The organism is Virgibacillus senegalensis, from assembly GCF_000821245.2.
GTDB classification, from domain to species: domain Bacteria; phylum Bacillota; class Bacilli; order Bacillales; family Amphibacillaceae; genus Sediminibacillus; species Sediminibacillus senegalensis.
Map to the genome: position 1 here is coordinate 893039 of NZ_LN611424.1, position 57671 is coordinate 950709.

The 57671-nt window shown below is 41.6% G+C and carries 59 protein-coding genes, 1 pseudogene and 1 riboswitch (2 of these 61 running past the window's edge); of the genes and pseudogenes, 51 read left to right on the top strand and 9 right to left on the bottom strand.

What is annotated here, in order from left to right; translation table 11 throughout:
• The 40 genes from esaA to BN1067_RS08610 all read left to right on the top strand — a co-directional run.
• Positions 1-551, top strand: the 3' portion of a protein-coding gene (gene esaA, locus BN1067_RS08410) for a type VII secretion protein EsaA (RefSeq protein WP_053218436.1). Its footprint begins 2995 nt before the window's first position; only the last 551 of its 3546 coding nucleotides appear in the window; its start codon lies beyond the left edge, outside the window; it ends in the stop codon at positions 549-551.
• Positions 526-1026: a type VII secretion protein EssA gene (essA, locus tag BN1067_RS08415; protein ID WP_053218437.1), complete on the top strand. Its 501-nt coding sequence runs from the start codon at positions 526-528 to the stop codon at positions 1024-1026. The genes esaA and essA overlap by 26 nt, the downstream gene beginning before the upstream one ends.
• An 11-nt stretch (positions 1027-1037) precedes the next feature.
• The gene (locus BN1067_RS08420; protein WP_053218438.1) at positions 1038-1295 is read left to right on the top strand and encodes an EsaB/YukD family protein; all 258 of its coding nucleotides are present in this window, start codon (positions 1038-1040) and stop codon (positions 1293-1295) included.
• Positions 1296-1324: 29 nt separating this feature from the next.
• A complete protein-coding gene (essB, locus tag BN1067_RS08425; protein ID WP_053218439.1) occupies positions 1325-2620 on the top strand; it encodes a type VII secretion protein EssB in 1296 nt (431 codons plus the stop codon).
• 44 nt (positions 2621-2664) lie between these two features.
• A complete protein-coding gene (essC, locus tag BN1067_RS08430) occupies positions 2665-7203 on the top strand; it encodes a type VII secretion protein EssC (protein ID WP_053218440.1) in 4539 nt (1512 codons plus the stop codon).
• Positions 7187-7522, top strand: a complete 336-nt coding sequence (locus BN1067_RS08435) for a hypothetical protein (protein WP_053218441.1) — start codon at positions 7187-7189, stop codon at positions 7520-7522. Before essC ends, BN1067_RS08435 begins: the two co-directional genes overlap by 17 nt.
• A gap of 30 nt (positions 7523-7552) precedes the next feature.
• Positions 7553-7852 carry a WXG100 family type VII secretion target gene (locus tag BN1067_RS08440; RefSeq protein WP_026571204.1) on the top strand — a complete coding sequence of 100 codons (300 nt, stop codon included), beginning with the start codon at positions 7553-7555 and terminating at the stop codon, positions 7850-7852.
• Complete coding sequence (locus BN1067_RS08445) at positions 7849-8550, top strand: DUF5081 family protein (RefSeq protein ID WP_026772162.1); 702 nt, start codon at positions 7849-7851, stop codon at positions 8548-8550. The genes BN1067_RS08440 and BN1067_RS08445 overlap by 4 nt, the downstream gene beginning before the upstream one ends.
• Positions 8551-8889: a DUF5344 family protein gene (locus tag BN1067_RS08450; RefSeq protein ID WP_051382196.1), complete on the top strand. Its 339-nt coding sequence runs from the start codon at positions 8551-8553 to the stop codon at positions 8887-8889. It begins immediately after the preceding gene.
• Positions 8890-8892: 3 nt separating this feature from the next.
• Positions 8893-10803 carry a hypothetical protein gene (locus tag BN1067_RS08455; RefSeq protein WP_053218442.1) on the top strand — a complete coding sequence of 637 codons (1911 nt, stop codon included), beginning with the start codon at positions 8893-8895 and terminating at the stop codon, positions 10801-10803.
• 16 nt (positions 10804-10819) lie between these two features.
• Positions 10820-11227 carry a hypothetical protein gene (locus BN1067_RS08460; protein ID WP_053218443.1) on the top strand — a complete coding sequence of 136 codons (408 nt, stop codon included), beginning with the start codon at positions 10820-10822 and terminating at the stop codon, positions 11225-11227.
• Between the two features lie 151 nt (positions 11228-11378).
• Positions 11379-12218 carry a hypothetical protein gene (locus tag BN1067_RS08465; RefSeq protein ID WP_234400653.1) on the top strand — a complete coding sequence of 280 codons (840 nt, stop codon included), beginning with the start codon at positions 11379-11381 and terminating at the stop codon, positions 12216-12218.
• A gap of 12 nt (positions 12219-12230) precedes the next feature.
• The gene (locus BN1067_RS08470; protein ID WP_026772163.1) at positions 12231-12473 is read left to right on the top strand and encodes a hypothetical protein; all 243 of its coding nucleotides are present in this window, start codon (positions 12231-12233) and stop codon (positions 12471-12473) included.
• Positions 12474-12488: 15 nt separating this feature from the next.
• The gene (locus BN1067_RS08475; RefSeq protein ID WP_110943388.1) at positions 12489-12740 is read left to right on the top strand and encodes a hypothetical protein; all 252 of its coding nucleotides are present in this window, start codon (positions 12489-12491) and stop codon (positions 12738-12740) included.
• Between the two features lie 127 nt (positions 12741-12867).
• Positions 12868-14817, top strand: coding sequence for a hypothetical protein (locus BN1067_RS08480; protein WP_053218446.1), 1950 nt, complete (start codon positions 12868-12870; stop codon positions 14815-14817).
• A gap of 12 nt (positions 14818-14829) precedes the next feature.
• A complete protein-coding gene (locus BN1067_RS08485; protein WP_026772163.1) occupies positions 14830-15072 on the top strand; it encodes a hypothetical protein in 243 nt (80 codons plus the stop codon).
• 15 nt (positions 15073-15087) lie between these two features.
• A complete protein-coding gene (locus BN1067_RS08490) occupies positions 15088-15339 on the top strand; it encodes a hypothetical protein (RefSeq protein ID WP_110943388.1) in 252 nt (83 codons plus the stop codon).
• Between the two features lie 74 nt (positions 15340-15413).
• Entirely contained in the window at positions 15414-16142 is a 729-nt protein-coding gene (locus tag BN1067_RS08495; protein WP_053218447.1) for a hypothetical protein, read from the top strand.
• A gap of 16 nt (positions 16143-16158) precedes the next feature.
• Entirely contained in the window at positions 16159-16566 is a 408-nt protein-coding gene (locus BN1067_RS08500; RefSeq protein ID WP_053218443.1) for a hypothetical protein, read from the top strand.
• A 232-nt stretch (positions 16567-16798) separates the two neighbouring features.
• On the top strand, positions 16799-16996 hold the full coding sequence (locus BN1067_RS08505) for a hypothetical protein (RefSeq protein WP_053218448.1): 198 nt from the start codon (positions 16799-16801) through the stop codon (positions 16994-16996).
• Positions 16997-17072: 76 nt separating this feature from the next.
• The gene (locus BN1067_RS08510; protein ID WP_053218449.1) at positions 17073-17324 is read left to right on the top strand and encodes a hypothetical protein; all 252 of its coding nucleotides are present in this window, start codon (positions 17073-17075) and stop codon (positions 17322-17324) included.
• Positions 17325-17446: 122 nt separating this feature from the next.
• Positions 17447-19129 carry a hypothetical protein gene (locus BN1067_RS20155; protein ID WP_053218450.1) on the top strand — a complete coding sequence of 561 codons (1683 nt, stop codon included), beginning with the start codon at positions 17447-17449 and terminating at the stop codon, positions 19127-19129.
• Positions 19130-19135: 6 nt separating this feature from the next.
• On the top strand, positions 19136-19573 hold the full coding sequence (locus BN1067_RS08520) for an SMI1/KNR4 family protein (RefSeq protein ID WP_026772187.1): 438 nt from the start codon (positions 19136-19138) through the stop codon (positions 19571-19573).
• Between the two features lie 907 nt (positions 19574-20480).
• Positions 20481-20855: a hypothetical protein gene (locus BN1067_RS08525; RefSeq protein WP_053218451.1), complete on the top strand. Its 375-nt coding sequence runs from the start codon at positions 20481-20483 to the stop codon at positions 20853-20855.
• Between the two features lie 138 nt (positions 20856-20993).
• Complete coding sequence (locus BN1067_RS20160) at positions 20994-21209, top strand: HNH endonuclease (RefSeq protein WP_026772190.1); 216 nt, start codon at positions 20994-20996, stop codon at positions 21207-21209.
• 5 nt (positions 21210-21214) lie between these two features.
• The gene (locus BN1067_RS08535) at positions 21215-21700 is read left to right on the top strand and encodes a DUF6985 domain-containing protein (protein WP_053218452.1); all 486 of its coding nucleotides are present in this window, start codon (positions 21215-21217) and stop codon (positions 21698-21700) included.
• Positions 21701-22031: 331 nt separating this feature from the next.
• A complete protein-coding gene (locus BN1067_RS08540; protein WP_234400654.1) occupies positions 22032-22523 on the top strand; it encodes a hypothetical protein in 492 nt (163 codons plus the stop codon).
• 845 nt (positions 22524-23368) lie between these two features.
• Complete coding sequence (locus tag BN1067_RS08545; RefSeq protein ID WP_199868493.1) at positions 23369-24217, top strand: hypothetical protein; 849 nt, start codon at positions 23369-23371, stop codon at positions 24215-24217.
• A 318-nt stretch (positions 24218-24535) separates the two neighbouring features.
• On the top strand, positions 24536-25306 hold the full coding sequence (locus BN1067_RS08550) for a hypothetical protein (protein WP_053218454.1): 771 nt from the start codon (positions 24536-24538) through the stop codon (positions 25304-25306).
• 51 nt (positions 25307-25357) lie between these two features.
• Positions 25358-26131 carry a hypothetical protein gene (locus BN1067_RS08555; protein WP_053218455.1) on the top strand — a complete coding sequence of 258 codons (774 nt, stop codon included), beginning with the start codon at positions 25358-25360 and terminating at the stop codon, positions 26129-26131.
• Positions 26132-27219: 1088 nt separating this feature from the next.
• Positions 27220-28053, top strand: coding sequence for a hypothetical protein (locus BN1067_RS08565; protein ID WP_053218457.1), 834 nt, complete (start codon positions 27220-27222; stop codon positions 28051-28053).
• 103 nt (positions 28054-28156) lie between these two features.
• The gene (locus BN1067_RS08570) at positions 28157-28936 is read left to right on the top strand and encodes a hypothetical protein (RefSeq protein WP_234400655.1); all 780 of its coding nucleotides are present in this window, start codon (positions 28157-28159) and stop codon (positions 28934-28936) included.
• Complete coding sequence (locus BN1067_RS08575; protein WP_053218458.1) at positions 28933-29247, top strand: hypothetical protein; 315 nt, start codon at positions 28933-28935, stop codon at positions 29245-29247. Before BN1067_RS08570 ends, BN1067_RS08575 begins: the two co-directional genes overlap by 4 nt.
• Before the next feature lie 181 nt (positions 29248-29428).
• Complete coding sequence (locus tag BN1067_RS08580) at positions 29429-30607, top strand: thiolase family protein (RefSeq protein WP_053218459.1); 1179 nt, start codon at positions 29429-29431, stop codon at positions 30605-30607.
• A gap of 186 nt (positions 30608-30793) precedes the next feature.
• Positions 30794-31753: an N-acetylglucosamine kinase gene (locus BN1067_RS08585; protein WP_053218460.1), complete on the top strand. Its 960-nt coding sequence runs from the start codon at positions 30794-30796 to the stop codon at positions 31751-31753.
• Between the two features lie 12 nt (positions 31754-31765).
• Positions 31766-32683 carry an N-acetylmuramic acid 6-phosphate etherase gene (gene murQ, locus BN1067_RS08590; protein WP_053218461.1) on the top strand — a complete coding sequence of 306 codons (918 nt, stop codon included), beginning with the start codon at positions 31766-31768 and terminating at the stop codon, positions 32681-32683.
• Between the two features lie 81 nt (positions 32684-32764).
• A complete protein-coding gene (locus BN1067_RS08595) occupies positions 32765-34147 on the top strand; it encodes an ABC transporter substrate-binding protein (RefSeq protein ID WP_407701357.1) in 1383 nt (460 codons plus the stop codon).
• A gap of 197 nt (positions 34148-34344) precedes the next feature.
• Positions 34345-35238 (top strand): carbohydrate ABC transporter permease, encoded by an 894-nt coding sequence (locus BN1067_RS08600; RefSeq protein WP_053218534.1) that lies wholly within the window; start codon positions 34345-34347, stop codon positions 35236-35238.
• A 61-nt stretch (positions 35239-35299) separates the two neighbouring features.
• Positions 35300-36130 carry a carbohydrate ABC transporter permease gene (locus BN1067_RS08605; protein WP_407701358.1) on the top strand — a complete coding sequence of 277 codons (831 nt, stop codon included), beginning with the start codon at positions 35300-35302 and terminating at the stop codon, positions 36128-36130.
• 76 nt (positions 36131-36206) lie between these two features.
• Entirely contained in the window at positions 36207-37043 is an 837-nt protein-coding gene (locus tag BN1067_RS08610) for a MurR/RpiR family transcriptional regulator (protein WP_110943389.1), read from the top strand.
• A gap of 32 nt (positions 37044-37075) precedes the next feature.
• Here the strand turns inward: BN1067_RS08610 and BN1067_RS08615 are convergent, their stop codons facing one another.
• The 4 genes from BN1067_RS08615 to BN1067_RS08630 all read right to left on the bottom strand — a co-directional run bounded on the left by BN1067_RS08615 (position 37076) and on the right by BN1067_RS08630 (position 41573).
• Entirely contained in the window at positions 37076-38365 is a 1290-nt protein-coding gene (locus BN1067_RS08615; RefSeq protein WP_053218464.1) for an exo-beta-N-acetylmuramidase NamZ family protein, read from the bottom strand.
• A gap of 174 nt (positions 38366-38539) precedes the next feature.
• On the bottom strand, positions 38540-40243 hold the full coding sequence (locus tag BN1067_RS08620; RefSeq protein WP_053218465.1) for a serine hydrolase domain-containing protein: 1704 nt from the start codon (positions 40241-40243) through the stop codon (positions 38540-38542).
• Between the two features lie 308 nt (positions 40244-40551).
• Positions 40552-40740 (bottom strand): hypothetical protein, encoded by a 189-nt coding sequence (locus tag BN1067_RS08625; protein WP_053218466.1) that lies wholly within the window; start codon positions 40738-40740, stop codon positions 40552-40554.
• A gap of 266 nt (positions 40741-41006) precedes the next feature.
• Positions 41007-41573: a ribonuclease H-like YkuK family protein gene (locus tag BN1067_RS08630; protein WP_053218467.1), complete on the bottom strand. Its 567-nt coding sequence runs from the start codon at positions 41571-41573 to the stop codon at positions 41007-41009.
• A gap of 676 nt (positions 41574-42249) precedes the next feature.
• On the opposite strand from BN1067_RS08630, the gene motA reads away from it, so the two are divergent.
• The gene (gene motA / locus BN1067_RS08635; RefSeq protein WP_053218468.1) at positions 42250-43032 is read left to right on the top strand and encodes a flagellar motor stator protein MotA; all 783 of its coding nucleotides are present in this window, start codon (positions 42250-42252) and stop codon (positions 43030-43032) included.
• Complete coding sequence (gene motB, locus BN1067_RS08640; RefSeq protein WP_053218469.1) at positions 43029-43793, top strand: flagellar motor protein MotB; 765 nt, start codon at positions 43029-43031, stop codon at positions 43791-43793. Before motA ends, motB begins: the two co-directional genes overlap by 4 nt.
• Before the next feature lie 63 nt (positions 43794-43856).
• Here the strand turns inward: motB and BN1067_RS08645 are convergent, their stop codons facing one another.
• Positions 43857-45077: a dicarboxylate/amino acid:cation symporter gene (locus tag BN1067_RS08645; RefSeq protein ID WP_053218535.1), complete on the bottom strand. Its 1221-nt coding sequence runs from the start codon at positions 45075-45077 to the stop codon at positions 43857-43859.
• Between the two features lie 92 nt (positions 45078-45169).
• On the opposite strand from BN1067_RS08645, the gene BN1067_RS20410 reads away from it, so the two are divergent.
• From BN1067_RS20410 to BN1067_RS08665, 5 genes are all read left to right on the top strand, one after another.
• Positions 45170-45298 carry a hypothetical protein gene (locus BN1067_RS20410; RefSeq protein ID WP_267893602.1) on the top strand — a complete coding sequence of 43 codons (129 nt, stop codon included), beginning with the start codon at positions 45170-45172 and terminating at the stop codon, positions 45296-45298.
• A gap of 31 nt (positions 45299-45329) precedes the next feature.
• Entirely contained in the window at positions 45330-45713 is a 384-nt protein-coding gene (locus BN1067_RS08650; RefSeq protein WP_053218470.1) for a hypothetical protein, read from the top strand.
• 219 nt (positions 45714-45932) lie between these two features.
• A complete protein-coding gene (locus BN1067_RS08655) occupies positions 45933-46889 on the top strand; it encodes an LCP family glycopolymer transferase (protein ID WP_407701359.1) in 957 nt (318 codons plus the stop codon).
• Positions 46890-47247: 358 nt separating this feature from the next.
• A complete protein-coding gene (locus BN1067_RS08660; RefSeq protein WP_456119733.1) occupies positions 47248-48057 on the top strand; it encodes an LCP family glycopolymer transferase in 810 nt (269 codons plus the stop codon).
• A 175-nt stretch (positions 48058-48232) separates the two neighbouring features.
• The gene (locus tag BN1067_RS08665; protein WP_053218473.1) at positions 48233-48976 is read left to right on the top strand and encodes a hypothetical protein; all 744 of its coding nucleotides are present in this window, start codon (positions 48233-48235) and stop codon (positions 48974-48976) included.
• 83 nt (positions 48977-49059) lie between these two features.
• On the opposite strand, the gene BN1067_RS08670 is transcribed toward BN1067_RS08665, so the two are convergent.
• From BN1067_RS08670 to BN1067_RS08680, 3 genes are read right to left on the bottom strand one after another with little or no spacing between them, the layout of a single operon-like run.
• Positions 49060-50442, bottom strand: a complete 1383-nt coding sequence (locus tag BN1067_RS08670) for a PTS ascorbate transporter subunit IIC (protein ID WP_053218474.1) — start codon at positions 50440-50442, stop codon at positions 49060-49062.
• 2 nt (positions 50443-50444) lie between these two features.
• Positions 50445-50720, bottom strand: coding sequence for a PTS sugar transporter subunit IIB (locus BN1067_RS08675; RefSeq protein WP_053218475.1), 276 nt, complete (start codon positions 50718-50720; stop codon positions 50445-50447).
• A gap of 16 nt (positions 50721-50736) precedes the next feature.
• Complete coding sequence (locus BN1067_RS08680; RefSeq protein ID WP_053218476.1) at positions 50737-52851, bottom strand: BglG family transcription antiterminator; 2115 nt, start codon at positions 52849-52851, stop codon at positions 50737-50739.
• Between the two features lie 276 nt (positions 52852-53127).
• Between BN1067_RS08680 and BN1067_RS08685 the strand changes: the two genes are divergently transcribed.
• Together BN1067_RS08685 and BN1067_RS20165 are read left to right on the top strand one after the other, a co-directional pair.
• Positions 53128-53544, top strand: a complete 417-nt coding sequence (locus BN1067_RS08685) for a hypothetical protein (protein ID WP_199868494.1) — start codon at positions 53128-53130, stop codon at positions 53542-53544.
• A gap of 461 nt (positions 53545-54005) precedes the next feature.
• A pseudogene (locus tag BN1067_RS20165) lies at positions 54006-54362 on the top strand (IS5/IS1182 family transposase); the annotation flags it as partial.
• A 138-nt stretch (positions 54363-54500) separates the two neighbouring features.
• On the opposite strand, the gene BN1067_RS08700 reads toward BN1067_RS20165, so the two are convergent.
• Positions 54501-55736, bottom strand: a complete 1236-nt coding sequence (locus BN1067_RS08700) for a cation:proton antiporter (protein ID WP_053218479.1) — start codon at positions 55734-55736, stop codon at positions 54501-54503.
• Positions 55737-55901: 165 nt separating this feature from the next.
• Positions 55902-56011: riboswitch (SAM riboswitch) on the top strand.
• A gap of 131 nt (positions 56012-56142) precedes the next feature.
• Between BN1067_RS08700 and ssuE the strand changes: the two genes are divergently transcribed.
• Together ssuE and BN1067_RS08710 are read left to right on the top strand one after the other, a co-directional pair.
• Complete coding sequence (gene ssuE, locus BN1067_RS08705) at positions 56143-56685, top strand: NADPH-dependent FMN reductase (protein WP_053218480.1); 543 nt, start codon at positions 56143-56145, stop codon at positions 56683-56685.
• A 37-nt stretch (positions 56686-56722) separates the two neighbouring features.
• Positions 56723-57671: the 5' portion of an LLM class flavin-dependent oxidoreductase gene (locus BN1067_RS08710; RefSeq protein WP_053218481.1), read on the top strand. It continues 431 nt past the right edge of the window; the window shows 949 of its 1380 coding nt (coding positions 1-949); it begins with the start codon at positions 56723-56725; its stop codon lies beyond the right edge, outside the window.

Below are 57671 nucleotides of genomic sequence, written 5' to 3' on the forward strand. Positions count from 1 at the left end.
TATTCACTGCTTATGTCATCTCGACAATCAACCAGAAACGCCGTGAAGAAAATGCATTCGAATCAGAAAAAACATTGGCAGGTTTGAATGCCCCAATCACAATGATTACAGCGGGAATCGGGGTACTGGAAGGACTTATCATTGGAGTCGTTTCGGGCTATTCAATGGGGATAACAGATAAAGCACTACTCCTGCTCACAGGGGTGATCATTCTTCTGATTACCGGCATGCTGCTGGTTGCTACTTACTTGTTGAGACAGTTGAAAATGATCGGTATGTTCCTTCTGCTCATGGTATTGAGTCTGTATCTATTTGGTAAAAATGCCTTTGGCTCCGGTGTTGCTGGAATCGACTACTTGAAAACTTACTCGCCGCTTCATTATGTCGAATCTCTGTTGATGGAAATCTGGCGGGACACAGCGAATTATCAAATGTCATTGCTTATTATCATCGCCGTAGCTGTGTTGGGATCTTTAGCAAATTTATTTGTTCTGCAACGTGCAGACAATGAAGGGGACATGGAAGATGAAAGTGAAGCAGAAGCTGGGTAAACATTCTCTTTTCCTTGCCACCGCACTGCTGGTGCTGACTACTTACGCAGCACCGGCAGTATATGCCGATAGCGATGGTTCTTTAAAAATGAAGGTCGACCGGATCAAACAGGAGAAAAAAGAGAATCAATCCAATAAGGAAACAGAATTGGATAAAGTGTTTCCTGACCTGTTTGCAGAAGAAACCTTTACAACCATCAAGCAAGTTGAAGACAAAAACAACCAATCGATGGAAGCGCTGGAAGAAGAGCTGTTTACCATGAAAGAAGAGCCAGTAGCGGAACTGCATGCGACAAGGGAATCCTTGTTTAAAGAAAACTATAGCCTGACTGCCTCTACAACAACTGTGGAAGAGGAACAAGAAACGGAAGATAGGAATAACGGCCTTGGAAGCACCGTTTTAATGGCTTTGACAGGAGCAGCTCTTTTTTTAACAGGTGGACTTTACATCATGATGCAAAAAACACTTGGTTAGGAGATTGACACATGGCAAAGGACACCCATATCAATGTGACGATGGATTTCAGAAAACGAATAAACGGGGGCGGAGTCTACGATCTTCGTATCCCCTCTTCAGTATCCGTAAAACAATTGCTTCAATATGTGATGGATACATTGAATTTAACGGATGAAGAAAACACCCGCAGCAGCATCAAGGTGGTAACCAAGAATCTCCTGATTGCTGACGATGATATGTTAATCGATTATCCTGTGACGGATGGAGATATCCTGCTTGTATTATAAGGGTTACTAGACAAAAGGAGTCAGTTGAAATGAAGGAAAAGACATTACAGTTTGAAAATCTGTCACTTCCGTTTGTGACAGAAAAGAACAGCTGGCATTTAAAGCTGCCAAAATCCCAAACCAATATAAAGGATATCCGGCAGATGGATGTGATGCTGCAGCCTTCCGAATACCTTTGTCCGCTGACGGTCGAAGAGAAAGCAGATTCGTTCCAGTTCCATTTCCAGGTGGACAGCAGAAGAAAGCAGTGGAAGCAAATTTTGAAGCTTCAGCGCAACGAAAAATTAAGGCTTCTATGCAATGTAGGAAAACTGGAACACTATCTATCTACTAGAATTACTTTTTTTCTGCATCCGGACAATGTAGTTTTCGATGACAATCTCATGCCTGTCGTCGTTTACCGTGGGATCCGCGGACTTGTCCCGCCTTATGAAATGGAAGAAAGCGCGTTTTTGAAGCAATATAAGTGCTTTATCATTGCCCTCTTTTCCAGAAAATACGATTTTGACCAGCTTTACAATGGCTCGCTGAACGATGTGAAAGAAACCGATTTTCAGCGGAAAGTGAGCGAGATAGATGATCTGGAAGAGCTACATGCCTATCTGCTGGAAAGTTATCAAGAGGAGCAGCGTAAAACGGAAAAGACGATGTCTGTGGTTCCGACAAAGCGCTTCAAGCTCTTTAAGCAGCTTTCCATCGGAATGATGGTCGCGGCCGTACTGCTGGCTGTCCCGGTTGTCTATTATGGGCTGATGAAAGTCCCTTTTCAGGATGACCTGCTGACAGCTCATGGTGAATACCTTGCCTCATCCAACAGTGGCGTGATTTCGACACTGGAAGATGTAAATCCGGAAAAACTGCCACAGCAGACAAAATATATACTGGCCAATGCTTACATCAATGTGGAGAGCTTATCGGATTCCGAAAAGGAAGTCATCCTCAATAATGTAAGTTTGAAAAGTGATGAAAACTATCTGCTTTACTGGATTTATAACGGACGGGGGGATTTCGACCAGGCGCTTGAAACAGCAAAATATATCGATGACCCGCAGCTGATCATGTACGGCTTGATCAAAAAGATCGAGCAGGCGAAAAACAACCCCGATTTATCCGGAAGCGAACGGGATGAACTGGTCAACGAATTGAAGGATGAGCTGAATCGTTACCGTGAAGAGTACAATTTGGATGCGGAAGAAGCCGGCGATGCTATACAGGACAATGCGGAAGCAGCACAAGAAGAACAACCACTAAATGAAGCGGAAAGCGAGCAAGAGGAACAACAAGAAAACGATTCTCAAGAACAAACAGAAAACAACGATGAATGACTTCATTTGTTCCAATTGCAAAAGGGTTAGAGAGGGAGAAACAGATGGCGGAAAAACTACTTATGGTTACTTATCGGCAACAATTACATAAATGCCATTTATACGAATCGGCAGCAAAACAGGTGACAATCGGGCCGGATTGGTCCGATGCACTTGCGTTTCCGGATATGGAACGATCCCTGTCAGTGGAATGGGACGGCAGCCGATGCACCATCGAAGGAAACAAGGTAGAGGAGCATGTATCCATACAAGTTGCTGACGAGCAGCTCGATGCTTTTCTTCTCGATACAGATGAGTTGCATGCATTTGACACAGCGGGCAAGGACATCGTGACAGTTGGCCCTAACGCCTATGATGACATAACGCTTCGTCAATCGGAAGCCGATTTTGTGCTAAAAAGATTACCGGAGAATGGGGCGTTTGCTTTGGAAGTCACCGCGGGTAATGTTTATCACAATTTTGTCGGCGGCAGCGAACATGCGGTGATCCAGCCCGGAGATCAGCTATTTATTGACGGTTTCTTGTTTTCCGTCGGGGAAAATGAGATTCATATCACCGCCTCCAGGCAACGTTTCACATGTAAATTGGTAGAACTGATCCACGTTACCACTCCTTACACAGAAGAGTATCCGGACTATCATCGTTCTCCCCGGATCATTTACCGGGAGCCAGAGGAAAAACGTACCATCGCCAAGCCATCCAACAAACCTTCCAAGCCGAGCGAACAGCTGGCGCGTACGATCGTGCCTCCGCTTGTCATGGTGGTTGCACTGGTGCTGATTTCCCTGGTTCAACCACGGGGAATTTACATTATGGTCATGCTTTCGGTAACGGTCGTCACCATTATTTTCTCCATCTCGTCCTACATCAAGAATGTGAAAAAGTACAATGCCGACATGAAGGAAAGGGAAGCAAGCTACAAAGCCTACTTGCAGCGGAAAACGAAGGAGCTGTACTCGGCAACAGAGGAGCAACGCCATGCTTTGACCTACCATTATCCAAGCGTGGAAGAAATCCGCGACATGGCAGTCGGCGTCCAGGCCCGCATTTACGAAAAGACGGTTTACCATCATGACTTCCTAAATTACCGGACCGGGCTCGGCGAAGTCGACACTAGCTTTTCGATTGAGTTTAATGAAGAAGAATTCACCCAGGAAAAGGATGAGCTGGTCGATGAAGCCCGGCATTTGCTGTCCCAATATCAAACGTTGAAAGATGTCCCTGTGCCCGCATCGCTGATGAAGGGGCCGGTCGGTTATATCGGACAGCGGCCGCTTGTCCTGGAACAGCTTCAGCTGATGGTCATGCAGCTATCCTTGTTCCACAGCTACCATGATTTGCAGTTTGTCACCATTTTTCCGGAAGAAGAAAAAGGAAAGTGGGACTGGATGCGCTGGCTTCCCCATGCAAGTGTCCGCGATGTCAACGTGCGAGGCTTTGTCTACCATGAGCGCTCGCGTGACCAGGTGCTTCACTCCCTTTATCAGGTGTTGAAGGAGCGCAAGCAGACACTGGATGAAAAAGGGAACAACAACAGGGAGAAAATCTATTTTTCTCCGCATTATGCCATCCTGATCACGGACGAAAAAATGATCCTTGATCATACCATCATGGAATTCTTTAATGAAGACCCGAGTGAGTTAGGTGTTTCGCTCGTATTCGTGCAAGATGTGATGCACGCCTTGCCGGAGCATGTCAAAACAGTCATCGATATACGGGATGCCAATAACGGAACGATTGTGCTCGAAGAAGGCGAACTCGTCAACAAACACTTTTCACCAGACCATTTTCCACAAGGATTTGATAAAGAGGAAGTATCACGCGCCCTGGCACCGATCAACCATTTGCAAAACCTGAAGAACTCCATCCCGGAAAGCGTGACCTTCCTGGAAATGTATGGAGTGGATAAAGTGAACGAATTGGCGATTGCCGAGCGCTGGGTAAAAAACGAGACATATAAGAGTTTGGCCGTACCGTTAGGACTGCGCGGAAAAGAGGACATCGTCCAGTTGAATCTGCATGAAAAAGCGCACGGTCCCCATGGACTTGTCGCTGGTACAACCGGTTCCGGTAAGTCGGAAATCATTCAATCGTACATTCTATCGCTGGGTGTCAACTTCCACCCGCATGAAGTCGCCTTCCTGTTGATCGACTATAAAGGCGGCGGCATGGCGAATTTATTCCGGAATCTGCCGCATCTGGTCGGAACGATCACCAACCTGGACCGGGCCCAGTCGATGCGGGCGCTGGCTTCCATCAAAGCGGAATTGCAGAAACGGCAGCGTTTGTTCGGAGAGCACAATGTCAACCATATCAATCAATATCAAAAGCTATTCAAACAGGGAGAGGCAAGTGAGCCAATGCCGCATTTGTTCCTGATATCCGATGAATTTGCCGAATTGAAATCCGAGCAGCCCGACTTTATGAAGGAACTGGTATCGACGGCGCGGATCGGACGTTCACTCGGGATTCATTTGATACTCGCCACGCAAAAACCGAGCGGCGTGGTCGACGATCAAATCTGGTCCAACTCCAAATTCAAGCTCGCCCTCAAGGTGCAGAACGAAGGAGATTCCAACGAAATCCTGAAAACACCGGACGCCGCGGAAATCACGCTGCCTGGGCGCGCTTACTTGCAAGTGGGAAACAATGAAATTTATGAATTGTTCCAAAGCGCCTGGAGCGGTGCCGATTATGTGCCGGATAAACAGGATCAGGAGTACGTGGATACGACGATTTACGCAATCAACGAACTCGGCCAGTACGATATCCTGACCGAAGATTTAAGTGGACTGGATAACAAACAAGAAATTGAGAAGACACCGACCGAGCTGGATGCCGTCATCGATTATATCGCTGACTATACGGAAGCCCAGCAGATAGAACAGCTGCCAAGACCGTGGCTGCCGCCGCTTCCGGAAAGGATCAAAGCAGCGGACCTGCACCCGGTGAATTACGAAGAAGAATGGCAGAAGCCGAAGACAGCTTTGCAGGCTACCATCGGCTTGCTGGACCAGCCGGAGTTGCAGTCCCAGTCTCCATTGACCTTGAACTTGGGCAAGGATGGCCATGCAGCCGTCTTTTCCAGTCCTGGTTATGGGAAATCAACCTTTTTGCAAACCGTCGTAATGGACCTCGTGCGGCAGCATAACCCGGAGCAGTTGCACGTATACCTGCTGGACTTCGGCACAAACGGCCTGCTTCCGCTGAAACAGTTTCCGCATGTCGCCGACACCATCCTTGTCGATGAGGAAGAGAAAGTAGGAAAACTGATCCGCCTGCTTACAGCGTCCATGAAGGAACGAAAACAAAAACTGAGCCAATACGGCGTCGCCAACATGGAAATGTACGAAAAGGCCAGCGGCGACAACGTCCCGAACACCGTCATCGTGATCGATAACTTCGATTCGGTAAGAGAAGCAGATTTTTCTGATGAATTTGAAAAACTGGTCACGCAAATCGCCCGAGAAGGTGCAAGTATCGGCATCCATCTCGTCATCAGTGCAGGAAGGCAAAGCGCCATGAAAATGCCGCTTCTTTCCAATATCAAAACACAGATACCACTGTACTTGATTGAACCGACAGAGGCTAGGTCGATCGTCGGCAAAACCGACATCGAGATAGAAGAAATTCCTGGAAGAGGTCTCATCAAGCTGGAAGACCCTGCTCTGTTCCAGACCATGCTGCCGGCAGAGGGAGAAGAAACCCTCGAGGTAATCGATGCGATCCAGCAGACGGCGAAGGAAATGGATGAACACTGGCAAGGCGAACGGCCGGAGGAGATACCGATGGTTCCCGAAAGGCTTGCATACGAAGATTTTATCAAGCGTTCAAAAACACAAAAGCTTATTTCCGAAGGCGGCATACCGTTCGCAGTGGACTTTGAAGCGGTCGAGCCTGTTGCACTGGATGTGGAAAAAGATCAGAACACATTGGTGCTGGGCGACAATATGGATGGTATTGAGGAGACATTCCTTACGATTCTGACCAGTATGTCCGCGAACGAGTATATTGACATCGGACTGATCGATAATGCTTCACTTCGGTTTGCAGCACATAAACAACATACGAATATTTATGCGGACGGAGAAATTTCCATGGAAGAGATGGCAGGACAGCTTCAGCAATTATTCGAAGCGAGAGAAGATGCTTTCCGTGAAATCCAGTCATCTACAGGCGGCCAGGCAACCGTAAATGATTTTCTTGAAGAAATACGCCCGATGATCGTATTGGTAACAGATGCATCCCACGTCATCGATTCCATGTCACTCACTACTCAGACGACGATTGCAAAACTCATGGAGAACGGACCGCGGATGGGAATACACTTTGTCATCGGTGCCGTCCATAGTGCCATCGACCGTTTATATGACGATGTTACGCAAGCTATCAAAAAGCAAAAAAACGGTGTGCTGCTTAGCAGAATAACAGATCAGAATATATTGGAAGTTGCCAACAGGCCATACCGTGAGCCAAGCCTGGAGGCCTATGAAGCCTACTATATCCAGCAAGGAAAGTCGGAAAAAATAAAAGTTGCGGCACCTCTTATAAAAAGGAGTGAAAAGGATGTCATGGTTTTTTAGAACCGAAACAGAAAAGAAGCGGGATGACTACTTGAAGCTATACTATAAGCTGAAGGATGCAAAAGCGGATCATGACAGACTGGTAAACGAAGCAGAGTCGTCCTATTCCAGCTATACCAGTTCGGTACCTAATCTATCAAATTCCAAGATACCGTCTAACGACTTTGACCCGAAACGAGAGGAATTAAATCAGGAGCTGCTTCGGTACTTCAACTATGAAAAAAACAAACGGAGCCAGATTGTACATGCGGCTTCCCGCGCTTATGAACGTTACCAGTACTATAAACAATTGGCTATAAAAGAAGCGGATGAAGATTAGTACAAAAAAGATTGACGGGAGTGATAATCATTGGGAGAGGTAAGAATCGATGGCAATCGCTTGAATGAGGCAAGAGCGGCGGCCCGTACGCTGGAAAGTACGATTGATTCCACTTATGAACAATGTGAGCAACTCATTTCATTTGTTCACTCAGCAAAGTGGAGCGGGAAATCAAGGGACAGCTTTTTAAGTTACTTAGAAATCATTTCACAATATCACAAAGATTTGAAATCGGCGTCGGCATTACAAACCAAAGCATTGGATAACTTGGATCGTTATATTGACGACTTTCGTAATGACAGTTCGGTGAAAGAAGTGAGAAGCTTATGAGCAACGTGTCAACCGATACATTTAACGTACCTGAACTTTACCTGCTTGCCTCTGCGTTTGGCGGAAATGTCCTTTTCGGCCTGCCTGAAAAACAAATCTATCAGCTCAAAGGGGAAGAAGTATTCGAACAGGCACATAACCGTTTAATCGAAAAAGGCATTCTTAACGGGGAAGGGAAAATCACAAAAAGCGGAGCCATCATTATTCAAGCACTGGAATACTATTATCAGAGTGAGAAATATGTCCGGATTAATAACTTGATGTTCGGATTTCCTTCCGACAATGAGGATGAGTTAGTAATGATGGTAGAGACAGAAGAACAAGCACTCTACAAGTTATTTGTCATTTCAAAAGCGATTGTATTGCAGCTTCTTAGTGAAAAATTTCCGATGATTACGCGTGAACCGGAGGAAAAAGAAAAGAACTTTTTAAAACAGGAATTGACAAATAAAGAGAGAAGGGAAACGGAACAACTAGAGCCTGGAGATTCGATGGTAAACCTTGAGTTGTTTCATTTAAATGAGAAACACCGGGAAGCAAGCAATCCTGCTTACTATCAACAGTTGCTCGTTTTCCCTAAAGAAGAAAAGCTGATCATGGTGGATACAGTTCAGCGTAAATATTATCATGCTAGTCAGTATTGGTTCTTGAAAGTTCTCTTTGATGAAATGGAATTCCCATACAAGGAGGCGAAGTAGATGCATAAAGCGGCTGCGATGGGAAGTACCGGAGTTGGAGGCGCGAAAATCAATGTCAATCCCGATGAAATAACCTCTATCTTCAATCAGCTTGAATCGATCATTTCCGAATTGGAAAGCAATGCAACCCCTTATATCAAGAAGCTCGGGGAGCTGGACTATTATAAAGCAGGAAAGGCAAAGGAAGCGATGGAAGCTTACGATGAAGCTAACGAGAAGTTCATGGATCTTTATGATAATTACGTAAGAGCATCCACTCTCGTCATCGATGTCCTTAACACCATGATTGAAACAGACCAGGCAATTGCCGAACAAATCATTGCAAAATTGGAGGTCTGATAAATGGATGTAAAGTACATCCCGGCAGACTGGGATAGAATGAAGGACGGTCTCGGCGACCTGATTGGGCTTGGGCGCTGGGGGAAAGGCATGATCGATGATTTAAAGGATATAACGGAAAACCTGGAAGACGCAGAATCGGATATCGCCAAATATGACCGGGATGGCGTCATTTCTTTTTCCCATATCGACAGGGAAGGAAAGTACCAATCCTTATTCGAAGATTTTAAAGTACTGCATGATTTTTCGGGAAAGGTTGGCGATATTGTAGACCGCACGATCGATGATCCTTTTCATGAGGACATCGATAAGTTTGTAACAACCATGCGGGACGCCACCATTTCCAACTATACAACGAAAAACCGGATTGATGCGACGGAACAGCAAGTGATCTACCAGCGTTACGGCATGCAGGAAACCCGGGAAGTCCCGAAGGCGGAAGTTAGTCTGGATGACCTGCTCAGCGGCGATAACTTCTATGCGGAACAGCTGCAGCTGGAATACGACATGTGGAAAGCGGAGCATCCCGACCAGGAGTTCACGCAGGAAGAATACCGCATGGCCGCGGTCAATATGAACGCCTTTGAATATGAATCCATCAAGGACCAGCAACATAGCGAGGAATTTTGGGCGAATCTGGGAGCCCTTGTTGTAATAGTCGGTGCTGCTGTCATTTGTCCGCCTGCCGGCCTGGCCCTCGGCGCTGTCTATGGAAGCATGGAATTAAAATCTGCGATATCCGGAGAGGACTGGATATCTGGAAGAGAGCTTGGCACGGGCGAACGGTGGCTGCGAGGGGCTTTAAGCCCACTGGACATTGTTCCCGGCGTCGCCGGTCTGAAGAAGTTCAGCAGCGGTGTCCGTGTAGCCAACCAGGCTGCAGATATGGGCCAATTTGGGCTGAGATCAGGAATCAAAACCAGTGTACAACGGGAACTGAAGCATGTAGGAGATATGATCACCACGGCAGGAAGACAATCGACAGCAAGGCTGAAAAGTGCCGGAGCCGCAGTCAAAGACCGTGCCATACGGGATGCCATTTCTGCGGGCAAAGCAGCAGACAGCATGGTTACCTCTGCCAAAAATATCACCTCTACCCGAAATGTAGTCGCCATGGAGGAATTGGGTAAGGTCCATATGCCTGCCGAAAACACCCACTTCTTTGAGAGTAAAGTGAAAGATACGTTGAGTAAGGCAGAAGGAGTTAGTGTTAGTTCAGGGGCTAAGGGGACGGGTGAAATTAGTAATAAAGCAAGTAAAGTTAAAACTACCCTTGATGGTGTAGAATCCCAAAATAGTTTCAAAAAACAAGTGGGAAAAGTTTTAAAAAAACATAATTTAACGTTGAGTGACTTCCAAGAATTAAAACTAAAACATGTATCAGAATTAACTAGTAATGAAGTTCGTATTATGAAAGAAATAAGAGATTCGGTACCTCCTATTACTAAAGATACCCTGTTACAGAAAACAATTCCAGAAAGTGATATCGAAAAATACTTATCTGGTGAGTATACGGAAATAGGTGGATATATTGCTAAGTATGATGATGTTGGTCATATTAATAACTATGGTGAAGTGGTTGAATCTTTCCGCCTTGACTACACTTCATGGAATGGAAGTAGGCCATTTCCTGATGATGGGGATAGCTATGGAAAAATTAAATTTACAACTAACAATGAAGATAATATTAAGATTCCCTATGGAAAACGATTCGGTGGAACGAATACAGACGGTCCACCTTGTACACAGAATGGTTTTACAGGATCCAGAAATGGCGAATTAGTTCCGGAATGGCAATTTGATAGTAGATATTTCCCTAATAATGGAGCTGAATTATATAGAGTTAAGGACGGAATTGAGAAATTAGTAGCTATATATGATAGCGATCTAAAAAGGTTTATACCGGTCAAATAGTAAGGGAGGATAATGTATGGAAAAAGGAAGATTTGCAAAATATAAAAATAAAATCTTTAGAGTGAGTAATATTAATGGAGATAATATAAGATTAGTAAGTGAAGATTTAGCCGATTTAAACAATGGTTTTAAAGAAAAGGTTTATTCTGGCAATATTAAAGATAGTACCAATCTCCCCAGGCTGTATATTAAGGAAGTAAAGAAAAAAGAGATTGACGAAATATTTGAAGTTGATTACAAAGCAAGACACAAAGGGCATATATTTAATTTGAGTTTTAATGCTTCAGGTTCACAATTTAGGCTAGGCACTACTAACGCAGAACTTGCAAAACAAAATGGATTTGAACGAACTGACAAATACTATTATGAGAAAATTGTAACACAAGATGAAATTGAAGTTTTGAAATTTACAAAAAATCTGTAATGCTGGGGAATCTGTTCAAAACAGATAAAATGAATTTGTTGGTGTTTAGGTAANAGACCGTGCCATACGGGATGCCATTTCTGCGGGCAAAGCAGCAGACAGCATGGTTACCTCTGCCAAAAATATCACCTCTACCCGAAATGTAGTCGCCATGGAGGAATTGGGTAAGGTCCATATGCCTGCCGAAAACACCCACTTCTTTGAGAGTAAAGTGAAAGATACGTTGAGTAAGGCAGAGGGGGTGGGAGTTGGCAGTAGTACTTCTAGTAATTTGAAATTTAAAAATGCTGGAGAATATTTCGACCATATTAATAAGATTGGTAGACGAGAAGATATAACGATTGAAGAAAAGTTTGAGATGATTCATGAAGCATATGCTGCATTAGAAGTAAAAGGCGATGTAACTGTCGTCTCTGACTTGAAATTCTTGAAGGACAATGGGTTTGTAGAAGGCAGAATGAATATAGATTGGCCAGATAAAATGGGTTTTGCAGAGGAATCCATTCAGTCTGTTAGTAGAAGTAACCCTTTGCCAGAAAATTGGGACAGAGTAGGTGGAAAAGGCGGAGAGAATTTCACTACACTGCCTGATAACGGAGTACCTTATACCTATGATGAACGTGCTATTCCTTACTTAGAGAACCCTTCGGCAAGACACGTTGGTACATTTGACAATGAATCTTATTTTGAGGCAATTGATGCAATTAAAAAAGGAAGTCTAGAAGAATTGAATAAAATTGCATTAGAGAATGGAAAAAAATCTATATCTAATGTAGAATTTTTGGATTTTCAAGCACGTTACTCAGCTTTCCAAGAAAATACAAAGAGGCTAATAGGTGACATAGATGCAACTTATGGACTTAAAGGTGTAGCAGCACCATGGAGAAAAAGCTCTACAGGAGAAGTATTAATGGAGGGAGGGGCGGAACAAATAGTCACTCCGTTAAATGCCAAGATGCTAGAACGAATAGGAATTATTCCAGAATATTAGGAGGAAAGCAATATGACAAAGCAAGAGTTTCTTAATAAGTATAATAGCAAAAAAATAAATTTAGGTGAATATATTCTGGTGCTTGATAAAATAACGGATGCTCCATTAGTGATTGGCTGTGCTCATGATCAAGGCGTATGGAAAGTCTATAAAACATTTGAAAGAGGAGGTCACTATATTATAAAAGAGACCCAAAGTGAAAGCGAAGCTTTTGACTTACTGTATGAACTGCTATTAATAGAACAAAATGATTAATCTTAACAATTTAAAATGACAAAACAAGAATTCATAAAGAAATTTGAAGCTGAAAGCCTAAATATTGGTGAGTACATGATGATACTCGACAAGATATCGGATGCTCCTCTTGTATTGGGTTGTGCATACGACCAAGGCGTATGGAAAGTCTATGAAACAAGAGAACAAGGAGGGCACTTCATTATAAAAGAGTTAGATAATGAAAATGATGCCTTTGATTACTTTTATCAGATTGTGTTGAGTCAACATAATAGAACAAACAATTAGTGTAACTGGAAAGAAATCTAATTGGTTACCAACTTATTCTGGTAATAGAAAATGTTTAGCCCTTGAGAGATGTGCGGAAGTCAGTGACGAATTATGGGTTTCAAACGGGCTATTGGAGGTCTGATAAATGGATGTAAAGTACATCCCGGCACATTGGAAAAAGATGAAGGACGGTCTCGGCGACTTGATCGGGCTTGGTCGCTGGGGAAAAGGGATGATCGACGATTTAAAGGATATAACGGAAAACCTGGAAGACGCAGAATCGGATATCGCCAAGTATGACTGGGATGGCGTTATTTCTTTTTCCCATATCGACCGGGAAGGAAAATATAAATCGTTGTTTGAGGATTTCAAAGTTCTTCATCATTTTGCCGGAAAGGTTGGCGATATTGTAGACCGCACGATCGATGATCCTTTTCATGAGGACATCGATAAGTTTGTAACAACCATGCGGGATGCCACCATTTCCAACTATACGACGAAAAACCGGATAGATTCGACGGAACAGCAAGTGATCTACCAGCGTTACGGCATGCAGGAAACCCGGGAAGTGCCGAAGGCGGAAGTCAGTCTGGATGACCTGCTCAGCGGTGATAACTTCTATGCGGAACAGCTGCAGCTGGAATACGACATGTGGAAAGCGGAGCATCCCGACCAGGAGTTCACGCAGGAAGAATACCGCATGGCCGCGGTCAATATGAACGCCTTTGAATATGAGTCCATCAAGGACCAGCAGCATAGCGAGGAATTTTGGGCGAATTTGGGAGCCCTTGTTGTAATAGTCGGTGCTGCCGTCATTTGTCCGCCTGCCGGCCTGGCCCTCGGCGCTGTCTATGGAAGCATGGAATTAAAATCTGCGATATCCGGAGAGGACTGGATATCTGGAAGAGAGCTTGGCACAGGCGAACGGTGGCTGCGAGGGGCTTTAAGCCCACTGGACATTGTTCCCGGCGTCGCCGGTCTGAAGAAGTTCAGCAGCGGTGTCCGTGTAGCCAACCAGGCTGCAGATATGGGCCAATTTGGGCTGAGATCAGGAATCAAAACCAGTGTACAACGGGAACTGAAGCATGTAGGAGATATGATCACCACGGCAGGAAGACAATCGACAGCAAGGCTGAAAAGTGCCGGAGCCGCAGTCAAAGACCGTGCCATACGGGATGCCATTTCTGCGGGCAAAGCAGCAGACAGCATGGTTACCTCTGCCAAAAATATCACCTCTACCCGAAATGTAGTCGCCATGGAGGAATTGGGTAAGGTCCATATGCCTGCCGAAAACACCCACTTCTTTGAGAGTAAAGTGAAAGATACGTTGAGTAAGGCAGAGGGGGTGGGAGTTGGCAGTAGTACTTCTAGTAATTTGAAATTTAAAAATGCTGGAGAATATTTCGACCATATTAATAAGATTGGTAGACGAGAAGATATAACGATTGAAGAAAAGTTTGAGATGATTCATGAAGCATATGCTGCATTAGAAGTAAAAGGCGATGTAACTGTCGTCTCTGACTTGAAATTCTTGAAGGACAATGGGTTTGTAGAAGGCAGAATGAATATAGATTGGCCAGATAAAATGGGTTTTGCAGAGGAATCCATTCAGTCTGTTAGTAGAAGTAACCCTTTGCCAGAAAATTGGGACAGAGTAGGTGGAAAAGGCGGAGAGAATTTCACTACACTGCCTGATAACGGAGTACCTTATACCTATGATGAACGTGCTATTCCTTACTTAGAGAACCCTTCGGCAAGACACGTTGGTACATTTGACAATGAATCTTATTTTGAGGCAATTGATGCAATTAAAAAAGGAAGTCTAGAAGAATTGAATAAAATTGCATTAGAGAATGGAAAAAAATCTATATCTAATGTAGAATTTTTGGATTTTCAAGCACGTTACTCAGCTTTCCAAGAAAATACAAAGAGGCTAATAGGTGACATAGATGCAACTTATGGACTTAAAGGTGTAGCAGCACCATGGAGAAAAAGCTCTACAGGAGAAGTATTAATGGAGGGAGGGGCGGAACAAATAGTCACTCCGTTAAATGCCAAGATGCTAGAACGAATAGGAATTATTCCAGAATATTAGGAGGAAAGCAATATGACAAAGCAAGAGTTTCTTAATAAGTATAATAGCAAAAAAATAAATTTAGGTGAATATATTCTGGTGCTTGATAAAATAACGGATGCTCCATTAGTGATTGGCTGTGCTCATGATCAAGGCGTATGGAAAGTCTATAAAACATTTGAAAGAGGAGGTCACTATATTATAAAAGAGACCCAAAGTGAAAGCGAAGCTTTTGACTTACTGTATGAACTGCTATTAATAGAACAAAATGATTAATCTTAACAATTTAAAATGACAAAACAAGAATTCATAAAGAAATTTGAAGCTGAAAGCCTAAATATTGGTGAGTACATGATGATACTCGACAAGATATCGGATGCTCCTCTTGTATTGGGTTGTGCATACGACCAAGGCGTATGGAAAGTCTATGAAACAAGAGAACAAGGAGGGCACTTCATTATAAAAGAGTTAGATAATGAAAATGATGCCTTTGATTACTTTTATCAGATTGTGTTGAGTCAACATAATAGAACAAACAATTAGTGTAACTGGAAAGAAATCTAATTGGTTACCAACTTATTCTGGTAATAGAAAATGTTNATAAAGTGAAAGATACGTTGAGTAAGGCAGAAGGAGTTAGTGTTAGTTCAGGGGCTAAGGGGACGGGTGAAATTAGTAATAAAGCAAGTAAAGTTAAAACTACCCTTGATGGTGTAGAATCCCAAAATAGTTTCAAAAAACAAGTGGGAAAAGTTTTAAAAAAACATAATTTAACGTTGAGTGACTTCCAAGAATTAAAACTAAAACATGTATCAGAATTAACTAGTAATGAAGTTCGTATTATGAAAGAAATAAGAGATTCGGTACCTCCTATTACTAAAGATACCCTGTTACAGAAAACAATTCCAGAAAGTGATATCGAAAAATACTTATCTGGTGAGTATACGGAAATAGGTGGATATATTGCTAAGTATGATGATGTTGGTCATATTAATAACTATGGTGAAGTGGTTGAATCTTTCCGCCTTGACTACACTTCATGGAATGGAAGTAGGCCATTTCCTGATGATGGGGATAGCTATGGAAAAATTAAATTTACAACTAACAATGAAGATAATATTAAGATTCCCTATGGAAAACGATTCGGTGGAACGAATACAGACGGTCCACCTTGTACACAGAATGGTTTTACAGGATCCAGAAATGGCGAATTAGTTCCGGAATGGCAATTTGATAGTAGATATTTCCCTAATAATGGAGCTGAATTATATAGAGTTAAGGACGGAATTGAGAAATTAGTAGCTATATATGATAGCGATCTAAAAAGGTTTATACCGGTCAAATAGTAAGGGAGGATAATGTATGGAAAAAGGAAGATTTGCAAAATATAAAAATAAAATCTTTAGAGTGAGTAATATTAATGGAGATAATATAAGATTAGTAAGTGAAGATTTAGCCGATTTAAACAATGGTTTTAAAGAAAAGGTTTATTCTGGCAATATTAAAGATAGTACCAATCTCCCCAGGCTGTATATTAAGGAAGTAAAGAAAAAAGAGATTGACGAAATATTTGAAGTTGATTACAAAGCAAGACACAAAGGGCATATATTTAATTTGAGTTTTAATGCTTCAGGTTCACAATTTAGGCTAGGCACTACTAACGCAGAACTTGCAAAACAAAATGGATTTGAACGAACTGACAAATACTATTATGAGAAAATTGTAACACAAGATGAAATTGAAGTTTTGAAATTTACAAAAAATCTGTAATGCTGGGGAATCTGTTCAAAACAGATAAAATGAATTTGTTGGTGTTTAGGTAAATGAAGAGAACATTCCTTGTTGATGGAAAAAACAACAACCTAAAAGTCAAGGTGTCTAGGCGATTTGAAATAGAGTTTAACTAAATGACCGATGCCTCTTATGAGATGGAAGGTTGATTAGGTTGAGAGAGTATGGAGAATTAATGAACTTACTATCTACAGGGGATTAATAACACGGAATGTATGGTCCAATTTATTGGCGAAAACGGAAAATTGTTATCAAGACAGAAGCCTTAGATAACTGGTTGGCATATTATGCGTTCTTTAAGTTTGTGTATTACTTATATTTATTAAATGGACACAGCAAGAAACTAATCAGCAAAAATGAAATGAACACTAACTTTGAAGAGGAAGATTACGCAGTCGTCTTATCTTGATTAGTTCATATACAACCCTACTGAACACGTAAACATTATAAAGTGGTTTAAGCAATTTAAAAATTAAGAGGTTAAAATGATAAAAACAGAATTCCTAAAGAAATATGAAGCTGAAAAACTAGATATTGGTGAATATATTCTAGTGCTAGATGACATAACAGATGAATCGCTAGTGCTAGGTTGTGTATACGACCAAGGCGTATGGAAAGTCTATGAAACAAGAGAACGAGGTGGGCATTTCATTATAAAAGAGTTAGATAAGGAAAATGATGCCTTTGATTACTTTTATCAGATTGTGTTGAGTCAACATGATAGAACAAACAATTAGTGTAATCGGAAAGAAAGCTAATTGGATATACCCATTTATTCTAAAATAGAAAATGTTTACCCCTTGAGAGATGTGCGGAAGTCAGTGACGAATTACGAAACGGATTATTGGAGGTCTGATAAATGGATGTAAAGTACATCCCGGCGCATTGGAAAAAGATGAAAGACGGGTTGGGCGATCTGATTGGTCTTGGACGCTGGGGAAAAGGCATGATTGATGACTTAAGGCACATAACGGAAAACCTGGAAGACGCAGAATCGGATATTGCCAAATATGACCGGGATGGCGTGATTTCTTTTTCCCACATCGACCGGGAAGGAAAATATAAATCGTTATTTGAGGATTTCAAAGTTCTTCATCATTTTGCTGGAAAGGTTGGGGATATAGTTGACCGCACCATCGATGATCCTTTTCATGAAGACATCGATAAATTTGTATCCTCTATGCGGGATGCGACTATTTCCAACTATACGACGAAAAACCGGATAGATGCGACGGAACAGCAAGTGATCTACCAGCGTTACGGCATGCAGGAAACCCGGGAAGTACCGAAGACAGAAGTCAGTCTGGATGATTTATTCAGCGGCGATAATTTCTATGCGGAACAGCTGCAGTTGGAATACGACATGTGGAAAGCGCAGCACCCTGACCAGGAGTTCACCCAGGAAGAATACCGCATGGCCGCGGTCAACATGAACGCCTTTGAATATGAGTCCATCAAGGACCAGCAGCATAACAAGGAGTTTTGGGCCAATATCGGCGCGTTGGCAGCCGTTGTCGGCGCTACCGTTTTAGCTGTAGTCGTGCCGCCGGTCGGGTTCCCTTTAGCGCTTACAGTAGGGGCGGCATATGGTACAATGGAGCTGGGAACGGCTGTTACCGGAAAAGACTGGGCCTCTGGAAGGGAACTGGGTACCGGGGAACGGTGGCTTCGAGGAGCCCTGAGTCCTCTGGATATCGTCCCGGGAGTGTCCGGAATCAAAAAATTCAGCAGTGGGGTTCGCATGGCCGAACAGGCAGCAAACCTAGGACAATTCGGCCTAAAAGCGGGCGTTAAAACCGGCATGCAGCAGGAACTGAGGCATGTAGGGGACATGGTCACCACGGTAGGAAGGCAATCGACTGCAAGGCTGAAAAGCGCCGGAGCAGCTTTGAAGGACAGGGCCATTCGTGATGCGATATCCGCAGGAAAAGCAGCAGACAGTATGGTCACTTCTGCGAAAAATATTGCTTCGCCCCGGCGAGTAGTTTCCATGAATGAATTAGGCAACGTACATATCCCTGCCGAAAATACCCGCTTCTTTGAGAACAAGATAAAGGATACTTTAACTAAGGCAGACGGGGTTAGAGTTAGTTCTGGTGCTAAGGGTACGGGTGAACTTAATAAGGATTTAGCAAAAACTTATCTGAGGGATATAGAGGCTAAAACTGGACGAAAGGTTAATAAAGAGCAGATTCATCTTATAAAAGAAACCTTGAGAAACAAAAACTATGAAAAATTGACACCAAAAGAGACAGCTAAGCATAGAAGTAAATTTACATCGAGCTTGAAAGATAAATTGATTGCAGAGTGGGAAGAAAAAACCAATCAAAAGTGGCCAAGATATACAGAAGAAGTGTTTGATAAGAATGGAGAGGTTGCTCGGAGTATTGGTCAACCGTATGATGCCCATCATATCATAGAGAACAACTTTGGGGGCCCTCATGAGTGGTGGAATATTCATCCAGCAAAATATCCTAACGAACACCAAGCAGGGATACATGGAAAGGGAGCTCCAGCAGGTAAACTATTTCCAAGGAGGTAAAATAGCATGGCTGGTTTTGAATTTATTAATGAACTAGAAAATAAAACTTACAAGGTATCTGAAGATGATATTTTAAAAGCTGAACAAAGAATGGACATCAATTTTCCAAATGATTTAAAACAGTTATATTTAGAAGTTGGTTATGGTTTTATTAAAGGTCAAAGTGCTAATGCAATAAATAGAATATTGGGACCAGGGGCTGTAGCAGATATTAGATTAAGAGAAGGTATTTTTGAAGATGACCCAGATTTAGATGAACTTTTTGAAGATGAAGATAAACTTATCTTTTTTGAAGTAAACGAGGGTGTTTATATTTCAATAGATTTACAACTAGTTAATAATCCAATATATTATTTCGATATTCAAATAGCTGAATCGTTAGAGGATTTTTTTATAAAGTTTCTCAATAATAATGAATATTATATAGATTTAATTGAGGGTTAGGCTTAATTGGTAGAAGAAGTAAAAATTAATTGACCTTGATTGGCTGTGAACTGCCTTTCAAGGTTTTTTGCTTTATTTGAATCAACTACTGTTAAGTAGACGAAAAGAACATAATTTCCATGAAAATCGAAAGCTCATGATGTTTGTACCATCAAGGAGTATCGTTTTGATACTTTGCGGGAACTGAATAAGAAAGAGAAATGGGCGAGATGACATTTTACATGGCAGCGATAGTTATATTATGGACGGCTTACAAACTAACGAGAATGACAAAGCTCGTGGCGATAAATATTGGGTAAGGTAAAGAGGTGATGTTTTATTGCAAATTAACTTATGGTTAGTTGTATTTTTACTAAAAACGGTCGTATAATATTCGCTATTCGTTTAAAAAGCGTTAAAATCATTAAAACTTATGTAACGGGAGGGTGAAGAGTTGTATGTTATTAGGTATTTACGAGTTTCAACACCTGGGCAAGCAAGAAATGGATATAGGCAAATATACTAAAATGTTTTAGTGAACAAGGGCCTAATAATGTATTAGAGCCATTTAAGAATAAAAATCAGAGTAGGAGGGAGCAAGAATTCCTTGATAATAAGTATCATAATAAAAATATAAATTCAGGTGAATATATTCTGGTGCTTGATAGGATAACGGATGCTCCAATGGTGATTGGCTGTGCTTATGATTGTATGGAAAGTCTACAAAACTTTCGAAAGGGGAGGTTACTATATAATAAAAGAGGCCCAAAATGAAAGCGAAGCCTTTGGTTTAATGTATGACCTGTTATCAATAGAACAATCTGATTGATTTAACAACTTCAAAACAAGAATTCTTAAAGAAACTTGAAGCTCTAACCTAGAATAAACTAAAGCCAGCATGCAGCAGGAACTGAGGCATGTAGGTGACATGGTCACCGCGGCAGGAAGGCAATCGACAGTAGGGCTGAAAAGCGCCGGAGCAGCAGTAAAAGACCGTGCCATCCGTGACGCGATCTCCGCAGGTAAAGTTGCAGACAACAACGTCACTTTTGCCCAAAATATTACCACTCCACGGCAAGTAGTCTCCATGAATGAATTGGGCAATGTACATATCCCTGCCGTAAATACCCACTTCTTTGAGAACAAGATAAAGGATACGTTGACTAAGGCAGACGGGGTTAGTGCAGGTGTTAAGGGTACGGGTAATAATAGCCAAATAGACTTTACAAGAGGTTTTGACGTAGACCCTAAATACAGTTCTTATGAACAACGAACGAGCAGAATCGTTATTTATCTCCTATAAGACCGGTGAAATAAAAAAATACCTTGATGAAGCTGGTGTTGATGGAGTTGAGTATAAAAACGGAATGCCAGACTTTTCTCCATTTTCCAAAGGTGAAATCAAATTAGAAAATATGACTAATGAGGAAATTCAAAATTTTTGACTGCTGATGAAGAATTGGCTAAAAAGTGGAGTAAACCAGAACAAAAATGGACAGCAGAAGATATAGCTGATTGGCGAGAAGATAATAAATATACTTGGCATGAACTTAACGACTTGGAAACAATACAATTGGTGCCAAGTAAAATCAATAGTGTTTTTAAACATTTGGGTGGAGTTGGAGAATATAATATAAAAGTTAAGTTAGGAGAGTAATTAGGATGGCCATAATCAATGATGAATTATTTGGAAAGCTTGAATATAAAAACAACTTTTGGAGAGGAAAAACAACCATTAGAATGTTTGATTTGGAAAGAGAAATACTTTTAAGTGTTGATGCACATGAAAACGCTGGTTTTTCAAATGTGCAAAGAGAAGCATTTATTAACTTTAATCAAGAAATGAAAAACATAATACATGAGGCTGAAAAGCAAGTCTACGATTACTATATTGAGAACTATGAAGAGTATAGAGAGATGTTAGGTAATGAATCAGAAGCAGATAAATTTGCACCAAAGATTGATTCTATCTCAGATTTAAGAGGAATAGTAAAGCCAGTTGAATTAATTGTAAGAAGAGTAAGAAAGAATGGAAAAAGAAGATTAGGTTTACTTTGTGATGTTTCCTGGGATATTGACAATGGAATGGGAATAAAAATCGAAGATGAAATGGTAGAAGAAGTAGGTTATCAAGATATTGTATTATAACTTTCGAAATATTATGGACGATAAAGTTGACCTTGAATGGAAGTGAGTTCCTTCAAGGTTTTTTCACATAATAATCCCTGTTTACCTATACTAGCTGAATAAATTTATTGTTAAAATATTTAATAAAGATATATGGTGGCGATATAAATTATTTTTAAGAATCTACAAAAGGAATGTGGTTTAAGTGAATATCTGCCAGGTATCCAAGCTTTTGTGTAAGGTCGGTAAATCTACGGAGTGCAAGAACAATTATATTAAAGAGCTAGTTCCCCCTCAAGATAACTACTATTGCTTGGAAAAGGTAGATGGATTATGGAGATATGGATTAATTATGATGGAAAATCAGAATAATCCATATATGAAACAAATAAAAGAATTCAAAACAGAAACTGAAGGTGCGAAATACTTTTTCTGTGATAGATTATCGGCTTTTTATTTTTCGGAAAGAATACGTCCTTTTATGCTGAAGCATGGTGAGTTGGATATAGGGGGGCCTTCTTTTGATGAGAATGGATTAGGGAAAGTGATGTCTATGTTGGGTATTTCTTCTTCACTTTTCCATAGAGATCCACGACGATATTGTAAACATAGGGCAATACAGTTATCAAGTGGTGATGATACAAACTATGTTGTTTCCTTCATTGATAGAAAGGGGAACAGGGTACACTCTACTATTCCAATAAATTATCAAAGAGCAATATTTCTAACCTTTAAGAAAGTATATATGCTTTACCTTTTTGAACAAAAAGTAAGCAATATGTTAGAAATGGAAGGTCTGGGAGATGACTTTTCCGAAGAGGATATAAATACCTTTCTATCCTAGAATTGAACAGGAAAAACTGGATTTAGGTGAGTATTAATTAGTTTTAGACAGGATTACGGATGAACCACTAATTTTAGGCTGTGTGTTAGATGAAGGTGTATGGAAAATATTCGAAACACGGGAGCGTGGAGGCTCCGTTATTATTAAGGTGTTGAAAATGAAGTTTTGACTATTTCTATGAATTGTTGCAGGTTCACCAGGGATATTCAAATTCAAATACTTAGAATGCAAAGATACAAGTATAAGCAAATAAAACATGGGTATCCTGAATGCTTTAACGCTTTGAGAAAGTAATAAAAAATTGTCCAAATAACCATGCTCTAAACAAGTCGACTGGATAAGCTGAAAAAATTATAATTAGACATTTGACTTTTGAACAACAGTATGATTAACAAACTGTTGTTTTTTTAGGCTTGAGTTTCTTGATCTTTCACCTAATCACACACCACATATAGAAAAATATTACATAAAAGGGTAAAATGATTAGTGGAGAATTTGTCTGATATAGAAAATGTTATAAGTGGCAAAAGGGAGGGCGCACTGAACGTATTTGCAATCAGGTTCATTCCTGTTTATACAATTAGTGTTCTTCTTTATTTATTGTAACCTTCTCTGTATGCAGGTCAAAGAAGATTCTATAGTCTAACTTTCCGTTCTTCTTTATGAGTAAAACTCCTAATACTTGTTAATTTAAGAGAGAAATCAAAGCAAGATCCGACAGTTATAATTATTGGAATACGGTTAGTGGCTTTGTCATAACTGGAAACGGAAACATTGCTAAATAAAGCATCATTAAATATACTCCGTTTCGAGGGAAGCTGTGATGTATTTTGGGGGAACTCCGTATGTTAAATAAGTTTTCAGAAGAGGATTTTCTTGTTTTTAGAAACCCACTAGTATCGGGAAGACATAGTCCGGCCGGTATTGGCGGTTTGCTGTTAGCGGGCGTTGCTTTCCAAGCTTTCTTTTTGCGGTTGGAATATTTTGTGAAGGATTTTTCTTCTTACCCATATAAAGAAAATATTTTTATCATTCATTTTTGTTTATCTTGTATTATTGTAACTCTATCCGTTCTATTCGCAGTATCTCCTGTTTATATGAGAGCGCAAAGACTCCAATACTTTATTAGTATTTTATCTATTCAAAACATTGGTGGTGTATCCATTTATATACTTGCTCTGCTTGCTTTAGGGGCTGATGTAACGTCAGCCTCGGCTTTGCTTTTAAAATTCACTTCTATTACATTAGCTGGTGGAATTTTGGTATTTTTATTAACTTGTATAAGGCTCTATTTCCTGATACAAAACGGAAAATTTCGAAAGGGTTCATCAAAGAATAAACAAAGGACCAGACTGGAGAAACAAACACGTTTATACTTACCAATCGTTGTCATTGGCAGTACAGGGTTGGTGTTTATAATGGAGTATATTATGAGGAATTTCAATGTGGCAGGAATTGATACTATAATCATGGTCACTCTAATGATTGCAATATTCTATACGATGCTATTTGTCCTGCCGGAACAACTAGTCATTCTCTACTGCAAATATCGTTTTGACAGTTTTAATTATGAACAAAACGGTCAATTAAAACCAATCCGCGACCAAGCTGGAAATATAGTGGACGAAAACGTGGAAGAAGATATCAGTTACAAGGAGCTCTATGAAGAGATGGAGGATTGGGAGAAAAACTAGCTTGCGGAATAGTTGAAGATAATTAAGATACGAGCGTTTTATTATAGTAAAACTATTAACCTATTAACGAGCGTTTTAAAACCGAAATTGGCAAGAGGGAGTTTTCTTAATAGAAGAGCTCCTAGTTTAAGGAAGTAAAACAATTACATATTTGTGTGGATATACAAAAAGTAATGGAGTGAGAATGATGAAAAAATTAATTATATTTTTGATGATGAGCTTGTTTGTACTTATGGTGGCAGGCGTAGCCTTTATAGTAATCTTATCTTGATGCAGGCTTCTTAAAAATCCAAATGATACAAAGTTAGGGATGATTGTATGCTGAAAGAGTTAAAAGAAGATTTTGCAGTGTTGAGGGGACCCTTGGAATCTGGGAGACAGAGTCCTACCTCTTTTGCGGCTATATTGTTGTTATCTGTTTTTTTACAAAGTTTATCGTTCGTTTTAACGTATGTAGTTGCTGCAGACGAGACAATATTTCCTTATAAAGATCAAATGTTTGTTACCCATTTGGTGATAACAGTATTATTGATTATTTTATCGGTAGTATATGCCATACCTGCTGTTTTTAAAAAAGGGGAAAAGTTCCAATATCTTTTATCAATTTTAGTGTCCCAAAACATATTGGGGGTATCTTTTTATATTTGTGCCTTATTTTTTATAGGATCAGAAAGAGGAATTACTGAACAGTCTCTCCTACAATTTACGGCCGTAACTCTATTGTTTGGTTTGATTGTTTTTATATTGACTTGTGTACGCTTTTTAATCCTTTTAAAAAAGGGGGCGTATAGAAGAGATTCCAGTAAAGATAAGCTGCGTTCGAAGTATGAAAGGGGCATTAAGAAATATCTGCCTATCATAATAACAGGTAGTTTGGGTGTGGTTTTCATTCTGCAATTTTTAATTAGATCGATTGGTATATATGATCTAGAAACTGCCTTTATGATGGTGCTGTTTATCCTGTTATTTTGTGCCATGCTTTTCGTCCTTCCGGAGCAGTTGGTCATCCTCTACTGTAAATACCGTTTTGACAGCTTTAATTTTAATCAAAAAGGTAATCTCAAACCTTTGGGGAGGAAAGGTGCATGAGTAAGAGTATCGACTCTGGAAACATTCACAAAAGTAAGGATGAGGAAGATTATGCTTGGAAAACTATCTGAGGAAGATTTTGCGGTTTTAAGGGGACCTTTTGAATCTAGAAGGCAAAGCCCGGGAAACTTAGGTGCCATGCTAATTTTATCTATCATTCTTCAGCCAATTTTGTTTGTTTTGGCTTATGTGGTCGGGGCTGATCAGTCAATCTTTCCTAATAAGGGGCAGATATTTACAATACATTTAACTATTAGCATACTATTATCAGGCTGCTCTGTTTTGTATGCGATTCCTTCGATTTATAGGAAACAACAAAAAGTTCAATATTTAGTAACCATATTGGTATCGCAAAATATTTTCACTGCTTTACCGTTCCTGATCGCTCTTTTTTTCATTGGTAAAGAGAGAAGTCTTTCAGAGCAATCGCTAATGTTTTTAACTGAAAGCATTTTATTATTTGGAGTATTAGTGTTTCTTGTTACTTGTATTAGATTTTATTTTTTATTAAAAAAAGGTGCTTATAGGAAAGGGACAAATAAACATAAAGTAAGATCCAATTGGGAAACTGGTATAAAATCTTATCTGCCAATAATGACAGTGGGCACCGTAGGCATTCTATACCTTGTTCAATTTTTGGTTAATTTGTCAGGTTTTTATGATATTGAAATAAAGTTTATGATAACTTTATTGATTTTGATATTCTTTACCATGCTTTTCGTCCTGCCAGAGCAGCTGGTCATCCTTTATTGCAAATACCGTTTTGAAAGTTTCAATTTTAATGAGAAAGGTGACCTTAAACCGATGGGGAGAAATAGGTCTTGATATTATTTTGTGAAAAGTGGTACTAAAAGAAATTTTAATGCGGTAGAAGGTTTAATTCAATAGCCGTGCCCCCAATGATCGCTGCTTTCAACACACTATCAATGATAAAGGGCCGGTTAACACCTAAATCCAGACGGAACATAAGTGAATGGAAATGATTGGCGAATTTGTTATAAAGAAATGATATTTACAATAGATGAAACGTTGAACCGAAAATAGCAACAGTTTTCTTATATCTGGAATGAGGTAGCGCGTTTAGTCTATTAATTGTGGGAGGACGCCAAGTGTTTATGAAATTAAAAGAAGAAGATTTTGCTGTGTTGAGAGGTCCCTTGGAATCGGGAAGACAAAGTCCAAGTTCCTTAGGTGCTATGTTCATTCTTTCTTTATTTCTGCATCCTTTGTTTTTTGTTTAGAATACTTTGTGGCAGCAGATCGTACCTTTTATCCGGGGAGCGAAAGTATATTAACTTTCCATCTATGGATTACAGCTTTTCTAATTTTTTTATCCTTACTATTTTCGATTCCTAAGATTTATCTAAGGGCTCAAAACCTTCAATACCTTCTTACCATTTTAGTATCGCAAAATATGGGGGCAGCTTGTTTTTATATTTCTTCCCTATTTGTGCTAGGTAAAGATCGAAATTTAAGTACAACCTCGCTTTTGCAATATACTTACATAACTTTAATCATAGGAGTATTACTGCTTGTTGCCACCGGTGTACGATTTTTCCTTCTACTTGTTAAAGGAGAATATAGAAGTGGTTCTAAAAAAGACTTACAACGTTCCCTAGTGGAAACAAACATTACATCACTTTTACCGTTAATTGTAATAGGCAGTACGGGTCTAATATATGTGATTCAATATTTCTTTCGACAGAGTTACTTTTTGGACTTCAATTACTTGACTATTATACTGATAGGGCCAATCCTCCTTTATGCCATGCTTTTCGTCCTGCCGGAACAGTTAGTCATTCTTTATTGTAAGTATCGATTTCTAGGTTTAGGTTTAATGAAAAAGGCTTTCTCAATCCGTTACGGAAGTAGGTTGACTCGCCAATTTTTGAAATGTTAATGGAGGAAGAAATATGCTTGGAAAATTACCGGAAGACTATTTTGGGGTTTTAAGAGGTCCCTTGGAATCGGGAAGACAAAGTCCAGGAGGATTAGGTGGTGTTTTGGTAATATATGTAATTCTTCAAGCACTGATGTTATTTTTAGAACATTTTGTAGGGGGATATTCGGTATATCCAAATAAAGATATTATATTCCGGTTTCATTTTGGGATATCTTGTATTATAGCTTTTTTATCAGTTATTTACATGATTCCAGCTGTTTATATGAATTCTCAAAAATTCCAATACTTTTTAGGCATTATAGCCTCTCAAAATCTTTTCGGTTTTTCATTTTTAATAATGGCTTTTCTGGCATTAGGAGCAGATATTACACCAAATATCAATTCACTTGTAAGATTAACTTTTCTAACGTTAGGAGTAGGAGTTTTAATTTTCTTTTCAACTTATATTCGTTTTTATATTTTGCTGCAAAAAGGTGAATTTTGTAAAGGAAGTAAGAGGGATATCCAACGAAGTAAGCTGGAAACAAAGTCTTATTTACCCATTGTGATCATTGGCAGTACGGGGTTAGTTTTTATTTTGCAATATATAATGAGAAATTTTGATATGGCTGGTTTTGATACAATCGTTATGGTAACTGTCATGATTGGATTATTTTATACCATGCTATTTGTCCTGCCAGAACAGCTAGTTATCCTCTACTGCAAATATCGTTTCGACAGCTTTAATTACGAACAAAATGGCCGGTTAAAACCTTTGCGTGATCAAAGTGGAAATATAATTAATGAAATCAAGGATAAAGATATCAATTACAAGGCGTTGTTTGAAGAGATGAAGGATGACTAATGAAAAAGACAGATTTTGAGCAAGGGGTTAATGTCATGTTGATAAGTTTTTTATAGCGGCGTTAAACCTTTGTTGAAAGAGAACAAACAAGGATGGGATGATCATGTTAGGTAACTTGGCGGAAGAAGACTTTTTTGTATTACGAGGTCCATTTGAAAGTGGTAGACAAAGCCCAAGAAATTTAGGAGCTATGCTCATTCTTTCAATACCATTTCATATATTAATGTTTTTTTTAGCTTATGTAGCTGCAGCAGATAGTTCTGCTTTCCCTTATATAACCACGTTGCTATGGGCACATTTAGTAATTAGCAGCAAAGTGATATTGTTTTCGATAATATTTGCTATTCCTTCAATATATATACAGAATCAAAAACTACAGTATTTAATAGTTATATTAATTTCTCAAAATATTTTTGGTATTCTACCATACTTTATGGCAGTCTTCTACATTGGGAAAGAGTTTTATATACCTATAGAATCTTTAATGAACTTTACCTACATTACCTTTTCAATAGGAATCCTGGTGTTTTTTGTAACTGGTATCCGATTTTTTGTTTTGTTACGAAAGGGAGAGTATAGGGTTGGTACGAAAAAAGAAGAAATAAGAACAAAAATGGAATTTAAAGTGAAGTCTTATTTACCTATAATAATCACAGGTAGTTTGGGTGCGTTTTTTACATTTCAGTATTTAATACGTTTATTAGGTATAGGAGATATCTACAATATTATGATGCTGACTTTGTGCGTGCTTTTGTTTTACGCCATGCTTTTCGTGTTACCAGAGCAGTTGGTCATCCTCTACTGTAAATATCGTTTTGACAGCTTCAATTTTAATAAGGAAGATAAACTTAAGCCGGTGAGTAGAAAGGAGGGGTTAAAGTGAAAAAAGTATTTTTCGCTGTATTATCTGTTTCTCTTTTCATCCTGCTGATATTATTAAATGTCGACAATTCACCAAAAAGTGAGGAAGAACGATTGGACGAAGTATTGGATGCAGCTTGGAATCGATATGACGTTCTTGCATATATGGTACTTCCAGAAGATTCCCAAATCTATTTCAAAATTGCTGATCAAGAAGACAAAGAAGAATTCAGACAAGAGTTAGAAAAAAAGCTTGAAGAAAATGATTTGGCTGGTAAATATGCTCCTCACATTGTTTATAAAAGCGAGGAGAAAGCCCACCTTCAAGGTTGAAAAACAATCAAATTGATATAAAAATATTGCGCCTGCTGTAAGAAGCAGGTGTTTTGTTTTCAGTATGAAGTATTCAACAAAATCTCTCCCCCCCATCCTATTGCCAAAAATGTAAGCGATTACTTATAATGGAATAACAGCAAGCTGAAACGGCATTTCACTAATAAAAGGATGTGGTGGTATGGAGGAAGCGGTAATCGTCAGTGCAAAACGGACGCCGATCGGTGACTTTTGCGGCATGTTGAAGGATTATTCGGCGGTGGAACTGGGCACGGTTGCGCTGAAGGGGGCAATCTCTGCTGGTGGGATGGAAGCCGGACTGATTGAAGAAGTAATCGGAGGACAAGTCTATCAAGCAGGCTGTAAGGGAAATACGGCCAGGCAAATTGCCCTTGCGGCAGGTTGTAGCGATGACACCGTGGCGTTGACGATCAATCAGCAATGTCCGTCTTCATTGCGGGCGGTCGAGATGATGGCGCAAAACATTATGCTAGGGAAAATGGAAGTCGGAGCGGTCGTCGGGTACGAAAGCATGACCAATGTTCCGCATTTAATCCAAGGCGCGCGAAGTGGATACAAATTAGGTGGCGGCAAGATTGTCGACGGGTTGCTGCATGATGCGCTGATTGACGCGTTTAACGGCTATCATATGGGGATTACAGCCGAAAATTTAGCGCAGGAGTACGATATCAGTAGGGAAGAACAGGATGCATTTGCGCTGCAAAGCCACGAACGAGCCTGCCAGGCTGCATCTGCAGGACGTTTCACTGACGAAATCATCCCCTTGGAAATAAAAACAAAACAGGGGATCGAGCAAGTGGTAAAGGATGAACATCCGAATCCGGAAACCAGCCTGGAGCGGCTTGCGGAGCTGAAGCCTGCCTTCAAGCCTGATGGAACCGTGACAGCCGGCAATGCTTCCAGCTTGAACGATGGTGCGGCGGCCGTTATTGTGATGAGTAAATCAAAAGCAGAGCAGCTTGGTTTGCAGCCTTTGGCAAAAATCACAGCTTCCGCTTCTGCGGCTGTCAATCCCGAAGTGATGGGGATCGGCGTCGTTCCTGCCGTGGAAAAAGCATTGAAATTTGCCAGTATCGGACAGGAAGCCATCGATTATTGGGAAATCAACGAAGCCTTTGCCGCACAATTTTTGGCAGTGAATCGCGAGCTTAAACTGGATCTCGACAAGGTGAACGTGCACGGTTCCGGCATTTCACTTGGACACCCAGTAGGATGTACCGGTGTGCGATTGCTCGTGTCGTTGTTGACCGTCATGGAGCATCGTGAAATGAAGAGAGGCTGTGCGACCTTATGTGCCGGCGGAGGCCCGGCTGCCGCCATGATCGTGGAAAGATTCTAACAGCCTATGTTCAAGGGACACAAGCTTAGGAAAAAGGGCTTGTGTCTTTTTATGTGACATGTGTCCAAAGGAGCTTTTTTCCTTCATAAGTCCCGTTTTGAAATATCATAACACTATTTAAATAAAATATTGACAAAAAAATTCAACGCTTATATAATGAAAGCAACTTAATCATGGAGGATTCCTATGCCTTTTGTTATTGGAATAGATGGTGGAGGAACAAAAACTACCTGCTTGGTAAAAAAAGCAGGGAGCAAGCAAAAAGAGATTGCGAGATTTCAAGGATCTGGTACGAACCCGCATGTGGTGGGATTTGAAACGGCTGCTGCCAGGATCGGTGAGCTTATCAGAAGTGGACTCGAAGCGGTAAATGTGAAGACGGAAGAAGTGTCCGCTGTTTGTTGCGGTCTCGCCGGCGTAGGAAGGAAAACAGAAGAACAAAGGATGCAGCAATTAATCTCTGATGAACTCGATTCACTTGAAATTTCCGAATATTGCGAATTAAAGGTGTGTTCGGATTCCTATATTGCCCTACGGGGAGCACTTGAGCCGGGGAAGGACGAGGGAATTCTTATTATATCAGGAACAGGGTCAAATGCCCTTGCTTTGACGAGCTCCGGCAGGCTGACGAAAAGCGGAGGCTGGGGGCATATTCTTGGAGATGAAGGCAGTGGTTATTTTATTGGGATGAAGGCTCTAAATTATATAACTCGGGCATATGATGGCAGAGACAAGCACACGATGTTGACCGGGCTGATTTTAAAACGTCTGCAGCTGGAAAAAGCGGAAGATCTCGTCGCATACATATATGGCGAACGGCCGGAAAAACAGGAAATAGCCAGTCTTGCTCGTCAGGTTATCGAGGCGGCTGAGCTTCAGGATGAAGCAGCTGAATATATTTTACGCGAGGCAGCAGAAGAGCTGCTTACACACGTTAAAAGTTTGTTCCGGAAAAATCCAGAGTTTACTGAACAAACGGTAGTGACCGCCGCTGGATCTATTTTTTCGTATTCTAAACTAGTGAAGGATACCTTTATCAACGGACTGAGGCAGCGGAATCTGGGAACCTACCAGGAAGCATATGAAAGTCCGGCAATTGGAGCGGCCCGTGTCGCAGAAGAGCTGGCATACCCATCTAAACAATAGGGGGACGAATAAATGGAGTTGGCAAGCCTAGTAACAGAACAGCGGAATAAAAACAGTATGAAGCTGGATCAAATGTCGACAATCGAAATCCTTCAGACAATCAATCAGGAAGATAAAAAGGTTGCCGAAGCAGTCGAAAAAGTCCTGCCGGATATCGAGAAGGCTATCGGGCATGTTTATCAGGCATTTTTAAAAGGCGGTCGGCTGTTTTACTGTGGTGCAGGTACGAGCGGCAGGCTGGGGTACCTGGATGCCTCTGAATGTCCGCCCACCTTTATGACGTCGCCGGAAATGGTTCAAACAGTCATGGCCGGGGGAAACCAGGCTGTCAGCAAAGCGCTGGAAGGATCTGAGGATAATGAACAGCAGGGTGTGGAAGATTTGCGGGCCAGGAATCTAACCGCTGATGATGTGGTAATCGGCATCACCGCAAGCGGTCGGACGCCATATCCTATCGGGGCTCTAAAGTATGCAAGGGAAGTCGGTGCATACACGGTCGCCCTTTCCTGCAATGAACAGGCGGTCATTAGCAACCATGCGGACTGCAGCATCGAAGTAGTAGTCGGTCCGGAAGTGCTCACAGGTTCTACCAGGCTAAAAGCAGGAACCGCCCATAAAATGATTCTTAATATGATCAGTACGACGGCTATGATCAAGCTTGGCAAGGTGCAGGAAAATTTGATGGTCGATGTCCATGCCAGCAACTATAAACTGATGGAACGAGCAAAGCGGATCATTATGGAACTTACCGATATCTCGTATCAAGCGGCGGAAGAGGCACTGGAAGCTGCGAACAAACAGGTGAAGCCGGCCATTGTCATGGTGGAGTCCAAGGTTACATACGAGGAAGCCAAACAAGCTATCAGGGAAAGCAAGGGGTATGTCAGAGAAGCGATTGATTACGCCAACAAGCATTACACGCAAGCGTAAAATGGGTTGAAACAACGTCTGTGGTCAGCAGGCTATGGATGTGTTTCTCATAAATCAATTTTTCACAAAGGGGGATTTTGTTTGGAAAAGTGGAGGAAAGGTCCTGTTGGGTTATTGTGGGCTGCCATTTTGATTCTGGGATTAATGCTGGCAGGCTGTGCGCCTGGTGCCGGCGGCGAGGATGAAGCAGAAGGCGGTCAGTCGGAGGAGTCAGGTGACACTTCTGACAGCGGAGAAGACAGTGGTGATAGCAGTGGAGAAATCTCAGGCGAACTGGAGATTCAGTACTTTGTCGGCGGATACGGCGATTCCTGGTGGAAAGAAGTTATCGGGGACTTCCAGGAAGAGTATCAGGATGTGACGATTACCGAGCACGCCGGACCGAATATTAACGAAGAGATGCGTTCACGCTGGGTTTCGGATGATCCACCGGATGTTGTGTATATCGACGGAGCTGGTTCAAGTGAAACACAGATGGTAGAAGATGGTCAGCTGATGAATCTTACTGACTGGGTGAATGAAATCGAAGTGGACGGTTCACCGCTGCTGGACAACCTGATTGTCGAGCCAGCCGATTATGACGGCGATATCTATAGTTTGCCGCTTGTATTTGATACATGGGGAACTTGGTATGATCGGGCATGGTTCGAGGAAGAAGGCTTTGAAGTACCGGAAAACTTTGACACCTTTATGGATTCCATGGCTACAATCAGTGACCAGGAAGGCATCGCGCCATTTGTGACAACTGGACAACATCCATACTACTTCCTGCGCGGCATGCTTTATCCGGCATTCGCAGCTGCAGGTGGGGAAGAACTGCTTGCCAGCGTGATTGACGGGGAGGAAGGCGCCTGGACAAGTGAACCGGTATTGGAGGTCATGAAAAAAGTAGAAGAAATGCAAAAAGCAGGCTATATCGATCCAGGTTTCGGTGCTTTGAACCATACGCAATCGCAGATGAACTTTTTACTTCATGACAATGCATTCATTCCGGTAGGTTTCTGGCTGCCGAATGAAATGGCCAATGATGTTCCGGACGGATTGGAATTCGGATTTATCCCGTCTCCTATGCAAGATGCTGGAGATCCATTTGCTATCGTTCCAGATTTGCGTCCGTTGGCAATCGCTGAAAAGGCAGAGAACCCTGAAGCAGCAAAAGCGTTTGTCGAGTTTGTATACAATCGCGAATATGCAACCTTGTTCTCGGAGCATACCGGCGCGATCATGAACATGACGGATGTTGATTTGACAGGTAACGACAATGTACCTCCTTACCTGACAGAAGCGAACGAAATGATCAATGATCCAGAGCAGGTGCAAATTTATAACAAGCCACATCCAATGAGCTCAGACTTGGAAACACCGATCGGTGATGCGCTGACTTCATTGATGCTAGGAAACATCACAGCAGAGGAATTCGTCGAAAAAGCGGAAGCGGCAGCAGCCGAGTACCGCGGCGAGTAACATAAATAAAAAGAACTGGTTGGAATGTAAAGGCAAAGTATGAGTCTTTGCATTCCAATTTTCTTTATCTGAAGGCTTGAAAAACAGGCCATATCATGGAGCCGGCAATGCTCCGCCAAAAAATGATAGAGCAGTTATATTCCAATAAATTGCAACGCTCCCGAGAATCGATTTACAAAGCTGAAAAGGGTGATACGATGGTTCAATCAAAAAAACAGAAGTACCTGTTCCTGGCTTTTTGTCTAGTGCCGACTTTAGTGATGTTCTCTATTTTTACGTTATACCCATTAGTTAATGGTTTGTATTACTCCTTGTTTTCCTGGTCCGGCTCTTCTTCCGCAGCCGAATTCACCGGGTTGAACAACTATGTAAAGCTGTTTAATGATTCGATTATCCCGCGAACGATTTACCATGATTACTTTTTAGTAGTCACGAAGGTGTTTGGCATCATGATTTTAGCTACTTTCTTTGCTGTAGCCCTGACGCAGCTGCGGATAAAAGAAGCGCCGTTTTACCGGATTGTATTCTTCTTTCCGAATATCATGTCAGTCGTCGTCATTGGTATTCTTTGGTCGTTTATCTACAACCCAAGTCTTGGCCTTATCAACTCCGGTCTTGAACTGATCGGTCTGGATAGCTGGGCACGGCCATGGCTCGGAAGTGAAGATTGGGCATTGCCGAGCCTGGTACTGCCATCGGTCTGGGCAGGAATCGGCTTGTTTATGTTGATGCTGATGGGCGGCATCTCCAACGTCTCGAAAAGTTATTATGAAGCAGCGGAAATAGATGGTGCTACAGAATGGCAGCAATTTTGGAAAGTGACACTGCCGTTGATCTGGCCGCAAATCAAAATTTCCATTCTGTACATAGTAATTACCACCCTTAATGGATCGTTCATCATCGTGCAGGTAATGACGGGCGGAGGTCCAAACAATTCTACACACGTGATGGGGTCTTATCTTTACCAGCAAGCATTTAAGCAATATAACTTTGGTTATGGTGCCACAATCGGTGTAATGATTTTGATTCTCTCCTTGATCACCGTGTTGATCATGCAGTTTTTCATGAGAAGAGAAAAAGTAGAGTACTAACCTTAAAGAGTTTCTGACAAGGAAGCTTATGGATTATTACGAGAAAAAGGAGAGAGAACCATTGAAGAAGTTATTATCGCGAATCGTGATTCGACTGCCGCTTATCTTATGGACGATTGCAGTCCTTTATCCGATACTTTGGATGTTCATCGGGGCATTTAAGTCGAATGCAGAAATTTATGCCAATCCTTGGGGCCTCCCGCACGTATTCAACTTTCAAAACTTTTCCCAAGCCTGGAATGAATACAATATCGATACGAGTGTGTTCAATAGTTTGATTGTTACAGTGCTGGGCGCTTTACTGACGCTTCTGATGGCGATTCCGACAGCGTACGCCCTGGAGCGCATCGTCTTCAAAGGAAACCGCTTTTTATTCACCTTGTATATCTCTGCCATGATGATTCCGACCGTGTTAGGCTGGATTCCATTGTTTTTCTTGCTGATGCAGTTGAATTTGCTGGATAATATTTACGGTTTGTCTATCGTTTATGCTGTCAGTCAGCTTCCATTCAGTATTTTTGTCCTTACCAGTTTCATGGGGACCATTCCCAAGGCGCTGGAGGAATCAGCAGCAATGGACGGATTGTCCCCTTATGGTGTACTATGGAAAATCATTACCCCGCTTTCTATGACGGGAATCATCACCGTCACAATCATGAATGCCATTCAATTTTGGAATGAATACTTCATGGCGTTGATTTTCCTGCAAAGCGAAGAAAATTACACGTTGGCTCTGGCAATCGATTATATAAGTAATGAGGCTGAATACACGAATGCATGGGGTACATTGTTCGCCAGTCTCGCGATTGCAATTATTCCAGTCATCATTTTATATGCGATCTTCCAACGTCGGATATCGAAAGGGATGACTGAAGGAGCCATCAAAGGGTAACGAAAACCGGTACACAAAAAGGATGAGAATGTTGAAAGAAAAAAATTTGCTGACGTCCTTGTCAGGAGGACTCGCGATGCTGAATGAAGTAAAGCATAAGCTGCCTCCGTCGGAACGAAAAATTGCCGAATTCATGTTAAATAAGCCTCATGAAGCTATCCATTGCACGGCAGCGGAATTGGGAGAGAGAAGTTCGACAAGTAGTGCTGCTGTCATACGTCTTTGTAAATCACTCGGTTTAAAAGGATTTCAGGAATTGAAGCTTCGAATTACCGGAGACTTGCAAAAATCGCCGGATATACAATACAGGGATATACAGCCTGGAGAATCTCCAGAGTCCATTGTAGAAAAAGTGACCAACAATAGTTTGCAGGCCATCCAAGAAACAACTGAATTCGTCAATTATGAAACATTGCACAAAGCGGTCACCGCTTTGAAAAATGCCGGAAAAATACACTTTTTTGGTGTCGGTGCCTCAGGCATCATCGCGCAGGATGCCCAACAAAAATTTTTGCGGATGAACAAAGCGACCTCGGCTTTTACGGATATCCATAATGCTGCGATGTATATTGCCAATGTGAATCAACAGGATGTTGTATTCGGCATTTCCTTTTCCGGAGAAACCATGGAAACGGCCAAAATGATGGAGCTGGCCAAGCAAAAGGGAGCGATCACCATCAGCCTTACCAGATATGGAAACTCACCGGTTGCTGCGCATGCTGATATCAATCTCTATATTTCCGCTTCGAGGGAAGTTCCTGCACCTTTCCGAAGCGGAGCAACTTCCTCGCGTTTAGCCCAGCTTCATATGATTGATATCTTGTTCGTCAGTGTGGTTACAGATCAGTATGATAAAGCCGCGGACTACTTCCAGGAGATCAGTACAGCGATGAACTTTTTGAAACAGCGTTAAAGAGGCCCTTGAAATGAAGGGCCTCTTTTTGTCTAACGATATATCAAATATTGCTCTCTAACCTCTTTAAATGCATCCAGCTCATCCTGCCATTCGGCTTTCATTTCGTCAACAGACTGGCCGTTTTCAATTGCTTCACGAATCCATCCATTTCCGATCAGGTTGTCAAAGAAAGATATGCCGCTGCTGTTTTCTGCGCGGAAGGCAAAGTCATCCGGGTACAGATCATGGATGGTTTTTACCAAGTATAGTCCTGTTTCAACAGGCATAAAACTGTCTCGATCGGTCACATGAATTTCCACCCCGTTGGAAAGCTCTCCGCTATGCTTGGAGAAGCTTGGTGTAAACGATGCAGCACGGAAGGTTACGCCAGGAAGTTCCAGATCATTAAGGGCCGCTGCAAGTTCGGTACTGTTGATGAATGGGGCTCCGATCAACTGGAACGGTTTTGTTGTGCCTCTTCCTTCTGAAACGTTCGTGCCTTCGATCAATGCAGCTCCGGGATAAACCAATGCGGTATCAAGTGTTGGCATGTTCGGTGATGGCAGGACAAACTCTAATGGCGTTTCATCATAGTACTCGTCCCGATCCCAGCCGTTCATTTCCACTACGGTCAAATCAGCACCGATATCATATTCTTCGTTGAAAAATTTCGCAAGTTCGCCAACTGTCATCCCATGCCGTAAAGGAATCGGATAATTACCTACGAAGGAAGCATACTCGGGATCAAGGACAGGACCTTCTACTTTCTCCCCGCTAATCGGGTTTGGTCTGTCTAGTACGATAAATGGAAGATCATTTTCAGCTGCTGCTTCCATGGCGTAGGCCATCGTGTAAATATACGTATAGAAACGTGTGCCGACATCCTGGATATCAAACAAAAGGACATCGATATCTTCCAGCATTTCTGGTGTAGGTTTTCTCGTCTGGCCATACAGGCTATAGACAGGCAAACCGGTTTGTTCATCGATATAGTATTCCACGTATTCTCCTGCTTGGGCACTTCCGCGAACACCGTGCTCTGGACCGTATAATGCTGTGAGCTCGACATCCGGATCATTATGCAGTAAATCTACGATACTATTAAGATCCTGGTCGACGCCGGTTGGATTGGTGATAAGGCCCACCTTTTGCCCTTCTATTAAATCTTTTTGCTCATTTAATAGCTGTTCAACACCGAGCTGAAACTTATGCGGGTTGCCTTTTCCTTTATCATTGCCATAGCCGTTTCCATTTCCGTTTCCGTTATTGTCAGCGAAAACAACGGTTAACGAAGAAAGCAAAAGGACGAGAGCAAACAGTGAGACAAACGTTTTTTTCACATGAACCACTCCTCGATTTGTTTTTTAATCTTGGATACCTCCCTACACCATTTGCAGGGGGTATCTGCTCAGGAAGTATCACGCTTTCATCTGCTAGCTTTCTAAACTCATGAATGAAAAATTAATATAGTTCCAATCGACAGGACATCTTTCACACCTTGTGTGAAAGAGTTTTTAATAGTTGCGTTTGACCCATCCATCACTTTTTACATCCGGCTTGATGTTTTTCCCTTGTTCAGAGGACAGTTGAATATGGTGTATATACCATCCTCTTCCATTAACGCTGCCATCGGTATCGTAACGGAAGCGAATGTACCTTGTCCCTTCCGGAATCTGGAGTTCCTTGTGCTGCCAATCGACACTGCTGCCGTTGATCGAATCAAGTTCCGTCCAGTCTTCCCCATTCTCGGAAACTTCTATATAGCCATAATCATAATTGGTTTCGGTTCGATACCAAGTATCAAAGCTTAACAAGGCTGGTTCGTCTCCGTTCCATTCCACTGTCAATGAGCGATCCAGCTGATTGCCATAACCGGCAAACCAGGCATCCTCTTTTTTACCAGGCATCGCTACAGGTATGGCATCGGCAACATGCTGGGCGAATTGCTGTCTTACGGGATTTGTGGACACGGTATCTCTGCTGGGATGGACGCGATTCGTAAGCAAGATGGCAATCGTATCATTGTTCTGATTGATTACCATGGATGTGCCGGTGTAACCGGTATGACCAAGTGTTGTTCCTTCCGATAACGCATCCATATACCATCCTTGTCCAAGTTCCCAGCCTAAACCGTGGCTGTCTCCCGGGAATTGCGGGATTTGGTTTTCGGTAAGCAATTTCACTGTTTCTGGCTGTAAAATTTGTGTACCGCCATAGCGTCCTTCATTCAGGAACATGTGGCCAAATACAGCCAAATCTTCGGCGGTGGAGAAGACGCCGGCGTGTCCGGCAACTCCATCGAGAGACCAGGCATTTTCATCATGGACTTCTCCCCAAACCAATCCGCGGTCGGGAACATCCTGGTATTCTGTGGCAGCAATTCGGCTTTTCAGTTCGGCTGGTGGGTTGTACATCGTATCTTCCATGTTTAGCGGACCAGTAATAGTATCATAGACAAATTGATCCAGGCGTTTACCGGATAATTGTTCGATTAGTCCGCCAAGGGTGATCATGTTCAGGTCACTATAGGTGTATTGCTCACCTGGAAGGGCAATCAATTCAGATTGATAGACAATTTCCATTCTGTCTTCGCGGTTTTCTCCCCTTGAATAGAGAGGAATCCAGGCAGGAAAACCGGAGGTATGTGTCATTAATTGCCTTATTGTCACTTCTCCCTTCCCATTCTCGGCAAACTCGGGAATATAATCGGCAACAGGATCATCTAATTCAAAATAACCTTGTTCGTATAATTTCATTGCTGCGGTGGTCGTGAATATTTTACTGAGGGAGGCTAAATCAAAAATGGTATCTTCCGTCATGGTGATCGGTTCGTCCATTTCAGAGCGGTTGGCATCTGTATAACGGGCTGCATAACCATATGCATCTTGCTGGACGATATGGCCGCGCCGGGCAACTAATGTAACGGCCCCTGGCATCGCCCCATCGGCAATAAATTCATTGATCGATTGGCCGATAGCATCTAGTGGTTGTTGTACCATCCCTGCTGCCCGGGGATTACCGGGATGAAGGACAGGAGACAAGACTCCTGGTTGATCCCAGGAAAAAACCGGATGGGCCATTGGCTGTGTTTGTTTATTTTGTTTGGATTCCATAGTAGGTGAATGGTCTGAGGTGTGTGAATCTGCGGTGACAATAGCGGGTATAAGAAATGATGAACAGATAACGACTGTGCAAAGTGGGACGAAATATTTTTTCATAAATCCTCCTTTTATCTCCAATTTTAGATACGATACTCAATTGTTCTAGTAATGTACCTCCTTTCGAATGATAGAAAATTCCTCTTTTTTATCGTATTAAAAGATTAATATAGTTGTCTATACCGAATAAGTCCCTATTCATCGAAAAGGGAGCTATTATCAAGGTAATATTACGCAGGTAAAAAGAATTATTTTTTCGACACGATTTAGGTGATAAGAAAAGGGAGGGGTAATTGGAATTAAAAAGCAGGCCTGTGTATGGCCTGCGAAACTTTCTGTATATCATTAAAGGAAAGTAGTAATGATAGTTATTTGGTTGACGGGCTACTATTTTCTCCAAACATTCCAATAATGCCTGGATCTTCGATAAATTGGTCTTGTTCCAGGTTTTCTTCACCATCTAATTCCATCATTTCTCCCTCTTGAACTTCAAAATCTTCTTCAAATTCTTTTTCATCATAATCGTCTACCAATACATTCAACAACTTTTCCAGCATTTAGATCACCTCTTATTCCAGGATGGCAAGCACTTCTCCGTGGTATACCCGAAAGTTTCGCATGTTAATACAGAATAATCATAATTGGTTCGAAAAGATCAGTTTCTATTACAACGACATGACCAAATACCCGCCATGTAATGGTTTTGGCAGGACGAAGGGGAAATCTGTCGGAGCGACATCTACCTGCTTTTGCATTAGACGTTGGTTTAAAAAAGTTGGTCCAAGCAATGTTTTGTTAAAAGGATACACCTGCATTTTTATCGTTATATGGAAAATTTCTCTGGGGTTTTGGTATAACGGTTGGCATAGCCGGAAGCAACGAAGGCTTCCGGTTTCACGACCGGTTCCCAGCCAGAGGCTTTGATACGGGCCATCATTTCGCCAGCTAAAAAACGGGAGAGTGAACGTTTTTCCAAACCAACGTCGATATGCCCCTCCATTGTGAGGGCACTACCTTGATACAAATGGGGCAGGATGACATCGATCAAATGCTCTTTTTTCTCCTCATCGAATAAATAAGCAACTTGTTCGGTTAACGATGTTTCCATTGAAATCTTCTCATGCAAGTTCATGTACTTACGCGGGAAAATGGTTGGAAGTACACATCCCCAGGCCCCTTTCCCTTGCCGTTGAATGACAATACCAGTAACAAAAAGTGTGTGCGATCGATACACCTGTGAATCTGTTCCTACCATTAAACGGTAATTGGCAGCTGGGGCACGTTGCATAAAAAGAAGAATCCGTTGAAAAACCTCTTCAAAGCTTAAATTTTTTTCGGTCAAGTTCATAAAATGGTGTCTTGCAGATAAAGGCAGGTTGCCTTGTTCCATCTGATCCAACTCCTTTTAAAATGAAAGAACCATTAGTGGATTTTGCACAAGGCTTTTATGTAATGATGACCAATTTTCCTTATTATATTCTCGAACGAATGTTTCGTGTGGGATGATTATGCTGTCATCCCTTATAAACAAACACTCAAGGTTTGGGTGCTAAATGTCATAGGGACGCTTTGGCAGTTTCCGTCGAAAAACTTATTAAATCTCCAACCTTAGATGTATGACAGAATGAGAAAACCATGTCATAATGATGGAGAACAATCTATTTTTCATAAACAATGCACGAGTACTCCGATAAGTGGCCTCCCCGGCGATTTTCCGATAACTCGTGCATTGTTTTTGTTTTTTATGATTATTTTTTGTAACTTCTTACTTTTCTCCGACTGTTCTCCTTTAAAATTGCCAATAGCCATCCGATAAATAAAATGAGGAATAAATTCGTCGTTATTCGACATGAGGAAAATACTGTACCTTTACTTGATGATGGTACATATAATCAGCTGGGAAGAAAAAGAGCTGTATACCATGTATTGAAATCAGTTTTAGCAGATGAGGAAAGGTTATGTAGAAGCTCTCATCTATATTGAATGGTTTTAAGTATATGTTACATTTCAGAGTCTAAAACAGAAAGTTGTTTTCATAACAACAAGAATCGATTTGGGGGAGAATAATGGATAAGACTTCATTTGGTGGAATTTTGCTGGCTATTATCGCTGTCGGAGTAGGGATGATTTTAAAGGGAGTCAGCCCGATGAATTTGCTCAACCCTGCAGCATTACTAATCATTTTTCTTGGAACGGTGGCCGCAGTTTGTATTGCTTTTCCTTTTGAAACACTAAAAAAAGTACCGGCTTTATTTAAAATCATTTTTACGGAGCAAAAAACAGAAGATGTAAAAGACATCATTCCGATGTTCACGGATTGGGCAAATTTAACCAGAAGAGAAGGAATTCTCGCTCTAGAAAACCATTTGGATGAGATTGAGGATCCGTTCTTGGCATCTGGTTTGGAATTGGCGGTGGATGGACAGACCCCGGAATTTATCCGCGATGTATTATTGGAAAAGATCGATGCCATTGAAGAGCGTCACCACGAAGGGGCGTCGATTTTCACGCAGGCTGGGACATATGCACCGACCTTGGGAGTATTAGGTGCTGTAATCGGTCTGATTGCCGCGCTCGGCAACATGGAGGATACAGAGGCATTGGGACATGCAATCGCTGCAGCATTTGTTGCTACTTTGTTCGGTATTTTTTCCGGTTATGTTCTATGGCACCCTTTTGCCAATAAATTAAAGGAAAAGTCCCGCAAAGAGTTACATGTCAAGCGTGTTATGATCGAGGGCATTTTATCCTTGACTACTGGCGATTCTTCACAGGTGATCCAAGGAAAATTGAGCTCTTATCTCTCACCGAAGGAATTTGCAGCATTTGAGGAGGGAGAGCCACAGTGAGAAAGAAGAAGAAGCAAAAGGAGGAACACGTGGATGAATCCTGGCTCGTTCCTTATGCCGATTTGCTGACACTTCTTCTTGCCTTGTTTATTGTACTGTTTGCCATTAGTAAGGTCGACCAACAAAAATTTGATGAACTGGCAAATGTGATGAGAGGCGAGTTTGCTAGCGGCAAAGGTATTATGGAGAGCGGTACAACGATTGCGCCAGAGGAACAGCCTTTAGTCGGTGAAGAGCAGGATGAAAAGACCGAAGAAGACCAACAGAAGGAGACAGACGAAGAAAAAAAGAGGGCTGAAATTGAGCAGTTATCCCAAGTCCAAGAAAAAATCAATGGGTATATTAGGGAAAACGAGTTAACGGAAGCATTGGAAACGAAGTTGACGGAGGAAGGGTTGTTGATTTCTATTATGAATGATGTGTCTTTTGACTCCGGGAGTGCAGAAGTTAGCGGAAACGGACAAAAGATCGCCAAAGAGGTTTCCAACTTTTTATATACCAATCCTCCTCATGAAATCACGGTCAGCGGACACACAGACAATCAGCCGATCCGCAGTAGTGAATTCAAGTCTAACTGGGAACTGAGTGTCATGCGTGCAGTTAATTTCATGCGGCTGCTGTTGGAAAATGATGATTTGGATGCCAAATTGTTCAGCGCAAAAGGCTACGGAGAATTTGAACCGATTGCTCCGAATGACACGGCAAAAAACCGGGAGAAGAACCGGCGTGTGGAAGTATTGATCTTGCCAAATTATGATTGATAATAATTGTAATTAAAATCCCTGCCGGGAATACCGGCAGGGATTTTATTCATGTAGGGGCGATCAAGTCGCTTCCGCATTTCCTTCTTCAGGTAATTCTTTTTCGGATCCGGAGATAACGACTGTTGCGGATGCGTCTCCTACAACATTCAAGGTCGTCCGGAACATATCCAGAATTCGGTCGACTCCGGCAATTAAAGCAATACCTTCCAATGGCATATTGACGGAGCTTAATACCATGGTCAGCATAATCAATCCAGCTCCCGGAACACCAGCGGTACCAATAGAAGCAAGCACAGTCGTGATGACTACTGTAAGCAATTGGACGAATGAGAGATCAAGCCCATAAAATTGGGCGATGAAAACAACGGCGGTTCCTTGGTATATGGCAGTTCCATCCATATTGATCGTTGCTCCCAATGGAAGTACAAAACTGCTGATTTTTTTAGGAACTCCAAGATTTTCATGGGTATTTTTCAATGTAATCGGCAACGTCCCGGCAGAACTAGCCGTACTGAAGGCCACTAATGCGGCCGGTGTAATGCCTTTGAAAAAGGTAATGGGGTTAATTTTTCCGTATATCCGGACTGCTGAAGAATAGACAATTCCGGCATGCAAAATACAGGCAATTACTGCAGCTAGGATGACCTTCAGAAGCGGGAGAAGAACCGACAAACCATATTCTCCAATCACTGGGGCCACTAGTCCCAAAATTCCGATCGGTGCCACATACATAATGATGGAGGTGATTTTATACATTACTTCTGCGAACCCATCAAAAAATCGATAAACAGGCTGCGCCTTCTCTCCAACAAACGTGATGGCCAGTCCGATAAACAGAGCAAAGAAGATAATTTGCAGGATGTTGCCGCTAGCCAGTGCTTCGAATGGATTTTCCGGAATGATGTTCAAGAAGGTATCGATAACACCTTGGGATTCCTGCGCCTCAGTGGCAGGGGCACTTTCCGAAAGCGAAACATCGACTCCTTTTCCCGGTGACAGCATAAAAGCCACTGCTAAGCCGATAATGATGGCAATGGCGGTCGTCAACAGATAGTAAAGAACGGTTTTTAATCCGATTCTTCCCAGCTGCTTCGGATCGCCGCTGCTGGCAACACCGACAACCAGGGTGGATAAAATAAGCGGGGCAATGATAAATTTAATCAACCGTAAAAATAAATCACCCAGCGGCGCAATAACTGCGATTGATTCTTTGAAAATAATCCCTAGAATAATAGCGAGGATGAACGCTATGAAGATTTGTGTAATGAGATTGAATTTTATTCGCACGACTACCTTCCTTCCTCTTTTCGATTTAGAACCCCAATTATATATTATAAACTCTAGCAATCAAAACCTAAAGTATAGAATGAATCATGGGATTATTGAAAATATTGGATAAAAGGGAGCAGGAAGAACTGTGGGGAGATTTTGAGGCTGATTTTGATAGAAAAATCGAGCTGATTGATATTTTACTGGAGCTTTGCCATAGCGAAAATTTATAGGAATGCTCGTTTAAAGACCGGGATACAGGGAATGATAACGGTAACAATGGGCGGAAGGGTGAGAATTTTGGCGAAACAAATCGATGCGTATTTCAAGAATGAAAATGATGCAGAAGCAGTAAGTGCGCGGCTTCAAACATTGAAGGTCAGCAATGTTTCGGTTGAGGAAATACCGCGAGGAACAGACACGAAAGTCCTCGTGCCGTTTTTTCCAGCGAATACCGGTACTGGCACGAGTGGCAGCGTCGGCCCGATTGCCCCTCTGTTCGACCAACAAGGGAAAATAGAGGGCGATTCGGAAACATTGAAACATTTATTGCATTTTGAAGTAGAAGAAACAGATTACCACCAAGCATTGGATGTTTTAAAAGAAAGTGACTGTTATGGTCACCAATCAGAAATAGAAAGATCTTAAACAAAAATCCAGAGAGGCTGCGGCTTCTCTGGATTTCTTTGTTAAAAAGAAAAAATAAAAACTCGCTAAAAGTGGAGCATGGCGTTCTGCTGTTTCTTACATTCATGAATACGTTCCGGTTAAAATTTTTCGCTAATGGTAGACAAAAATTTACAATATTATAGTATAATAGTTGAAGATATAAAAGTCGTTATCATATAACAGATGGGGTGTATTTATTTGGCTGAAAGTAGAAGGGCTAATAAAACGGGAAAGTCGAAGCGCTGGTGGAAAATTTTACTGGCGGTTGTTGCGCTAGTTGTAATCGGTATTGGTGTTTATGGTTTTTCTATATACAATAATGCGAAAAATACGGTGGAAGAGAAGATGCATCAGCCTGTCGAATCGATCGACACGTCAATCGGCAAGAAAAAGGTAAAGGATAACGAGCCGTTGAATGTTCTGCTCCTTGGTGTCGATGAACGGTCAGGTGATGCCGGTCGTTCCGATGCTTTGATGGTTTTGTCGCTTGACCCAAAAGAGGATAGCATGAACCTGGTTAGTATTCCGCGTGATACCCGTACCGAAATTGTCGGGAAAGGATTCGAGGATAAAATCAATCATGCGTATGCGTATGGCGGTACGGACATGTCGATTAATACAGTCGAAAATTTTCTTGATATCGAGCTTGATTATTACGTGAAAATGAACATGGAAGGCTTGTCTGAAATGGTGGACGCTGTTGGCGGTATTACGGTCGACAACAAGACAGATTGGATTGATGAGGGCTTTTACAAAAAAGGCTATCATTATAAAAAGGGCGAAATTGAATTAGACGGTGCAAAAACAATGGGATTTGTCAGAATGCGTCATTTTGATAGTGATTTCGCCAGAACTGGGCGACAACGGCAGGTGTTCCAGGCAGTTGTTGATAAAGGTGCAAGCGTTGCTTCTGTTAACAAAATCGATGATATGATCGATGTACTAGGAAACAATATGGAAACCAACATGGATTTCACTGATATGAAAAACCTGATGATGAACTATCGTGACACTAGGAAAAACTTTGTCAGCTATCAAATGGAGGGTGAAAGCACATATATTACGAATTCAAGCGGTCAGGACATTTACTATTTGGTAGTTTCCGACGACGAAATTCAAAAAGTGCATAACATGATAAAAAAAGCAAAATCTTAATAGATCAGTAAAAGCCCGGGCAGCGAAAGAATTAAGCTCCTGGGCTTTGCTTCCTTGTAAAGGTCCATCCGTATAATCCTGCAATTCCTTTTTGTAAAGCATACCGGGTTAGGGTTGCTTCTATATTTACATATTCTGGCGAATGGTTAGCCGAAAATGACATTGGGGGAATTTCATGCAGTTTAACAAAGAAGCAGTAGCAATCATTTCGACAATTATTTTAGTTATCGCTATGGGAGCTGGCGGATTTTTCATTGGAAAAAGCTTTTTAGAAGGAAAAACCGTTTTTAATCAGCCTTCGGAATCCTCCANTGGTTTTTCTATATACAATAATGCGAAAAATACGGTGGAAGAGAAGATGCATCAGCCTGTCGAATCGATCGACACGTCAATCGGCAAGAAAAAGGTAAAGGATAACGAGCCGTTGAATGTTCTGCTCCTTGGTGTCGATGAACGGTCAGGTGATGCCGGTCGTTCCGATGCTTTGATGGTTTTGTCGCTTGACCCAAAAGAGGATAGCATGAACCTGGTTAGTATTCCGCGTGATACCCGTACCGAAATTGTCGGGAAAGGATTCGAGGATAAAATCAATCATGCGTATGCGTATGGCGGTACGGACATGTCGATTAATACAGTCGAAAATTTTCTTGATATCGAGCTTGATTATTACGTGAAAATGAACATGGAAGGCTTGTCTGAAATGGTGGACGCTGTTGGCGGTATTACGGTCGACAACAAGACAGATTGGATTGATGAGGGCTTTTACAAAAAAGGCTATCATTATAAAAAGGGCGAAATTGAATTAGACGGTGCAAAAACAATGGGATTTGTCAGAATGCGTCATTTTGATAGTGATTTCGCCAGAACTGGGCGACAACGGCAGGTGTTCCAGGCAGTTGTTGATAAAGGTGCAAGCGTTGCTTCTGTTAACAAAATCGATGATATGATCGATGTACTAGGAAACAATATGGAAACCAACATGGATTTCACTGATATGAAAAACCTGATGATGAACTATCGTGACACTAGGAAAAACTTTGTCAGCTATCAAATGGAGGGTGAAAGCACATATATTACGAATTCAAGCGGTCAGGACATTTACTATTTGGTAGTTTCCGACGACGAAATTCAAAAAGTGCATAACATGATAAAAAAAGCAAAATCTTAATAGATCAGTAAAAGCCCGGGCAGCGAAAGAATTAAGCTCCTGGGCTTTGCTTCCTTGTAAAGGTCCATCCGTATAATCCTGCAATTCCTTTTTGTAAAGCATACCGGGTTAGGGTTGCTTCTATATTTACATATTCTGGCGAATGGTTAGCCGAAAATGACATTGGGGGAATTTCATGCAGTTTAACAAAGAAGCAGTAGCAATCATTTCGACAATTATTTTAGTTATCGCTATGGGAGCTGGCGGATTTTTCATTGGAAAAAGCTTTTTAGAAGGAAAAACCGTTTTTAATCAGCCTTCGGAATCCTCCAGAGCACAATTGTCGGCCGGCATCCATCAGCCAAAACAGCTTTATTCAGCAGTACTCCGAAACAGTTCAGAAATCCCTCATTATATGCTGACAAGCGGAAGCGATTCAGATGAACAGGAACTTGGAGATTCCTTGGAGATTGAAGGGACTTCTAAGGAAGAAGAATCATGGACGACAGAGGCCTCCGCAGAGCAGGAAGGTGACCAATCTGGACAAGGCGAATCGCCGATTTCCCGATTTTCATCTAAACAGGAACCCGTTTCCTCTGCTTCTTCAGGGAAGACGACGTCAAATTCACCATCTTCAGAGGATTCATCGAGCGGGTCTGTTCAAGGGAATGAATCTACGTCGACGACAGATGGAAAGAATGGCGGGAAAAGCTCAAAAAACAAAACGCCAGAGCCGACTGATACTGATTCTAAGAAGGAGAGTGCGTCTCCTGATATAGAGGAAAGCACAGCCGAAAAGGATGGACAAAAAGAGGAAGAGGAAGTAAGCGATGAAGATCAAGCGGAAAGCATAGAAGATTCAAATCAAGCGGATAAGGATGAAAAGAAAGAAGCAGACCAAGAGGTATCCCCTGCCTTACCACATAATAACGAAGAATAGCGATAAAACAGAAAGCTGCTTAATAAAGCCCCCCGACAGAATTTTCGCTTGTTCAAAGCCTCTATTCTGTCGGGGGCAATTTATTAGACGGATTTGGATTGCTGCTCCTCTATTGGAGTAGCATGTTTGCTTCGGCTTCTTGCTATACTTACGATAAAGAATCCAGCAAGAAGGATGACGAGAGCACCTACAAAAAGAAGAGGAGAGGTAAATAACTGAATTGGATATCCCAATGTAACGCCTATGACACCGAAATCAGCGTCTCCAAACGTGGTTCCTTCAAAACCGAGTGAACCGAGCACAGGCAGTAATATCGCGGGAAGAAAGCTGATGATCAACCCATTTGCCATGGAACCGAAAATTGCGCCCTTGCGACCTCCGGTTGCATTTCCAAAGACACCTGCAGCGGCTCCAGTGAAAAAATGGGGGACTAAACCGGGCACAATAACTCTCAGTCCTAAAAGCGGCAGTAAAAACATACTAATAAGACCCGCCAGGAAGCTGAAAACAAATCCAATCACTACAGCGTTATTTGCAAATGGGAAAACGGCTGGACAATCCAGAGCCGGGATTGCATTTGGTACCACTTTGTCAGCGATTCCTTTGAATGCCGGTACGATTTCAGAAAGGATCATCCGCACACCTGCCAAAATGACATAAACACCAGCAGCAAAGGTAATGGATTGTAAGAATGCGAACACTAAAAAATTAGTGCCGTCGCTTAATTCTGCTTCAATGAACGTTGGGCCTGCAAATAGTGCTACGACAAAAAATAAAATAGCCATCGTTAGGGAGACAGAAACAGACGTATCACGAAGAAAACCTAATGATTTAGGAACTTTGAGCTCTTCTGTAGACTTCGATTCCTTTCCAACAAGTCTTCCGACAGCACCGGCAGCCAGATAACCGAAGGAACCAAAATGTCCAACGGCAAAATCATTAGAACCAGTGATTTTGCGTGTGAACGGTTGGAGCATAGCTGGCATTAACACCATAAGGGATCCAAGTATAATCGAGCCAGTTAGGATTAATGTCATTCCTTCGATGCCACCCGTCGACAAAATAACAGCTATCAGACAAGCCATGAACATCGTATGGTGTCCAGTCAGAAAAATATATTTAAAAGGAGTGAAGCGAGCAAGGACGATGTTCACAATCATACCAAACAACATGATCATTGCTGTCTCGGTTCCAAAAGCATCCTGTGCTAAAGCCACAATCGCTTCATTGTTGGGAATGACACCGGATAATTCAAACGCCGAATCAAACATACTGCTGAAGTTGCCCAAGGAACCAGTTATCGCTCCAGCACCTATATCCAGAATCACAAACCCCATAATCGTTTTTAATGTTCCTGAAATGACATCGGCGATTTGCTTTCTTTGCAGGAGCAATCCGAAAAAGGCGAATAATCCGACCAGGATCGCAGGAGTGCCGAGTATATCATTCATCATTAAATCGACCATAACTACGCCTCCTCGATATTGGTTTCAATAGCCGTGCGTAATTCTTGTTTGTCCATTAAATTATTTAATTTGATAACATTCCTTGTGCCATCGTCTAAACTGTTTACGATGTCTTCCGATCCTAAGTAATAATCCGCCTGCTCCGTTTTACTGGTAGTTAAATCGGTATGGGAAACCTCCGCTTCCATACCAAGTTCAGCTAAAATTTGCTTGACGTTCATCTCTACGATAAAACTGCTTCCCAATCCATTTCCACAAACAACCAATATTTTTTTCATTTTCTCCATCTCCTTTTTATTGTGAATAGTAATCGACTAAATCTAGTATTTCTTGTTTATTACTTGTCTCTACCATCCGTTTGATATTTTTTTCTTCTCCCAGCAGATTTGTCAGCTGTGATAATGCCTTTAAATGGGTTTCGTTATCAATTGCTGCCAATACAAAAATTAAGTTGGCTTGATGCTTTTCCTGATTGGAAAAGGAAACACCGTCAGAAACTTTTAAAAGGCTGATACCTACTTTATTTACACCGTGTTCCGGCCTGGAATGTGGGATAGCTATTCCCGGCGCAATCACTACATAAGGTCCGAGTGTCTTGATATCATGAATCATGGCATCAATATAATTGCGTGTAATGTAATTACCGGATAGAAGTGGTTCGGAAGCTATTTGGATAGCCTGTTCCCAACTATCCACTTCCTCGGTGAAACTTATCATATCCTCTGTCAATAAATCTTTTAACATAGGTTTGCTGCGCTCCTTTAACATATCGGTTGTTTCTACAGGGAGGTAGTTGGACAAATCACGAACCAATGCTGTTTCATCAAGGATCTTGGTATGCTTCTGGATTATCCGAAGAATGCTGTCCAACGATACTCTGTTGGTTACTGGAGAATTGCCAAACAGGAAATTATACTGCTTCAAAAGCGCTTCTTTTTCGGTTTCTGTTAAAATCGGTTGTACTAAAATAACCGGTATGGAAGCTGATTTGATAGGGGTGGTCGAAAATATGATATCGACTTCCCTGTTTGTTTGATAGAATTGCCGTAATGAAACACACTCTATGATATCGATAGTTGATAATAACTCTTCCAGTTGGATCCGCAGCATATTGGATGTCCCAATACCATTTTGGCAGACGATCAGTGCCCGCTTTCTTGATGCTGGTTTTTTGCCTTCTTTTTTTAACCACCCGCCTAAATGAATGGCGATATAAGCAATTTCCTGTTCCGATACTGGTTTATGGAGGATTGCTTCTAGATGAGAAACAGTCCTTGAAGTAAGCTTATAGATTTCCGGATACCTTGTTTGGATTGTGCTGCTCCATTCATCTGTCAAATCGACATTATATTTGATGCGGTAGTAAGCTGGCTTCAAATGTTTGAACAGAGTGGATTCCAGCTCGTTCTGGTTTTGAAAAAGGATACAAGCATACTTTTGAAAATCATTTACCATATGATGGATAGCCTTTTTTAAGTCCATCATCTCTTCCGTTTTTTGAGCTTCGAAGTCTGCGTTATTCACCCTCGAACCAAGAAGATTCATCGTGATAAAATACCATTCATCTTCCGGGAATCCAACATCTTCCAGGATACTTAATTGATCTACAATTTTTCGGGCTGTTCGAAACTCGTTCGTTCGCTTAAGTGCCTCTTTTTCATAGCTTTCTACCTGGACAAAAAATCCTTCTCGAATTCGCTGAATCAAGATGACAAATTGTAAAGTAAGCTGTTCTAGTGTGTCATCGGTTAATTCCACTCCCAGTTCCCTCTCGTTGGAAACGATTACATCCTTTACTTGACGAAGGCGCTGTTCGTTGAAATACGGCAGTTCTTTCATGTGCGGGAATAAAGTTGTATTCAATTCTTCCAAAATGTTTTCCCTTTTCTTATTAGTCACTAATTGCGTGACATAATGACCCAATGCCTGCCGTTTATTTGTTTCACTGCCGACAACAGAATAGCCATTTCTTCTGTCAAAGTAAACCTCGAGATTGAATTTTTCCCAATTGTTTTTAAGTGCCTTCAGATCAAGGGATGCAGTCCCTTTGCTAACCTTGGTGAAGGATTGAAAGTCTTCTAGAAAAAGGGAGTGATCGGAAGATAGCAACTGAACTGCCATCATCATGATACGAACTTGTTTGTCGAAAAAATACTGGGTATGGTTCATTAATTGGATAAAGTCAGGTACCTTTGTTTTATCTTCTTCCTTTAAGTAATAGCCCAGTTTTTTCTTTTGCTGGATTTCTTGCAGCCCGTGATCCGATAGAAATTGATTGATTTTTTTTAAATCGTAATAAAAGGTTCTTCTAGAAATGTTCAATAAGCTTGTAATAGACTTTACGGTTAAATAACCGTCTGAATGGACAAAACGGTTTAAAATATACGAACTCCGTGCGTCTAATGTCATATGAGGATCCCCAATCGACTACGAATTCTTCATTTTTAAGTGCAAAAATTAAAAGCTGTCAGCTGACTTACTTATTATTATAGAGGGTTTGATTCAAATGGAAAGAGAAGAGGCGTTGCTATTTTGGTACACATTTACTGTGCAAAATTAAACGATATGGATCGGAGTCTTCTGATAATCGTTTCGTCTCGAAAACAATGGGGAAAGGAGCGGGTAAAACTAATTTGGATTGGGAATAGTTTAACTAGGTGGAAACGGTTGGAAAGGATGGATCAGATGTATAAAAAAATGAATGAATTGATTACTTTACTGGAAGGCAGCGGGAAATGTGAAGTGAAACTAATCAACCGGGAGAAACACGACTATGCAGTTGAGACGATGGCAAAGTTGCCATGGAAGCGTCATTCAAAGCGATTCGGGAAAATACATGCGGGAGAAAACCGTTTAAGGATTGATTTTCATGTGCCATCAGAATCGATTCCCTTGAAAGAAATGAAACAAGACATCAAACTGCCTCATCGGGAAGAAGTGTCCCATGCAAGGACTTCTCATTTTCAGCTAACCCAAAATGATCAAGGTTTTGACTCGATTGTTCTCCAGATATACCGAAAGGACTTAGAGGAATTTGCTTTTGACGATGAGTCATTTGTCTCCTTCGTAAATAGGGTAATAGAAATCAATACGGACAAATAAAAACAGCAGGGTAAATTGCCCGAGGCCACTGAAAAAGTCCTTTTAATCTAAAGTGGCTGTCAACGCTCGTTGTTGATTCCGTGAATCGCTTGTCGGTGGATGCTTGCCGCGGGCACGGCCACAGCTAACTTGGTCAAGGAGACCACTTGTCCAAGTGGATCTTCGGCTCGCGCTGTTCCCGCAGGCGTCACCACCGCTCGCTCATCATGGTATTACCAAGGCATATCTAAAAAGAGTTGATTTTTCTTTGATTTAAAAAGAAAATCAACTCTTTTTTCTTGTCCAATGAAAGGAACACATTAAAGGGAGGAATTCGATGCTAGAAACCGTCAATTATCCATGCGTTTAACTCAGTATGAAGGCCTCTACAATATGGTGGTCCCTAAGGCCCATCTTCTTCGGGAAATCAATGAGCTTATCGATTTTTCCTTTGTTTATGACGAACTGAAGGACAGGAATTTGGAGATACAGCTTATTCGGCAAAAGGAAATATTAACTATGCCAAAGAACACAAGATCGAATTCATTTCTAAGTTGAACCCTTCGGTTTCTCATGGATATTGTAAGAAAGAAGAAGAATTTGAATTTAATAAAGACGCTGGCTTGTACGTTTGTTCGGCTGAACATATCGATCAACTCATCTTTCAAAACAGTGATACCTTTAAAGAAAGGGCGAAGGAACGATATAAACGATATAGGATTGAAGCTAAAAATAGCGAATGGAAGCATAGACACGGATATGAGGTCGCCTCATCTTCGGGTCTCGAAGGCATGCGCATTCAAGGTGCGATGGCGATTCTCACGGCAAACGTAAAATGAACGAAGGAATAGAGGGCACAAACATCTAAAAATTAGACAAAAAGCGTTCAATGTGGAATTTAATTTCCCACTGAACGCTTTTTTAAAATCTATCATAAAACTTCAGTTTTTCAGTGGCCTCGAATTGCCCTGCTGTTTTTATTCATTGGATTTGGGGCTTGATAAGCCAAGCTTTTTGATCAACGGTTTAATGGTTAACCCTTGCACAATCAGTGAAAATAATACAACCGAAAAGGTTAATAAAAGGACGGTGTCTCGTCCGGCAAAATCCATGGGAAGGCTGAGAGCGAGTGCTATTGACAAGCTTCCGCGTAGTCCGCCCCAATTCAGCAGGATGCGTTCTTTCCGGTTCAATTCTTTTACCGGAAGGGTGCTGATATACAGGGCGATGATTCTCCCGAAAATGACGAGAACGATCGCAAACGCAATGATATCCCACTGATTATTGAAATCGATATTGCGAATTTCCAGTCCGATGAGCAGGAAGATGATCGAATTTGCAACAAGGGTGATCACATCCCAGAAAGTATTGATTGTGACCCTTGTTTTGTCCGACATACCGATTTTTCCGCCGTAGTCAGCGAACATAAATCCTCCCGCTACAACTGCTATTACCCCGGAAACCTGCAAGTGCTCCGCGATGAAATAGCTGCCGAAAAACAAGATTGCTGATAAAGCTATTTCAAATGGATAGTCATCAAAAAAGCGGATGATTTGGGAAAAGAGGAAGCCAAGAATGACACCGACTAAAACGCCGCCCAGGCTGAATTGAAGAAATAACAGAACGCCGCTGCCAAGTCCTTCCCAGCCTAATTCGATGTAGGTTAGCAAGTATATCGATGAAATTTTGAAGAGTACGACTGCTATGCCGTCATTAAATAGCGATTCTCCTTCCATCACCGTTGATAACTTTTCCGAAACGCCTAACGACTTAAAGATAGACACGACACTTATCGGATCTGTGGCACTCATCAGTGCTGCGAACGTAAATGCCACGGCTATCGGAAGTCCGATGAAGTAATGGGTCGATAATCCAATGACCAAAAAAGAAAGAAAGGTTCCTCCGAAGGCCATTCCAAGAACGGCGCCTTTATGGCGGTATAAGTGTTCGAATGGCAGTTTCAACGTTGCATCTCCCAGTAAAATCGGCAGAAATAAAGAAATAATGATTGCCTGAAACACTTCTGATTGGGTAATAAACGCTTCTGCTTCGTCAATAAGCGGAATATGGACGTTGATGATTCCCAAAACCAAACCAACTAAGACAAGGGCAATCGTATATGGTTGCCCGATTCTTTTGGCAATACCGATGATAGTGATCGAGATAGCGAGCAGGATAAGGATTTGGATAAAAACCTCATTAAATTCATGCATAATGTCTCCTCCTGAATTAAGTATATCTTTATGTTTCTCAAAAGTTTTAAGGTTAAACCTATGTAGTATCATAAAGCTTTACAACAAGTTGAATAATTCCGATTTTTGAAAAAAATAGTTGACAGGTAAAGGCATTGGGGATTATGATAAATGTCAAATTAAAAATTCTTATCCAGAGAAGCTGAGGGAACTGGCCCTGTGAAGCTTCAGCAACCTCTGACTTAAGGTCAGAAAGGTGCTAATTCCAGCCAAGATTAAGTCTTGGGAGATAAGAGCGGATATAGGACGACAAAAGCCCTCTTTTCTCATGATGCAGAAAAGAGGGCTTTTTTTATGAAAAATCCCTCTTGGCATGGATCCCACTTAGTCGATTAGAAAAAGCCATTTTGCAGAAAGGGAGATTATTATGAGTGAAATCATTATATTGTCAGGAAGTCCTTCAGCTCAATCAGGAACCGACGCTGTTTTGAACTTTTTAGGAGCGACATTGAAACAAAAAGGTATTTCAACGGTGCACCTATCGGTTAAAGATTTCCCGCCGGCCGATTTGTTTGAAGGAAGATATGACAGCCCGGCTGTACAGGAAGCAGGAGCACTCATCAAGCAGGCAAAGGGAGCAATTGTTGGCTCTCCTGTATATAAAGCAGCTTACTCCGGGGTATTAAAGGCTTTACTCGATATCCTGCCGCAGGATGTATTTGAGGATACGCCGGTTTTGCCGCTGATGACTGGTGGCAGCCCGTCCCATTTGCTGGCCGTGGAATATAGTTTAAAGCCGCTGCTGGCTACTTTAAAGGCGCAGAATTTAAAGGGTGTTTATTTGTTGAATGATTGCATCGATAAACAGGACATAAAGCAGCCGATTCATGACTTGGATCTGAATCGACGGTTAGAGAAGCAATTGGATTATTTTGTGCAGACGGTAAATAAGCAAAAGCAGCCGGTATAAACTAGAAATCAATATGGAAACGGAGAGGAAGAAATAAATGACGAAAAAGCGGATTTACTTAAATGCATTCGATATGAATTGTGCAGGACATCAATCACCGGGATTGTGGACACATCCTGATGACCAATCACACAAATACAAGGATAGTGATTACTGGATTGAGCTCGCGAAGCTATTGGAAAGAGGGAATTTCGATGCGGTATTTTTAGCAGACGTGCTAGGAACCTATGATGTGTATCAAGACTCAAGGGATGCGGCGGTACGGCAAGGTGCCCAGTCACCTGTCAATGATCCGCTTCTCGTCGTTCCGCTCATGTCGGCGGTTACCAAGCATCTCGGATTTGGTGTAACAGCGTCTGTAAGCCATGAACATCCTTATACCTTCTCCCGGCGTATGTCGACTTTGGATCATTTGACCAATGGAAGGGTTGGCTGGAATATCGTTACTTCTTATTTAAAGAGCGCGGCCGTTAATATGGGGCTGGAAGATCAGGTGAACCATGATGAGCGGTATGAGATAGCAGCAGAATATGTCGATGTCTGCTACAAGCTTTGGGAAGGCAGCTGGGAAGAGGATGCAGTCCGTCTCGATAAAGAAAACGGGATTTATACGGACCCGGAAAAAGTGCATGATATCAACCATGAGGGTCATTATTTCAAAGTGCCTGGCGCCCATTTAAGTGAGCCATCTCCACAGCGGACACCGGTGATTTATCAAGCAGGTGCCTCCAAAAAAGGCAGGGCTTTTGCTGCCAGGAATGCTGAATGTGTCTTCATCGGTGCTCCGACTATCGAAGCGGCAAAGCAGTCGGTTAAAAAGCTGAGAGAAGAGACCAAACGGGCTGGGCGTAATCCTGAAGATGTCAAAATCCTGACGATGTTCACCCCGATTGTCGGCCGGACCGAGCAGGAAGGTATAGAAAAGTTCAACGATTATAAAAGCCATATCAGTCATGAAGGGGCATTGGCCTTATTCGGAGGCTGGA

What these genes read in the sequence shown, in the direction of transcription:
- BN1067_RS08630 (WP_053218467.1), bottom strand. Translation starts at nt 41,573, where the DNA reads ATGGAACAAGGCAACCTGCCTTTATCTGCAAGACACCATTTTATGAAC.
- BN1067_RS08450 (WP_051382196.1), top strand. Translation starts at nt 8,551, where the DNA reads ATGCATAAAGCGGCTGCGATGGGAAGTACCGGAGTTGGAGGCGCGAAA.
- BN1067_RS08585 (WP_053218460.1), top strand. Translation starts at nt 30,794, where the DNA reads ATGCCTTTTGTTATTGGAATAGATGGTGGAGGAACAAAAACTACCTGC.
- BN1067_RS08435 (WP_053218441.1), top strand. Translation starts at nt 7,187, where the DNA reads ATGTCATGGTTTTTTAGAACCGAAACAGAAAAGAAGCGGGATGACTAC.
- BN1067_RS08525 (WP_053218451.1), top strand. Translation starts at nt 20,481, where the DNA reads ATGGTCACCGCGGCAGGAAGGCAATCGACAGTAGGGCTGAAAAGCGCC.
- BN1067_RS08685 (WP_199868494.1), top strand. Translation starts at nt 53,128, where the DNA reads ATGTATAAAAAAATGAATGAATTGATTACTTTACTGGAAGGCAGCGGG.
- ssuE (WP_053218480.1), top strand. Translation starts at nt 56,143, where the DNA reads ATGAGTGAAATCATTATATTGTCAGGAAGTCCTTCAGCTCAATCAGGA.
- motA (WP_053218468.1), top strand. Translation starts at nt 42,250, where the DNA reads ATGGATAAGACTTCATTTGGTGGAATTTTGCTGGCTATTATCGCTGTC.
- BN1067_RS08485 (WP_026772163.1), top strand. Translation starts at nt 14,830, where the DNA reads ATGACAAAGCAAGAGTTTCTTAATAAGTATAATAGCAAAAAAATAAAT.
- BN1067_RS08420 (WP_053218438.1), top strand. Translation starts at nt 1,038, where the DNA reads ATGGCAAAGGACACCCATATCAATGTGACGATGGATTTCAGAAAACGA.
- BN1067_RS08620 (WP_053218465.1), bottom strand. Translation starts at nt 40,243, where the DNA reads ATGAAAAAATATTTCGTCCCACTTTGCACAGTCGTTATCTGTTCATCA.
- BN1067_RS08650 (WP_053218470.1), top strand. Translation starts at nt 45,330, where the DNA reads ATGATAACGGTAACAATGGGCGGAAGGGTGAGAATTTTGGCGAAACAA.
- BN1067_RS08665 (WP_053218473.1), top strand. Translation starts at nt 48,233, where the DNA reads ATGCAGTTTAACAAAGAAGCAGTAGCAATCATTTCGACAATTATTTTA.
- BN1067_RS08565 (WP_053218457.1), top strand. Translation starts at nt 27,220, where the DNA reads ATGCTTGGAAAATTACCGGAAGACTATTTTGGGGTTTTAAGAGGTCCC.
- BN1067_RS08520 (WP_026772187.1), top strand. Translation starts at nt 19,136, where the DNA reads ATGGCTGGTTTTGAATTTATTAATGAACTAGAAAATAAAACTTACAAG.
- BN1067_RS08445 (WP_026772162.1), top strand. Translation starts at nt 7,849, where the DNA reads ATGAGCAACGTGTCAACCGATACATTTAACGTACCTGAACTTTACCTG.
- essC (WP_053218440.1), top strand. Translation starts at nt 2,665, where the DNA reads ATGGCGGAAAAACTACTTATGGTTACTTATCGGCAACAATTACATAAA.
- essB (WP_053218439.1), top strand. Translation starts at nt 1,325, where the DNA reads ATGAAGGAAAAGACATTACAGTTTGAAAATCTGTCACTTCCGTTTGTG.
- BN1067_RS08490 (WP_110943388.1), top strand. Translation starts at nt 15,088, where the DNA reads ATGACAAAACAAGAATTCATAAAGAAATTTGAAGCTGAAAGCCTAAAT.
- BN1067_RS08660 (WP_456119733.1), top strand. Translation starts at nt 47,248, where the DNA reads ATGCATCAGCCTGTCGAATCGATCGACACGTCAATCGGCAAGAAAAAG.
- BN1067_RS08475 (WP_110943388.1), top strand. Translation starts at nt 12,489, where the DNA reads ATGACAAAACAAGAATTCATAAAGAAATTTGAAGCTGAAAGCCTAAAT.
- BN1067_RS20155 (WP_053218450.1), top strand. Translation starts at nt 17,447, where the DNA reads ATGGATGTAAAGTACATCCCGGCGCATTGGAAAAAGATGAAAGACGGG.
- BN1067_RS08550 (WP_053218454.1), top strand. Translation starts at nt 24,536, where the DNA reads ATGCTGAAAGAGTTAAAAGAAGATTTTGCAGTGTTGAGGGGACCCTTG.
- BN1067_RS08535 (WP_053218452.1), top strand. Translation starts at nt 21,215, where the DNA reads ATGGCCATAATCAATGATGAATTATTTGGAAAGCTTGAATATAAAAAC.
- BN1067_RS08480 (WP_053218446.1), top strand. Translation starts at nt 12,868, where the DNA reads ATGGATGTAAAGTACATCCCGGCACATTGGAAAAAGATGAAGGACGGT.
- BN1067_RS08500 (WP_053218443.1), top strand. Translation starts at nt 16,159, where the DNA reads ATGGAAAAAGGAAGATTTGCAAAATATAAAAATAAAATCTTTAGAGTG.
- BN1067_RS08505 (WP_053218448.1), top strand. Translation starts at nt 16,799, where the DNA reads ATGTATGGTCCAATTTATTGGCGAAAACGGAAAATTGTTATCAAGACA.
- essA (WP_053218437.1), top strand. Translation starts at nt 526, where the DNA reads ATGAAAGTGAAGCAGAAGCTGGGTAAACATTCTCTTTTCCTTGCCACC.
- BN1067_RS08700 (WP_053218479.1), bottom strand. Translation starts at nt 55,736, where the DNA reads ATGCATGAATTTAATGAGGTTTTTATCCAAATCCTTATCCTGCTCGCT.
- BN1067_RS08470 (WP_026772163.1), top strand. Translation starts at nt 12,231, where the DNA reads ATGACAAAGCAAGAGTTTCTTAATAAGTATAATAGCAAAAAAATAAAT.
- BN1067_RS08610 (WP_110943389.1), top strand. Translation starts at nt 36,207, where the DNA reads ATGCTGAATGAAGTAAAGCATAAGCTGCCTCCGTCGGAACGAAAAATT.
- BN1067_RS08625 (WP_053218466.1), bottom strand. Translation starts at nt 40,740, where the DNA reads ATGCTGGAAAAGTTGTTGAATGTATTGGTAGACGATTATGATGAAAAA.
- BN1067_RS08680 (WP_053218476.1), bottom strand. Translation starts at nt 52,851, where the DNA reads ATGACATTAGACGCACGGAGTTCGTATATTTTAAACCGTTTTGTCCAT.
- BN1067_RS08455 (WP_053218442.1), top strand. Translation starts at nt 8,893, where the DNA reads ATGGATGTAAAGTACATCCCGGCAGACTGGGATAGAATGAAGGACGGT.
- BN1067_RS08675 (WP_053218475.1), bottom strand. Translation starts at nt 50,720, where the DNA reads ATGAAAAAAATATTGGTTGTTTGTGGAAATGGATTGGGAAGCAGTTTT.
- BN1067_RS08670 (WP_053218474.1), bottom strand. Translation starts at nt 50,442, where the DNA reads ATGGTCGATTTAATGATGAATGATATACTCGGCACTCCTGCGATCCTG.
- BN1067_RS08600 (WP_053218534.1), top strand. Translation starts at nt 34,345, where the DNA reads ATGGTTCAATCAAAAAAACAGAAGTACCTGTTCCTGGCTTTTTGTCTA.
- BN1067_RS08555 (WP_053218455.1), top strand. Translation starts at nt 25,358, where the DNA reads ATGCTTGGAAAACTATCTGAGGAAGATTTTGCGGTTTTAAGGGGACCT.
- BN1067_RS08510 (WP_053218449.1), top strand. Translation starts at nt 17,073, where the DNA reads ATGATAAAAACAGAATTCCTAAAGAAATATGAAGCTGAAAAACTAGAT.
- BN1067_RS20410 (WP_267893602.1), top strand. Translation starts at nt 45,170, where the DNA reads ATGGGATTATTGAAAATATTGGATAAAAGGGAGCAGGAAGAACTGTGG.
- BN1067_RS08545 (WP_199868493.1), top strand. Translation starts at nt 23,369, where the DNA reads ATGTTAAATAAGTTTTCAGAAGAGGATTTTCTTGTTTTTAGAAACCCA.
- BN1067_RS08570 (WP_234400655.1), top strand. Translation starts at nt 28,157, where the DNA reads ATGTTAGGTAACTTGGCGGAAGAAGACTTTTTTGTATTACGAGGTCCA.
- BN1067_RS08540 (WP_234400654.1), top strand. Translation starts at nt 22,032, where the DNA reads ATGATGGAAAATCAGAATAATCCATATATGAAACAAATAAAAGAATTC.
- murQ (WP_053218461.1), top strand. Translation starts at nt 31,766, where the DNA reads ATGGAGTTGGCAAGCCTAGTAACAGAACAGCGGAATAAAAACAGTATG.
- BN1067_RS08580 (WP_053218459.1), top strand. Translation starts at nt 29,429, where the DNA reads ATGGAGGAAGCGGTAATCGTCAGTGCAAAACGGACGCCGATCGGTGAC.
- BN1067_RS08460 (WP_053218443.1), top strand. Translation starts at nt 10,820, where the DNA reads ATGGAAAAAGGAAGATTTGCAAAATATAAAAATAAAATCTTTAGAGTG.
- BN1067_RS08465 (WP_234400653.1), top strand. Translation starts at nt 11,379, where the DNA reads ATGGAGGAATTGGGTAAGGTCCATATGCCTGCCGAAAACACCCACTTC.